Annotated in this window: 50 protein-coding genes and 1 pseudogene (1 of these 51 running past the window's edge); 5 read left to right on the forward strand and 46 right to left on the reverse strand. The window is 55.6% G+C overall.

What is annotated here, in order from left to right; all coding sequences use genetic code 11:
* Window positions 1-458: 458 nt before the first annotated feature.
* The 12 genes from tyrS to ACN082_RS06950 all read right to left on the reverse strand — a co-directional run bounded on the left by tyrS (window position 459) and on the right by ACN082_RS06950 (window position 15,392).
* Window positions 459-1,763, reverse strand: coding sequence for a tyrosine--tRNA ligase (tyrS, locus tag ACN082_RS06895; RefSeq protein WP_419100122.1), 1,305 nt, complete (start codon window positions 1,761-1,763; stop codon window positions 459-461).
* 128 nt (window positions 1,764-1,891) lie between these two features.
* Window positions 1,892-4,213: a HelD family protein gene (locus ACN082_RS06900; protein WP_419100123.1), complete on the reverse strand. Its 2,322-nt coding sequence runs from the start codon at window positions 4,211-4,213 to the stop codon at window positions 1,892-1,894.
* Between the two features lie 149 nt (window positions 4,214-4,362).
* Complete coding sequence (locus tag ACN082_RS06905; RefSeq protein WP_419100124.1) at window positions 4,363-4,914, reverse strand: adenine phosphoribosyltransferase; 552 nt, start codon at window positions 4,912-4,914, stop codon at window positions 4,363-4,365.
* A gap of 219 nt (window positions 4,915-5,133) precedes the next feature.
* Entirely contained in the window at window positions 5,134-6,459 is a 1,326-nt protein-coding gene (locus tag ACN082_RS06910) for a DUF2254 domain-containing protein (RefSeq protein ID WP_419100125.1), read from the reverse strand.
* A 71-nt stretch (window positions 6,460-6,530) separates the two neighbouring features.
* Window positions 6,531-7,973, reverse strand: a complete 1,443-nt coding sequence (gene argH / locus ACN082_RS06915) for an argininosuccinate lyase (RefSeq protein ID WP_419100126.1) — start codon at window positions 7,971-7,973, stop codon at window positions 6,531-6,533.
* A gap of 183 nt (window positions 7,974-8,156) precedes the next feature.
* Window positions 8,157-9,359, reverse strand: a complete 1,203-nt coding sequence (locus tag ACN082_RS06920) for an argininosuccinate synthase (protein ID WP_419100127.1) — start codon at window positions 9,357-9,359, stop codon at window positions 8,157-8,159.
* Between the two features lie 167 nt (window positions 9,360-9,526).
* Complete coding sequence (locus ACN082_RS06925; RefSeq protein WP_419100128.1) at window positions 9,527-9,925, reverse strand: hypothetical protein; 399 nt, start codon at window positions 9,923-9,925, stop codon at window positions 9,527-9,529.
* Window positions 9,926-10,902: 977 nt separating this feature from the next.
* The gene (locus ACN082_RS06930; protein WP_419100129.1) at window positions 10,903-11,310 is read right to left on the reverse strand and encodes a hypothetical protein; all 408 of its coding nucleotides are present in this window, start codon (window positions 11,308-11,310) and stop codon (window positions 10,903-10,905) included.
* Window positions 11,311-11,362: 52 nt separating this feature from the next.
* Entirely contained in the window at window positions 11,363-11,749 is a 387-nt protein-coding gene (locus ACN082_RS06935) for a hypothetical protein (RefSeq protein ID WP_419100130.1), read from the reverse strand.
* 783 nt (window positions 11,750-12,532) lie between these two features.
* Window positions 12,533-12,952: a hypothetical protein gene (locus ACN082_RS06940; protein WP_419100131.1), complete on the reverse strand. Its 420-nt coding sequence runs from the start codon at window positions 12,950-12,952 to the stop codon at window positions 12,533-12,535.
* 174 nt (window positions 12,953-13,126) lie between these two features.
* Window positions 13,127-13,558 carry a hypothetical protein gene (locus ACN082_RS06945; protein WP_419100132.1) on the reverse strand — a complete coding sequence of 144 codons (432 nt, stop codon included), beginning with the start codon at window positions 13,556-13,558 and terminating at the stop codon, window positions 13,127-13,129.
* Window positions 13,559-13,835: 277 nt separating this feature from the next.
* A complete protein-coding gene (locus ACN082_RS06950; protein ID WP_419100133.1) occupies window positions 13,836-15,392 on the reverse strand; it encodes an AMP-binding protein in 1,557 nt (518 codons plus the stop codon).
* Window positions 15,393-15,556: 164 nt separating this feature from the next.
* Here ACN082_RS06950 and ACN082_RS06955 point away from each other — a divergent pair, with 164 nt between their 5' ends.
* Entirely contained in the window at window positions 15,557-15,955 is a 399-nt protein-coding gene (locus tag ACN082_RS06955; protein WP_419100134.1) for an ankyrin repeat domain-containing protein, read from the forward strand.
* 96 nt (window positions 15,956-16,051) lie between these two features.
* On the opposite strand, the gene ACN082_RS06960 is transcribed toward ACN082_RS06955, so the two are convergent.
* The 6 genes from ACN082_RS06960 to argC form a co-directional block, all read right to left on the reverse strand.
* Window positions 16,052-16,531 carry an arginine repressor gene (locus ACN082_RS06960; protein WP_419100135.1) on the reverse strand — a complete coding sequence of 160 codons (480 nt, stop codon included), beginning with the start codon at window positions 16,529-16,531 and terminating at the stop codon, window positions 16,052-16,054.
* A 2-nt stretch (window positions 16,532-16,533) separates the two neighbouring features.
* Window positions 16,534-17,520, reverse strand: coding sequence for an ornithine carbamoyltransferase (gene argF, locus ACN082_RS06965; protein WP_419100136.1), 987 nt, complete (start codon window positions 17,518-17,520; stop codon window positions 16,534-16,536).
* Window positions 17,521-17,609: 89 nt separating this feature from the next.
* On the reverse strand, window positions 17,610-18,827 hold the full coding sequence (locus tag ACN082_RS06970) for an acetylornithine transaminase (RefSeq protein ID WP_419100137.1): 1,218 nt from the start codon (window positions 18,825-18,827) through the stop codon (window positions 17,610-17,612).
* A 52-nt stretch (window positions 18,828-18,879) separates the two neighbouring features.
* Window positions 18,880-19,890 carry an acetylglutamate kinase gene (gene argB, locus ACN082_RS06975; RefSeq protein WP_419100138.1) on the reverse strand — a complete coding sequence of 337 codons (1,011 nt, stop codon included), beginning with the start codon at window positions 19,888-19,890 and terminating at the stop codon, window positions 18,880-18,882.
* Window positions 19,891-19,969: 79 nt separating this feature from the next.
* A complete protein-coding gene (argJ, locus tag ACN082_RS06980; protein ID WP_419100139.1) occupies window positions 19,970-21,187 on the reverse strand; it encodes a bifunctional glutamate N-acetyltransferase/amino-acid acetyltransferase ArgJ in 1,218 nt (405 codons plus the stop codon).
* Window positions 21,184-22,230, reverse strand: coding sequence for an N-acetyl-gamma-glutamyl-phosphate reductase (gene argC / locus ACN082_RS06985; RefSeq protein WP_419100140.1), 1,047 nt, complete (start codon window positions 22,228-22,230; stop codon window positions 21,184-21,186). Before argC ends, argJ begins: the two co-directional genes overlap by 4 nt.
* A gap of 117 nt (window positions 22,231-22,347) precedes the next feature.
* Between argC and ACN082_RS06990 the strand changes: the two genes are divergently transcribed.
* On the forward strand, window positions 22,348-23,325 hold the full coding sequence (locus ACN082_RS06990) for a quinone oxidoreductase family protein (RefSeq protein WP_419100141.1): 978 nt from the start codon (window positions 22,348-22,350) through the stop codon (window positions 23,323-23,325).
* An 83-nt stretch (window positions 23,326-23,408) separates the two neighbouring features.
* Here the strand turns inward: ACN082_RS06990 and ACN082_RS06995 are convergent, their stop codons facing one another.
* From ACN082_RS06995 to infC, 16 genes are all read right to left on the reverse strand, one after another.
* The gene (locus ACN082_RS06995; RefSeq protein WP_419100142.1) at window positions 23,409-24,065 is read right to left on the reverse strand and encodes a hypothetical protein; all 657 of its coding nucleotides are present in this window, start codon (window positions 24,063-24,065) and stop codon (window positions 23,409-23,411) included.
* A gap of 194 nt (window positions 24,066-24,259) precedes the next feature.
* The gene (gene pheT, locus ACN082_RS07000) at window positions 24,260-26,812 is read right to left on the reverse strand and encodes a phenylalanine--tRNA ligase subunit beta (RefSeq protein WP_419100143.1); all 2,553 of its coding nucleotides are present in this window, start codon (window positions 26,810-26,812) and stop codon (window positions 24,260-24,262) included.
* 3 nt (window positions 26,813-26,815) lie between these two features.
* Complete coding sequence (pheS, locus tag ACN082_RS07005; RefSeq protein ID WP_419100242.1) at window positions 26,816-27,874, reverse strand: phenylalanine--tRNA ligase subunit alpha; 1,059 nt, start codon at window positions 27,872-27,874, stop codon at window positions 26,816-26,818.
* A gap of 302 nt (window positions 27,875-28,176) precedes the next feature.
* Window positions 28,177-30,831, reverse strand: a complete 2,655-nt coding sequence (locus ACN082_RS07010; RefSeq protein ID WP_419100144.1) for a rhamnan synthesis F family protein — start codon at window positions 30,829-30,831, stop codon at window positions 28,177-28,179.
* Between the two features lie 140 nt (window positions 30,832-30,971).
* Complete coding sequence (locus ACN082_RS07015; RefSeq protein ID WP_419100145.1) at window positions 30,972-32,783, reverse strand: ABC transporter ATP-binding protein; 1,812 nt, start codon at window positions 32,781-32,783, stop codon at window positions 30,972-30,974.
* A gap of 14 nt (window positions 32,784-32,797) precedes the next feature.
* Complete coding sequence (locus tag ACN082_RS07020) at window positions 32,798-33,886, reverse strand: DegT/DnrJ/EryC1/StrS family aminotransferase (RefSeq protein WP_419100146.1); 1,089 nt, start codon at window positions 33,884-33,886, stop codon at window positions 32,798-32,800.
* 1 nt (window position 33,887) lies between these two features.
* A complete protein-coding gene (locus ACN082_RS07025; RefSeq protein ID WP_419100147.1) occupies window positions 33,888-34,610 on the reverse strand; it encodes a hypothetical protein in 723 nt (240 codons plus the stop codon).
* Window positions 34,611-34,775: 165 nt separating this feature from the next.
* The gene (locus ACN082_RS07030) at window positions 34,776-35,210 is read right to left on the reverse strand and encodes a (deoxy)nucleoside triphosphate pyrophosphohydrolase (RefSeq protein WP_419100148.1); all 435 of its coding nucleotides are present in this window, start codon (window positions 35,208-35,210) and stop codon (window positions 34,776-34,778) included.
* Window positions 35,211-35,261: 51 nt separating this feature from the next.
* Window positions 35,262-36,191, reverse strand: a complete 930-nt coding sequence (locus ACN082_RS07035; protein WP_419100149.1) for a TrmH family RNA methyltransferase — start codon at window positions 36,189-36,191, stop codon at window positions 35,262-35,264.
* Between the two features lie 48 nt (window positions 36,192-36,239).
* Window positions 36,240-37,679 (reverse strand): NAD-dependent epimerase/dehydratase family protein, encoded by a 1,440-nt coding sequence (locus tag ACN082_RS07040; RefSeq protein WP_419100150.1) that lies wholly within the window; start codon window positions 37,677-37,679, stop codon window positions 36,240-36,242.
* A 186-nt stretch (window positions 37,680-37,865) separates the two neighbouring features.
* Window positions 37,866-39,149: an iron uptake transporter deferrochelatase/peroxidase subunit gene (gene efeB, locus ACN082_RS07045; protein WP_419100151.1), complete on the reverse strand. Its 1,284-nt coding sequence runs from the start codon at window positions 39,147-39,149 to the stop codon at window positions 37,866-37,868.
* Between the two features lie 85 nt (window positions 39,150-39,234).
* The gene (gene efeO / locus ACN082_RS07050) at window positions 39,235-40,407 is read right to left on the reverse strand and encodes an iron uptake system protein EfeO (protein ID WP_419100152.1); all 1,173 of its coding nucleotides are present in this window, start codon (window positions 40,405-40,407) and stop codon (window positions 39,235-39,237) included.
* 17 nt (window positions 40,408-40,424) lie between these two features.
* The gene (gene efeU / locus ACN082_RS07055; protein WP_419100153.1) at window positions 40,425-41,267 is read right to left on the reverse strand and encodes an iron uptake transporter permease EfeU; all 843 of its coding nucleotides are present in this window, start codon (window positions 41,265-41,267) and stop codon (window positions 40,425-40,427) included.
* Window positions 41,268-41,604: 337 nt separating this feature from the next.
* On the reverse strand, window positions 41,605-41,988 hold the full coding sequence (rplT, locus tag ACN082_RS07060; RefSeq protein WP_419100154.1) for a 50S ribosomal protein L20: 384 nt from the start codon (window positions 41,986-41,988) through the stop codon (window positions 41,605-41,607).
* A gap of 120 nt (window positions 41,989-42,108) precedes the next feature.
* Window positions 42,109-42,303, reverse strand: coding sequence for a 50S ribosomal protein L35 (rpmI, locus tag ACN082_RS07065; RefSeq protein ID WP_419100155.1), 195 nt, complete (start codon window positions 42,301-42,303; stop codon window positions 42,109-42,111).
* 184 nt (window positions 42,304-42,487) lie between these two features.
* Window positions 42,488-43,216, reverse strand: a complete 729-nt coding sequence (gene infC / locus ACN082_RS07070) for a translation initiation factor IF-3 (protein ID WP_419100156.1) — start codon at window positions 43,214-43,216, stop codon at window positions 42,488-42,490.
* A 275-nt stretch (window positions 43,217-43,491) separates the two neighbouring features.
* Here infC and ACN082_RS07075 point away from each other — a divergent pair, with 275 nt between their 5' ends.
* Window positions 43,492-43,914, forward strand: a complete 423-nt coding sequence (locus ACN082_RS07075) for a DUF1844 domain-containing protein (protein WP_419100157.1) — start codon at window positions 43,492-43,494, stop codon at window positions 43,912-43,914.
* Window positions 43,915-43,972: 58 nt separating this feature from the next.
* Here the strand turns inward: ACN082_RS07075 and ACN082_RS07080 are convergent, their stop codons facing one another.
* The 7 genes from ACN082_RS07080 to ACN082_RS07110 form a co-directional block, all read right to left on the reverse strand.
* Window positions 43,973-44,884 (reverse strand): SseB family protein, encoded by a 912-nt coding sequence (locus ACN082_RS07080; RefSeq protein ID WP_419100158.1) that lies wholly within the window; start codon window positions 44,882-44,884, stop codon window positions 43,973-43,975.
* Window positions 44,884-45,615: a bifunctional 1-(5-phosphoribosyl)-5-((5-phosphoribosylamino)methylideneamino)imidazole-4-carboxamide isomerase/phosphoribosylanthranilate isomerase PriA gene (gene priA, locus ACN082_RS07085; protein WP_419100159.1), complete on the reverse strand. Its 732-nt coding sequence runs from the start codon at window positions 45,613-45,615 to the stop codon at window positions 44,884-44,886. Before priA ends, ACN082_RS07080 begins: the two co-directional genes overlap by 1 nt.
* Before the next feature lie 25 nt (window positions 45,616-45,640).
* Window positions 45,641-45,811, reverse strand: coding sequence for a hypothetical protein (locus ACN082_RS07090; protein WP_419100160.1), 171 nt, complete (start codon window positions 45,809-45,811; stop codon window positions 45,641-45,643).
* A gap of 5 nt (window positions 45,812-45,816) precedes the next feature.
* Window positions 45,817-46,491: an imidazole glycerol phosphate synthase subunit HisH gene (gene hisH / locus ACN082_RS07095; RefSeq protein ID WP_419100161.1), complete on the reverse strand. Its 675-nt coding sequence runs from the start codon at window positions 46,489-46,491 to the stop codon at window positions 45,817-45,819.
* Entirely contained in the window at window positions 46,488-47,123 is a 636-nt protein-coding gene (gene hisB, locus ACN082_RS07100) for an imidazoleglycerol-phosphate dehydratase HisB (protein ID WP_419100162.1), read from the reverse strand. The genes hisH and hisB overlap by 4 nt, the downstream gene beginning before the upstream one ends.
* 19 nt (window positions 47,124-47,142) lie before the next feature.
* A complete protein-coding gene (locus tag ACN082_RS07105; protein ID WP_419100163.1) occupies window positions 47,143-48,252 on the reverse strand; it encodes a histidinol-phosphate transaminase in 1,110 nt (369 codons plus the stop codon).
* A 76-nt stretch (window positions 48,253-48,328) separates the two neighbouring features.
* Entirely contained in the window at window positions 48,329-48,997 is a 669-nt protein-coding gene (locus ACN082_RS07110; protein WP_419100164.1) for a LysM peptidoglycan-binding domain-containing protein, read from the reverse strand.
* Between the two features lie 271 nt (window positions 48,998-49,268).
* Between ACN082_RS07110 and lexA the strand changes: the two are divergent.
* A pseudogene (lexA, locus tag ACN082_RS07115) lies at window positions 49,269-49,928 on the forward strand (transcriptional repressor LexA); the annotation flags it as partial.
* 96 nt (window positions 49,929-50,024) lie between these two features.
* Here the strand turns inward: lexA and ACN082_RS07120 are convergent.
* On the reverse strand, window positions 50,025-52,073 hold the full coding sequence (locus ACN082_RS07120; RefSeq protein ID WP_419100165.1) for an ATP-dependent DNA helicase: 2,049 nt from the start codon (window positions 52,071-52,073) through the stop codon (window positions 50,025-50,027).
* Window positions 52,070-53,677: a GTPase HflX gene (hflX, locus tag ACN082_RS07125; protein WP_419100166.1), complete on the reverse strand. Its 1,608-nt coding sequence runs from the start codon at window positions 53,675-53,677 to the stop codon at window positions 52,070-52,072. The genes ACN082_RS07120 and hflX overlap by 4 nt, the downstream gene beginning before the upstream one ends.
* 86 nt (window positions 53,678-53,763) lie before the next feature.
* Here hflX and ACN082_RS07130 point away from each other — a divergent pair, with 86 nt between their 5' ends.
* On the forward strand, window positions 53,764-54,369 hold the full coding sequence (locus tag ACN082_RS07130; protein ID WP_419100167.1) for a class I SAM-dependent methyltransferase: 606 nt from the start codon (window positions 53,764-53,766) through the stop codon (window positions 54,367-54,369).
* A 79-nt stretch (window positions 54,370-54,448) separates the two neighbouring features.
* On the opposite strand, the gene dapF is transcribed toward ACN082_RS07130, so the two are convergent.
* The 3 genes from dapF to miaB all read right to left on the reverse strand — a co-directional run.
* On the reverse strand, window positions 54,449-55,405 hold the full coding sequence (gene dapF / locus ACN082_RS07135; protein ID WP_419100168.1) for a diaminopimelate epimerase: 957 nt from the start codon (window positions 55,403-55,405) through the stop codon (window positions 54,449-54,451).
* 72 nt (window positions 55,406-55,477) lie between these two features.
* Window positions 55,478-56,467, reverse strand: a complete 990-nt coding sequence (gene miaA, locus ACN082_RS07140; RefSeq protein WP_419100169.1) for a tRNA (adenosine(37)-N6)-dimethylallyltransferase MiaA — start codon at window positions 56,465-56,467, stop codon at window positions 55,478-55,480.
* Window positions 56,464-57,671: the 3' portion of a tRNA (N6-isopentenyl adenosine(37)-C2)-methylthiotransferase MiaB gene (gene miaB / locus ACN082_RS07145; RefSeq protein ID WP_419100170.1), read on the reverse strand. Its footprint extends 313 nt past the window's final position; 1,208 of the gene's 1,521 nt are visible here — the last part of the coding sequence; its start codon lies off the right edge, out of view; it ends in the stop codon at window positions 56,464-56,466. Before miaB ends, miaA begins: the two co-directional genes overlap by 4 nt.

A 57,671-nucleotide genomic window follows, 5' to 3' on the forward strand; every position in this document is an offset into this window, starting at 1 on the left:
CTTAATATCATTTGCAAATCATCTTTGCGTGACGATAACCACAAGTTGTTTTTGATCTACCGAATTCTCATTCACTATCCCAATTGGCTACATAAGCAACCGAACTTGTGGTGCGCTATTCAATTAGACGGCCTTGAGCAAGGTTCCCCTCGCCGCGGCGACTGGTAATACTTTACGCAGGTTTTTCACACTCTGCAAGTCAAGAAGGCCTCAAAACCGCCCATCGGGCACCGAAACCCACCCAAGCTACCAGTGTTTTGCCAAGTAAATACTGATTTATAAATTTTTCCAAAAATTTTTCAGCTAGCAACTTTCAGGCCACTTTTAGGTCACCTGGAACCTCCACCAAACAGGTTTGGCCTTCTACCGCTGCCCTAGAAAGACAAAAACTGCCTGCCCACCAAGACCTCAAGGGCCCCAGTCAAGTGTAGGCAGTTTCTTTCAAGACCCAGAACTTACTAGGCAATTTCAACAACAGCCATGTTCTTCTTGCCTCGGCGGATAACAGCATACTTACCGAGCAAGAGATCCTCCTGGGCCAGCCTAGCATCTTCGCCCTGAACCTTGACGTTATTGATTGCTGCACCTCCCTCTTTGAGAGTACGGCGGGCTTCACTCTTAGAACTAGATAAACCGGTCTTAGTCAGAACGGTCACCATATCGAGCTGGTCCGCGGACACAAGAGCGTGCGGAAGCTCAGCAGTAGCGGCTCTCAAAGTTGCTTCATCAAGAGCTGCGAAGTCGCCCTTACCAAAGAGAGCCTCGGAAGCCGCGATAACTTTCTCCGTAGCTTCAAGACCATGAACCAACGACGTGACCTCGTAAGCCAAAGTCTTCTGAGCCAAACGCTTGAAAGGTTCCTCTTCAACAGAGCGCTGAAGTTCAGCAATTTCATCGCGAGTCTTGAAGGTGAAGACCTTGAGGCGGTCAGCCACATCGGCATCGGCAGTATTCAGCCAGAACTGGTAGAAGGCGTAGGGTGAGCACATCTCGGGATCAAGCCAGATAGCGTTGCCCTCAGACTTACCAAACTTAGTGCCGTCAGAGTTAGTAATCAGGGGGGTCCCCAGGGCGTGAACGCTCTTGCCCTCAACCTTACGTACCAGCTCAGTACCGGAGGTCAGGTTGCCCCACTGATCAGAGCCACCGCACTGCAAAGACACATTGTAGCGGCGGTTGAGCTCCAAAAAGTCATTGCCCTGCAAAATCTGGTAGGAGAACTCAGTGTAGGAGATACCCTCATCAGAGTTCAGGCGCTTGGCCACAATCTCCTTCTTAATCATGGTGCCCACACGGAAGTTCTTACCGATTTCACGAAGGAAGTCGATAGCCGAAAGCTGACTAGTCCACTCTAGGTTATTCACCATGCTGGCAGCGTTCTCACCCTCAAACGAAAGGAAACGCTCAATCTGGCTACGCAGACGCTCAACCCAACCCTCCACAACATCGCGTGAATTCAAGACACGCTCAGATGTCTGACGGGGATCACCAATGAGACCGGTAGCACCACCCACCAGGCCAAAAGGTTTGTGACCAGCAAGCTGAAGGCGACGCATCAGCAGAAGCTGAACCAGGTGCCCCAGGTGCAAAGAAGCAGCGGTGGGATCATAACCGATATAGAAGTTGACGGTCTCCTCAGTCAGCGCTTTTTCAAGGGCATCCTCATCGGTACTGACGTGCACAAAGCCACGCCACTTCAATTCCTGCCAAATATTCTCAAAGGAATCGTCATTGTGCTGAGCTGCGAGAGTCTCTTCAGACACGGTTACTCCTGGTTAGTCATCAATAAAACGGTAGAAACTACCACCTCCAACCGTACCAGCTCAGTAGCCCAAGCACAGAAGTAGCGGGCATACTCAGCTGGCACGAAACTAAGAGGTGGCGCGGCAAGCTAATCTGCCAAGGGCTCCAAACCGGCAGGAAGCTCAGCACTAGCAATAAGCTTCAGACGCTGGGTGGGGCGGGTCATCGAAACATAGAGGTCACCAACCGAACCATTAGCGGCCCTAATAATATCCATTGGCTCAACAATAATGACGCTGTCGAACTCCAAGCCCTTGGCCTCCCACGGGGTCAGAATCAGCACCTGATGTTCCAAGGCTGAGGCACTTGTTCCCAACTTGCCCCGGTGCTCCTGCGCCAAAGCCAAGGCAGTCTGCTGATATTTGCCTTCAGCGACAATTACGCCAATCAGACCGCCAGCGGCCTGCTCAAGTTCCTGGCCCACAGCATCAAGTACCGACGGCAGAAGCTGGTCCTCCCCCACAATCTCAGCGGTAGGTGCCCAGCGGCCTTGGCGCACAGCCTTCGGAGCAGAAATACACAAACCAGCCGCCTGCGCTACAGCAACAGCCGCATCGGAAATCTGCGCCGGTGTTCGGTAGTTCACCGTTAGCTCCTCCAAGGTAAACCGCTCCCCCACAAAGGGTTCAAGGGCTCCTGCCCAAGAAGTAGAAGCCGCCGCAGACGAAGCCTGCGCGATATCGCCCACAACCGTGAAGGACTTCATGGGGCAACGGCGCATCAGCAAACGCCACTGCATCGGGGAAAGCTCCTGAGCTTCATCCACCACAACATGGCCATAAGCCCAGGTCCTATCAGCCTGGGCCGCGCGGGCTGCGGTCATACGCTCACCGCGTTCCTCGTTCAGCTCCGCAATCTGCTCAGCAGTCACCACGCCATCAATTCCCATATCAGCAAGTTGCTGGTCAACGTTTTCCAGTGCCTTACGGGCATTCTCAAGGTTAGCCTGGTGGGCAGCCTCGGCTCGGGCCATCTGGGCCGCACCTGCGACCTGGGAAAAATCACCCAGCAACTCGGCGGCCTCATCCAGAAGCGGGACATCCGCCTCGGTAAAAGGCGCGGACGCAGGCCGTGCCAGTACATCGCGCTCCTGCCGGCTCAAAATACCGGCAGTTGCACTTTCAAGGTAATGCGGCTTGGAATACAGAGAACGTACCAGAGTCTCTGGTGATAAAGGCATCCAGGCAAGGTTAAGGGCGCGACGGACATCCATAGAACCTCGAACATCATCCTCAAGATAGGGACGGTCCACAGCATGGCCGGCTGCACGGTCCAGAGTCTCGTTCAACTGTGCGGTCAGCTCTTTCAGCAAGACCTTGACAAAAGTTTCGCGCGCCTGGTTATGAGGCTTACCGGTTGAGCGAGCGGTAGCCCTGGCCTGCTTGACCATAGCCGGAGTCAGAACAAGATCAGTAGAATCCACCGCCAGCCTGACCGGCTGATCAGGAACTTTCTGGCGGTCAGAGACAGCTTTTTTGAGCACCTCAGCCATGCGCAAATCGCCCTTGACCCCTGCGGCGCCAGGATCTTTTTCGGGGACAGCCTTAATCCCCGGGTAGAGGGTAGCCAACGAAGACATGACCACCCCGGTCTCACCGAGCGACGGAAGGACACGCTCGATATACCACATGAATGAAGCAGAAGGACCAACCACCAAAACACCCGCGTTATTCAGACGCTCCCGGAAGGTGTACAGCAGATAAGCCGCACGGTGCAAAGCCACCGCTGTCTTACCGGTACCCGGCCCGCCCTGAACTACACGCACCCCGGCCAGGTCAGCACGGATAATAGCGTCCTGCTCAGCCTGAATGGTAGCCACAATATCGCCCATACGGCCGGTGCGCTTACGATTCAAGGCCGCCAACAAAGCGCCTTCCCCGTGGAGCGATGCTTCAGCACCCTCATCGAGCATGGACGAATCCAAGACATCGTCCTCAAATCCGGTTACTTGACGGCCTTCCAGCATCAGATGGCGGCGACGACGCACCCCCTGCCGGTTAAAAGCTGTGGCCTGGTAAAACGTACCGGCCTCCGGTGCGCGCCAGTCAATGAGCAGCCGTTCGTGCGCATCGGTGGCTAACCCAATCCGACCGATATAGCGCTGGCCACCTTCATCAAGGTCAAGACGGCCAAAAGCTAGACGATGATCAACCGCGTTGTACTGGGCCAGCCTGTCCTCGTAATGCTGGGCATAGGCATCTCGCTCAGAACGGTTCTGGTGGCTTCCAACAGCCTGATCCTTACGGGTATTTTTGAGTTTGCGCTCGTTAATCCCCCGTAGCTCGTCCAGCCGCTCATAGAGCCTGGCGACATACATGCGTTCCCCCACGAGCTCCTTCTCATAAGCCTGTTCAGCTAAAGCATCCTGGGAGCGATCAGTGGTGTTTTCAGTCAAGGCGGCACCCTCCATGGCAGGTAATTTCAGGCCCTCAATTCTACCCCCTCGCCCAGGCCTCACCAAAGCAAGGCCATAAAGGTTGACAGTTTGCCCATGCCCAAGCCCCGCTCCCCCTGCATGATGCTGGGGGAACGGGGCTAAAGCTATGCAACCTTATTCGGTTATTCCGAGACCAGTGAAAGAGACTCAAGACGGTGCGGAGCAAGAATCTCACGCCCGCCCAGGCCATCAAGCTCAAGGAGCACACCGATACCGGCAACCTTAAGGTCGGCCATCTTCATCAGGTGAGTAGCCGCTTCAAGCGTGCCACCGGTTGCCAGCAGGTCATCCACGATGAGAACACGAGAACCGGCAGGGATGTCGTCCTTATGAATTTCGATAGCCGCCTGGCCGTACTCCAAGGAGTATTCCTTCATGTAGGTATCGCGCGGTAGCTTACCTGCCTTACGAACGGTCATCACACCGGTCCCTGCAATGTAGGCAATGGCGGAAGCCATCAAGAAGCCGCGCGCTTCAACGCCGGCGACGATATCAAACTGCCCCTCAAAACGGGCTGCTATTTCTTCCATCGAAGCGCGGAAAACCTGAGGGTTAGCAAAAAGGGTGGTCACATCGTAAAAGAGGATGCCCTCTTTGGGATAGTCCGGAATTTGCGCACAAGCAGCGGGAATCTGCTCCGCAAGGGGCAGTGAAGAATCCACCAGCTCAATCATAAAAAATCTAACACCTTATACATATCAGCAGGGGGTACCTAGGAACCAGTGGCCAAGAAGCCTATTCCACAGGCCAGCACCCGTTTCTTAGGGGTACCCGCCAAGACTACCCCAACCATGAGTTAAGCCAGAAAGGGAGCTCAAGAAGCCGAGCTAGAAAAGCTCACCTGACCAGCTAGCCACTGGCTAGACGATTCACAATAAGTATACGCACCCACATTAAAACTGTTGCTGAACTATGTACCTATCATAGGCGGACAGCACCAAATCCAGGGAATGTGGCAGAGGCTCGGTAGCCCGGAAATACTCCACTATCACCGCAGCATGCCATCGAGCCCGCGCAGTAGCCTGCTGATCAGAGCCCAAGCAAATAATTTTTCCAGCCATCTTGAGCAGGTCGATCAGGCATTGCTCATGATCTAAAGCATAGGACCGGAAACTATCAAAAACGAGGTCGATTAACTCCGCTGCCTCCACCGGCAGGTAACCGACACAAGCTCTGCCATCGCAGATCACCGTGTTAGGAGCTGGCGACTGCTGGGCGGCACGTACCAGCCCAACGGTTAATTCATGGGTAGAGTCCGTCAGCGTGAAAGGGTCGTTGGTGCCCGGTGATAGGGCGCGTACCCCCAGCTCAACAATTTGCCCCTGGACAAATCGAATATCATTGTAATCGGTTCGAGAGTCCCCCAGTGAGCAAATAGCCTGAACGTCGGACTTCATCTTTTCTAGGGTTTCTGGTTCCAGCTCTGTATCAGAAAAAATCCATGCGATCCTTTGGCCCTCCACCAAGTGATCACCGGCCCTGACCAGTAGGCTGACAAAAGCCTGACTATCCTTAGTTTTCTCGGCAAGGACGACAGGCTCGATATCAACTACATAGCCACTATCAGAAGTGCACACCGGGTAGGAATAAGGCCAATTACTTCTCTCATCCTGACGAACACAAGTAGCGCTGCCCTTTTCACCAAACTCATTATTGCGGTCAATCAGCTTCATATACTTACTCTGAACCGTTGTAGCAATAGTGCTGACCTGGATACCAGAGGCAATGTGGTTAATAAAATAAATGAGCACCCCTACACAGGCAAGTGCCAGAACCATCGAGAAATTCACGGCAATATGAGGAACAAAAGACTGCCCACTCACCGAGTTGTCAGCCCCCTGGACACTTCTCATCACCAAGAGACAGTACAAGAATGTTGAGGTGAAGGTTCCTAGAACCACCTGGTTGCCACGGTCAGACATGAAGTTTCTGACCAGGCGGGGGCCAAAGGAACTACTAGCTGAACTCATCACAGAAATAGTGATAGAGAAAGCCATGGTTGCAACAGAAAGAACCGTTGACGCGATCGAGGAAAGAATGCCGCGAGCACCTTCAGGGCCCACCGTAAAGAAGAGGAGGGTGGCATCTGCCGGCCCGTAGCCCATGGCCTGATCCAAGGCAACCAGGATTAAGGACAGGCCAATACCGCAGACAATAAAGATAGACGGAACCATGATGAAGGAATCACGGAAGGCTCTCAGTCGATCAATTAAATGCAATTTTTCTCCCAAGCTCATGATAAAGGTTGCCGTAACTCCTCATCAGGCAGCTACGACAGTGACTCTTTAGCTTAGCTGATGAGAGTCTGACGCTGAGCAAAGATGCGCTGGGGTTCCAGTTCATGCTTAAGAGCTTCCAACTGTTGCGCCACAGCAGAAGGCGCAGTACCGCCCTGGGCGCTACGCGAATTCAGGGAACCCTCAACAGTCAGGACCTCACGAACACCGGCATGCAGATGGGGGGAAATTGCCCGGTACTCTTCATCGGTCAAATCCCACAGCTCACAGCCCTTAGTCTCGCAGACCTGCACAGCCTCACCAGCCAGCTCATGAGCCACACGGAAAGGCAGGCCCTCACGCACCAGCCACTCAGCAATATCGGTAGCCAGAGCAAACCCCTGGGGTGCAAGCTCAGCCAAACGATCAGTGTTAAAAGTAAGAGTAGCAATCATGCCAGAGACCGCAGGGAGCAGAACTTCAAGCTGGTCAATAGCGTCAAAGACTGGCTCCTTATCCTCCTGTAAATCCCTGTTATAGGCCAGCGGTAGCGCCTTAAGGGTTGCCAGCAAACCGGTCAGATCACCAATCAGGCGGCCAGCCTTACCGCGAGCCAGCTCAGCGATATCGGGGTTCTTCTTCTGCGGCATAATCGATGAGCCAGTAGAAAAAGAATCGTGCAGGGTCACAAAGGAAAATTCCTTGGTCGCCCAGAGGATAATCTCCTCAGAAATACGCGAAATATCCACCGAAATCATGGCCGCAATCCAGGCGAACTCGGCGTAAACATCGCGTGAGGCAGTACCGTCAATAGAGTTATAGACCGCAGAATTGAAACCCAAATCAGTGGCCACGGCCTCAGGGTCAAGACCCAGGGATGAACCAGCCAGCGCACCAGAACCGTAAGGCGAAACAGCTGCACGCTTATCCCAGTCCAGCAGACGGTCCAGGTCACGCGAAAGAGCCCAGGCGTGAGCCAGAAGCTGATGAGACAGTAGCACCGGCTGAGCGTGCTGCAGGTGGGTGCGCCCGGGCATGGGCGCGAAGGGGTGAGCCTCAGACTGCCCGATAAGAGCATCAATCGTTGCCAGCACACCAGTGGCAATAATCGATGCGTGATCGCGCAGGTACATACGCCCCAGGGTAGCAATCTGGTCGTTACGGGAACGGCCGGCGCGGAGCTTACCGCCCAGGTCTGTACCGGCACGCTCGATCAGCCCCTTCTCTAGGGAGCCATGAACATCCTCATCGGTTTCTGCCGGAACATAAGCGCCAGAACGCACATCAGCTTCAAGCTGGTCAAGCGCGGCAATCATGTCGGACAGCTCCTGCTCGGTCAGCAAACCTGCCTTGGCCAGAACACGAGCGTGGGCACGGGAACCCGCAATGTCGTAGGGGGCTAAACGCCAATCAAACTGGGTTGATTTGGAGAGAGCCGCGAGAGCTTCAGAAGGCCCGCCGGCAAAACGGCCGCCCCAGAGGGCTCCGTCATTGGTTCCATGCTTTACATCAGTCATGAGGTTTTCCTGTTCTGGTGAAGTCAAAAAGTCTAAGTGCACAAAAGGTGCAGGAGGTCGCGCTGACTGCAAGCTGGCAGGGTCTGGCCTGAACCGGGGTGAGCGCCCCGCGCAAGAACCGCGAGAGTCAGCTTGTAGCAGCGCGTTCACTGCACCCAGAGCTGGGGGGGGGTATTCCTCGTCTTAGAGGCCTAGACGCTGGTCACGGGCTGAAGCGACCTTAGAAGACAGGCCGAAGAGCTCGATAAAGCCGCGAGCCATGGACTGGTCGAAGCTGTCGCCCTCATCGTAAGTTGCCAGGTTGAAGTCGTAGAGGGAGGTCTCGGAGCGGCGACCGGTTACTACCGCGCGGCCTCCGTGCAGGTCCATACGGATTTCTCCGTTAACCATTTTTTGGGTGTCGTTTATGAAAGCGTCAAGTGACTTCTTGAGGGGTGAGAACCACTGGCCGTCGTAGACCAGCTCGGTCCAGCGCTGGCCCACGGTCTTCTTGAAGCGGGCCTGCTCGCGCTCAATGGTAACGTTTTCCAGCTCCTTGTGAGCCGCAATCAGGGCCATGGCACCGGGAGCTTCGTAGATTTCTCGGGACTTGATGCCCACCAGACGGTCTTCCACGATGTCAATACGACCGATACCCTGGGCCCCGGCGCGCCGGTTCATGATCTCGATAGCCTGCAAAGGGGTAACGGCCTGACCATCAATCGCCACGGGGATACCTTCCTTGAAGGTAATGATGACGGTGTCGGGGGTGGGCGCGAAGGTGGGGTCGTCGGTGTAGTCGTAGACGTCCTTGGTAGGGCCATTCCAGATGTCTTCGAGGAAGCCGGTTTCTACCGCTCGGCCCCAGACATTCTGGTCGATGGAGAAAGGGTTCTTCTTAGTAGTGGCAATCGGCAGGTTGTTCTTCTCTGCGTAGTCAATTGCCTTTTCGCGGGTCAGAGCAAGATCACGTACGGGTGCAATGCACTTGAGGTCGGGGCCAAGGGTCTGGATACCCACCTCAAAGCGGACCTGGTCATTGCCTTTTCCGGTGCAACCGTGAGCAACGGTGCTCGCGCCGAACTGCTTTGCTGCGGCGACCAGGTGCTTGGTGATGACCGGCCGGGAGACGGCAGAAACCAGGGGGTAAGCGTCCATGTAGAGGGCGTTTGCCTTCAAGGCGGGCATGCAGTAGTTTTCAGCAAACTCGTCACGCGCATCTGCCACGTAGGCTTCGACTGCACCGCAGTCAAGGGCCCGCTGGCGGATTGTTTGGAGATCCTCGCCCCCCTGACCTACGTCTACCGCAACGGCGATAACTTCGGCACCCGTTGCCTCTCCAATCCAGCCGATGGCAACTGAGGTGTCGAGGCCGCCTGAGTAGGCCAGAACAATCCGCTCTTTCATGGTGCTCCTTGATAGTTGTTTGAGGGTGCGGGGATTCCACACATCTATAAATAATTATGCACTCTTAGACATAATTATTCAAATATTTTTGTGTGCGGAGCACGCACTGTCACTCTTCCCCAGCTACCAGTGCTTCAGAACCTAGAACCAGGAGATACCCCGCATGGCTAGAACCGATACCCATACCCCAAAACATAATCACCCTCAGCAGGCAACTGAAAAGGAGGAAAAATGAGAGTCACAACTTCGCCTTGATACCGGTTAAGCTCATCAGCCATATCCTGATAAGACTTCTTCGGAGCAATAACATAATCTATATACACAGTCCCTGAATCCTGGGTACTCACCTTCAGTTGGGTGCTCGAGGTCGCAAGCCCACCGGTACCACTACGACTATTGAGCACTTCAGCAGAAATCAGGGTGCAGTCTTTATCTACTGTATAAGAACGCCTGTACTTCTCATCCAAGGGAACACCCACAAAAATCAACGCACCGATCAATAGGGTAATCATCGAAATCACCAATTCTATTAGCCCCCAAAGTACTAAATGTACCTGAGCCGCCACTCACCGAATTCTTACACCCTTCCTTTAAGGCGCCTTCCCAGCTCAAATTTTGATCCTGAGGTGCCACAACATAACTTGCCATACAGGTAAGAGCATCGCCACTTCGATCTATCGCAAACCCATTCGCAGCCACCAATCCCCTATCAAGAACATTTGCGCTAGGCGAGACAGTACCAAGAGCTCTCTGTCGTAAAGGCCTAATCCGCGGCGAAACCACATCAACACCAAAACCCGCACCCGTAGCACGAACATAACCACCCACAGTATGCTCCTTAAAATCACCCCACGCATACGCCAAATTATTACTCGTCACAATAGAAGCGACACACTGAACCGTCTGACCCGCCATCGACCGCACAGCAGCACCACCATCATCAAACCCAGCAAAAACAAAGACGACGGCACCCCCACGCACCCAAACCGAACACACAAGAACACCGCCCACACTGCCACACCAAACAAACCAGAAACCTACCGGTACCGACCTAAATCCAGAACCACACCAACAAGCAGATCACTACTCAACAGGACCAGAAAACGAAAAAACCTCCCGCTGACCCCAACTCTTCAAACTAGTCTCACCAATCATAAACTCATACCTCTTACCCGACTCAAGATAGACTCAATCTCTCCCTCACTCACACCCTAGAGACCCTTACCCTGAGCCCCCTTCAACTCCCTATACTTAGTCCACCCCACATACAGGTGAATAAACAAACCCCACGACGCAAAACCCTGAACAGCAGACAAGGGTAGGAACTGCATACAAATAAAAGTACCCGCCGCAACCACCAGAAGCCCCAGCAGAAAATACACCACCAAAAACTTCACCGGACTACCAAGAGACTGCCCCAAAACATTAGACAAAGGAACATTAACACCGTCCATAACAAGACCCGTGAGAGCACCCAGTAACATAAAAACCCCTAAAAAAATAAACCCACACACTAAACCAAATGCACAGGCATAAACCAAAACTAATCAGAAGACCCAAAATTCACAGGAGAACCATCAGCCTCCTTAATATCCTGAATATTATGATAATTACCGTATAAAAGATACTTATTCACCACAAAAATATACTTCTTACCCACCACCAAACTATCCGTCGTCTCCTCCATACCCACACCATCCAACACAGGACGATAAAGCATCAAGGTCCCACACTCCTCCGTCACAACAGACGAATCAGGGCTCGACACACCAGCCTTTCCCGAACCACGCATACGCCAGACGGTCGAGGCAGACTTCACGGTACAGGTCATCTCCTGGGTATAGTGCGAATCCGTATACCGTTTAACAGGAGTCATGAGCACAAGCAAAAGAACCACACCCACAAAATAAAAGCTCCATGCTTCCCTCAGATGACTAAAAACCTTTTTCATCAGCACCCCCTACCTTCTCCGAAAAACAGGACGACGAACATCCAGAAGCCAGCTACTGCTCAGGAATAATCACATACTCAGCAGCTGTATTCCCCGGATTCCACGATAAAGGACCAATCATAAAAACCAGCTTCTGCCCCTGATACTGGTTCACCAAATCAATATTCTTCAACAAATCATTGGTGCCACCCTTAACCTTATAGGTAATAATAGGGCCACACTCAAGAGTTTCAATCCACATCTTGTTCTTCGTTGAAGCAACTCTTGACCCACTCCCGCCTGCGGAAAACCTCGCCGATTCAACAGTACATTCCTTTGGCTCAGCATAGTGAAAATTTATATAGTCAATAGCTGGAACACTCAGAAACATCAGCAATAAAAAAATTCCAAAAAATGCACCCCAGAGAATTTCTTTACGAGTCCATTTCCTCTTTTCCATCTATTTCCCTCTCCAGCCACTGCGCCGCCTTACTCTCTGCTAAGTCTACCCAGCTACCCCAACAAGGCAGATGACTACTCAACAGGACCAGAAAACGAAAACACCTTCCGCTGGCCCCAAGTCTTCAAACTAGTCTCACCAATCATAAACTCATACCTCTTACCCGGCTCAACCCGGCTCAGCGTAGACTCAATCTCATCCTCACTCACCGGCATATAAAGCCCACCACAGTCCTCGGTCGAAAAAACAATATCGTCCCGCGACGAGCTATACCTCACACCGCTTGAACTCCTAGACTCATGCTCAGCAGACTCAACCGTGCACACCAGAGGCACCTGATGCGAACGATCATAAATTTTCCACCGCCACAGATAATAAAATGGTGTTCCAATAATCAAAGTAATCACGAGAATAATAAGAAATAAACCCGGGTAATTGATTTTCTACGGTATCTCACCGGACTCAGCCGACTCACCTTTATTTTTCTTTTGGCTCATCACTATCAAACCCCTCCTCAGCAGCAAAACCAGTCGCACTCACCGCCACACCACTAGCACCAGCAATCATAGACCTCTGACCACAAGAAGCAGATGAACCCATAGCATGCAACTGATCCGTCGCAGGCCCCCTCATAGGAGCAGACACCAGAGCAGAACTAGCAAAACCCTTACCAAAACAAAGATGACGGCACACCACCAGCACCCAACACACAAGGACACCGCCACCACTACCACAAGGAACAAACCAGGGGCCTACCAACCCAAAACAAGACCCCAAACACACCTACCCCCGAATCGGAAAACCCTCCAACTCCACAGCACGAGCAGTATAGTGCCCCACATACAAATAACTCACCCGAAACCGCAACCGCTCACCCCGATGACGATTCAACTCATCAGCCAAATCCTGAGCACTATCAAAACCCTCATTCTGCATTTTTGTAAAAAACACCAGCCCACACTCCTCAGTCTCAGTATTCACACCCTGCCATGAAGAAGAAGACCGCAAACCGCCCCCACCACTGACAACCTCAGCACCCACAACAGTACAATCAACCGTCCGATAAAAATGCAGGTTACCAAAGTAATAAGCAAAAACAACAACCCAAAAAGTCCACACACACCGCATAAAAATCTTACGCCCTCGAGGACCTAAACTACCAGCCCCAGACTTACCACCACGGTCTTGATCAACAACAGCCACACAAACCACCTCTCCAACTACCCACGAGCCTAACCAAACCCCAGCAACACACCAAAAGCCAACACAAACTAACCGGCCAGCACCACACCCAAAACGACGGCGGGGGAGCCCCCACGCACCCAAACCGAACACACAAGAACACCGCCACCGCTACCACACCAGACAAACCAAGGCCTAACGGCCCAAATCAAGACCCTCAAAACCCACAACATCAGTAGCAGCAAACGGAGTCTGCCACACCCCAACATCCACCGTCACCCGCTGACCAGCAAGAGCATCAATACGCTCAGCAACCTCAACACGCCTCAACCCATGACGATCCCCAACAAACCTCAAATCAGAACAATCAGGACTCTGAATATAAATATTCGACGACGACGAATATGACCTCACACCACCACTTTGCACAGCAACAGCAGTAATAGTGCACTGTTTCTCATAATGAAAGGCACGGTTAACAGCACCAGAAAGAAACACATGCGCAAACCCATAAACCATCGGGCTAAAAATAAGCACCGCAACAACCCCAGCAGCAATCCTGCCGCCAAGAGTCTTCGCCCGCCCCACACCTTCCTGCACAGGCACAGAACCTACAGACTCACTCACCAGAACCCTCCCTCACACTCTCAACCATAACCCCCACAGACACCTGCACACCCGACGCACCAGAACCCAACAACCCTAGATCCCGCACAGCACCACCATCATCAAACCAACCGGCCGGCACCACACCCCAAAACGACGACAGCACCCCTGCACCCCAACCCGAACACACAAAAACACCGCCGCCGGCCCCAAGCTTCTTGAGCTACCACCAGCTAGAAAGTAAGGTTCTTTTCAATCAGCGCCCCGCGGCCTCAGAGCTACTACTCCTGAGCAGTCATTAGCCCTCTAAAACTATAGTCCCAGCTAGTTCACGCTTAAGTATTTTTCCGGTCGGACCCAGCGGTAGCGACTGCCGCACTTCATAGCGACGAGGCCGCTTATAGGCTGCCAATTCTGCACGGGCCAGAGCATCAAGGGCCGCCACCAGTTCACCCATCTGCGCTTCATCAAGCTGCTCATGCGGCACAATCACAGCCACGACCTCCTCACCTACCCGGGGGCAGGGAACACCCACGACCGCGGCCTGCCTGACCCCAGAATGGATGTCGAGGACATCCTCGATCTCGCGCGGATAAATGCTATTTCCATTGCGCAGAATCATGTCTTTAAGACGGTCAACAATAAAGATATTGCCCTGCTCATCAATTTTTGCCACATCCCCGGTCGCAAACCACTCCCCCTGCATCACCTGCTGTGTTGCCTGGGGGTTGTTCCAGTAGCCAGCCATAACATTTGGGCCGGCAACCCAGAGCTCACCGGGCTGGCCCGCGCCAAGTTCTTGCCCCCTGCTATCAACAACTTTGACACGCACCCCGGGAAGAGCACGACCCACCGACCCGATGAGCAAGCCAAACTCCGCACGATTAAAAGCCACCACGGGAGCAGTCTCGCTTAAGCCATAGCCCTCATAAATGGGAAAAGCTAAGATCTGCTCAATCTGCCGGTGAACAGAGGCGGGTAAAGCTGCCCCGCCAGATACGCCAAACCGGATAGTCCCCCGCAACTGGGCGGCCAGGGCAGGGTCAGTAGCCAGATAGGCGGCCCAAGCCCCATACATGGTTGGCACCGCGGCATAAACCGTGACCCCGGCGCTCGCGCACAGTTGTGCTGCTCCCCCCGGTGTGAACTGCGGAAGCAGAGCGACGCTTGCACCGGCCGCAAAGACTGCATTCATGGACACCGTTTGACCAAAAGCGTGAAAGAGCGGGAGCCCGCCAAAAATAGTGTCGTCCCCCCTAAACCCAAAAACCTCTGCGCAGGCACGGGCGTTGGACAGCATATTCGCATGGGTTAAGGTCGCGCCCTTGGGGGCACCCGTCGTCCCCGAAGTGTAGAGCAGAACAGCGGGCGCGTCCAGGTGCACGGCTCTAGGCTCCCAGGGGCCTACCCTAGGAGCCGCAAAATCAAAGCCCAGACCAAGAATCTCAATCTTTAGCTCGCTGCCCAGGTGCCGACCGGTCTGCTCAGCTTGATCAGCAACCCGCGTGCCTTCGCCGGCGATCAAGAGCTTCGCACCAGAATCTTCAAGCTGGTATACAACCTCTCGTGAAGAGAGCAGAGGATGAAGCGGAACCGCAACAGCTCCCAAGGATACAAGAGCGTAGTAAAGAATAACCATCTCGGGAACATTCGGCAGAGCCAAAGCAACCCGGTCACCAGCAACTAGTCCCCGAGCTTCAAGCCAAAGCCGAGCCTGCCCAGTTCTTATGACAAGCTCCGCGTAGGTGAGCCCACCGCCTGCCCAGGTTAAAGCCACTGACTGGCTCTCAGCCCGGTCTGTGATCAGCGATGCAAGATTATGCTGTGCGGCTACGGCCTTTGCTGTGTGTGTCATAGATTCTGGTTACTTTCAGGTGAGCAGGAACTGGTAGCACACAATCTATTTTCCCACACCCGGCCATTCATTAAACTCCCTGTGCCCGGCAGGCCGCAAGAGTTGGCTGGTCCTGCACCCACCTGAGCTTGCTAACTGAAGCTCTTTTCTGAGAAAGTGAAGCTATGACAGTCCCAGATTCAAACCTGACCGATCAGGAACTAGAATTCCTCAATTCAGTTTTTGACTTGGCACGCGAGAATAAACCGGTAGCTCTCAAGTCTCTTTTTGACCAGGGGGTGCCTGTAGACCTCACCAACGCCAAAGGCGATACACTGCTCATACTCGCGGCCTACCACGAGCACACCGACATGGTCCAGTTACTCATCAACGAAGGCGCTGACCTTGACCGGCTCAATGAACGAGGTCAAACTGCTTTAGTCTGTGCAGCCTTCCGCAACAACCTTCCCATTGCCCGTATGCTACTGGATGCAGGGGCCGATGAGACGCTTGGCTCCCAGACACCAGCTCAGGTCGCTGAATTCTTCGACCTGGAAGAGATGAAAAAACTTTTCTCCTCATAAGATCCCACCACTTTACCAGCACCTCAGTAGACACAGGGGCGGTAGCTAGCGCACTACTAGCTACCGCCCCACTCTTTGGCAGACACCGTCACCAGGCTAAGCCGCCCACTCCAAGAACAGCGAAGCTGCCGCTTGACCTCCCTGCGGGTCCCTGGTAATCACCATGACGGTGTCATCACCAGCGATAGAGCCTAGAAGAGGTTCCAGCCCGGCTTGGTCAATAGCAGATGCCAGGAATTGGGCCGCCCCCGGCGGGGTTCTGAGAATCACAAGGTTGGCTGAAGCTTCGGCTGTAACCAGGAGTTCCTTAAAGAGGGAGACCAAGCGGGCATCGGGGCCGTCCTGAGAGCTACGGCGCACCGGGTGGTTAGGAACCGCATAAATGAGGCCAGATTTATCGTCACGCACTCGTTCAGCGCCGATCTCTACCAGATCGCGGGAAAGAGTAGCCTGGGTAACCTTGAGACCGTCGTCTACCAAAAGCTGGGCCAGCTCAGATTGCGAGCGCACGCGGTGCGTTTGAAGCACCTCGATGATTCGGGCTTGTCGGGCTGTTTTTGTGGATGGGATTGCCATGATTACTTCTCTTCGTTGAGGGTTAAAGCTACTGATGGGAGCGCTGTTCGTCTATCTTCTGCCAGGCCTGATTCGACCAGGAGGAAGGTCATGAGAGCCTTCTGAGCATGCAGGCGGTTTTCCGCTTCATCGAAGACAAGGGATTGGGGGCCATCGATAACGTCTGCGGTGACTTCATAGCCACGGTAGGCCGGGAGGCAATGCAGGAAGATTGCTCCGGGGGCGGCTTGTGCCATGGCCTTGGCATCGACGGTGTAGGGGGCAAAGATGCGGGTTCGTGCTTCTTTTTCGTCTTCTTGACCCATGGACACCCAGGTGTCGGTGATTATGACATCGGCACCAGAAAGGGCTTGGGCCATATCGGTAGTCACGAGAACTGACCCACCGGTTTCGGCGGCTCGTTGCTGGGCTTCCTGGGCGATTGCGGGAGCTGGCAGGTAGCCTTCGGGGCCTGCAATGCGCACGTGCATGCCGGCGGTTGCGCACCCCAGGAGGTAGGAGTTAGCCATGTTGTTGGCGGCATCGCCAAGATAGGTCACTGTTTTGCCAGCCAGCTGGCCCAGGTGCTCACGGATAGTGAGCAGGTCAGCCAGAATTTGGCAGGGGTGGTAATCATCGGAAAGAGCGTTGATAACGGGTACGCGGGAGTAGCGGGCCATTTCTTCCAGCCCGCTCTGAGAGTAGGTCCGCCACACGATGGTAGAGACCATACGGGAGATGACCTGAGCGGTGTCACAGATAGATTCCTTGTGCCCGAGCTGGGCTTCACCGGGGTTGACGATGAGCGGGTTTCCGCCCAGCTCTGCCACGCCAGCGTGGAAGGAAAAGCGGGTGCGGGTAGAAGTCTTGTCGAAGATGACGGCAACTGTCTGCGGGCCAGCTAGTGGCTTGTAGCCGTAGCGGTTAGCTTTCATGGCTGCTGCTAGGTCAAGAACGCGGGCTTGTTCATGCGGGTTGAGGTCGGTGTCTTTGAGGAAGTGGCGGACCATTGGCTCTCCTTGGCTAGCGTGGCGGTCAACGCCACAGAGTATCAATTATATGCATATTTTTTGATACTTATGCATTTGGGTGAATAGTGTTAGAGCTTACGTGCCTGAGCAAGAATTATGGGGAACTCAGCAGTGAATTCTGCCAGTTCTTGATCGGTAATCGTCAGAGCCGGCGCGATACGCACGGTGCGGGCATCTGGGGCGTTTACAATGAAACCCGCTGAACGAGCCGCTATCACAAAGGCAGGAGCCAGAGGGTTGCCCTGCTCTGTTGCTGAGTCTGTAAGAACAATCCCAATCAGTAAGCCATCTCCGCGGCTTGTTGCTACCCCGGGGACCTGCTCAATAGCTGCGCGGAACCGGGTTCCACGCTGGCTGGCAGCCTCAAGTAAACCTTCATTTTCAATGGCCTGCAAGGTCGCTGTTGCCGCTGCGGTGGCCAGGGGATTACCGCCAAAGGTCGTTCCGTGCATACCTGCTTCTAGGGTCTGGCCGGCATCAGGCCCAACAGTGAGCACCGCTCCAATAGGGAAGCCGCCGCCCAGCCCCTTAGCCAGGGTAATAACATCGGGTAGCTCTTGCCCCGTCAGTTCACGCGAGTGGGCAAACCAGCGACCGGTGCGACCCATACCGGTCTGGACTTCATCGACCATGAGCAGGGCACCGGCTGACCGGGTGAGTTCCCTAGCACGCTGGAGATAGCCTTCGGGCAGGGGCAGGACACCGGCTTCCCCCTGAATAGGTTCAACGATCAGGGCCGCGACATGATCGGACAGGTTCTCTTCGAGAGCCTCTATAGTAGCGGGGATATGTTTGATGCCAGCTGGTAGGGGTTCGAAAGGCTCACGGTAGGCAGGCTTGTGAGTCAGCGCCAAAGCGCCCAGGGTACGCCCGTGGAAACCGTGTTCCAGAGCCAGAATGGTGCCCTTACCCCGGACGTTACCGTAGCGCCGAGCCAGCTTGTAGGCGGCCTCATTGGCTTCGGTACCCGAGTTGCAGAAGAATACCCGCCCGTCCTGCGCCCCCAGGTAACCCAAGAGACGCTGAGCCAGTCCCACCTGCTGCGGTGTGGTGAAGAAATTAGAGACGTGCGCTAGCTGAGCAGCCTGCTCGCTCACAGCCCTGACCCAGGCGGGGTGAGCATGACCCAGAGCATTGACCGCGATACCGCCCAAAAGATCCAGGTAGGTACGGCCCTCGGCATCTGTGACCCGCGACCCGCTCCCCCGCACCAATACAAGAGCGGGCTGGCCAAAGACCCCCAGCATGTCGTGGGCGTACTCAGTGATCAGTCTTTCTTGGGTCATGGTCCTTCTTTCCAACCGTCAGGGTGTATCAGTGTGGTTCCGGAAGCAGAGGCTAGTAGGTCAGTGGCTGTACTTGAAAATCGGGAGCGGGGTGACGCCAGGCGACGTCCTCAACATCATCGGGGATGAGCTGGGTGCCGATGCCGGTGTCCGTAAAGATCTCCAGCAGGGGTGAGTGTGGCAGGCGACCATCCACAATGGTTGCTTTCGGAACCCCCTGCTCCACAGCTTGAAGGCAGGCGGCCATTTTGGGAATCATGCCCGAAACCAGGGAGGGGAGCATCTGACGGAGCTCGCTCACTTTCAAGGAGCTAATCAGGGAGGACCGGTCAGGCCAGTTAGCATAGAGCCCCTCAACATCGGTCAAAATAACCAGTTTCTCTGCCCCCAAGGCGGCGGCCACTGCGGCGGCGGCGGTATCGGCATTAACATTCAAGATTTCTCCCGTCAGCCCAGCCAAGCCGTGGCTGTGATCGGGGTACTTATCGGGGTCAGATATCTCGGGAGCTACCGAAGAAATCACCGGAATCTTACCTGCCTCAATCATGGACATCATCGCGGTGGTGTTCACCCCTACTACCTCACCCACCAAGCCCAGGTCTACTTCCTGGCCGTCCACCTGGGTGGTAATCCTGTGTGCCCGCAGGAGGCCACCGTCTTCACCACTCATGGCTACCGCAAAAGGTCCGTGACTGTTGATAAGTGATACCAGTTCACGGGCGACCTGGCCGGTGAGCACCATCCGCACCACATCCATAGCCTCGGGAGTTGTGTAGCGTAGCCCCCCGCGGAACTGGCTCTCAATCCCGAGCTTATCCAGCATGGCAGTAATCTGAGGCCCACCACCGTGAACCACCACCGGGCAGATGCCGATGGTGCGCAAGAAAACCATGTCCTCGGCAAAGGCAGCCCTGAGGTCATCAGAAATCATGGCATTGCCACCGTACTTGAAGACCATGACCTTACCCCGGAACTGCTGGATCCAGGGCAAGGCCTCCATAAGAGTCCTTGCTTTTTCCTGGGCTGTTTCAAAACGGGCCTGGGCGTTCTTCTGCTCTGCCATGGCTTTCTTTCTGGGGAGTCGGATGCTGGTAAAAACGGATGTGCTGGTCTTGAGGCTCTCTGGACCAAAATCTCAGCCGCTAGCTAGAATAGGCCGAATTTTCGTGCACATAGTCGTGAGTGAGATCGTTAGTCCAGATAGTGGCTTCGTGTTCGCCAGCGGCCAGGTCAATCTCTACGGTGACCTTGCGGTCAGCCGCCAAATCAACCAGCTTGCGGTCCTGACCAATACCACCACCGGTGCAGACCTGAACACCGTTGATCAGGACATTGACGTTCTCGGGATCAAAGTCTGCTGAGGTTGTACCGACCTCCGATAGAATTCGGCCCCAGTTGGGGTCATTGCCAAAGATAGCGGTCTTGAAGAGGTTGGAGCGGGAAACCGCGCGGGAGACCTCCTCGGCCTCTTCTTCGGTAGCGGCGTTGAAGGTGCGGACGTGGATGTCGTGGCTAGCACCCTCCGCGTCACCAATCAGCTGCAGGGCGAGGTCCTGGCAGACCTTGGTCAGAGCCTCGGTAAAGCCGACTAAATCGGGCACAAGTCCAGAGGCACCAGACCCCATGAGCACTACGGTGTCATTGGTAGACATACACCCATCAGCATCAGCCCGGTTGAAACTCAAACGGACGGCTTGGCGCAGGGCGGTGTCAAGGTCTTCAGGTGATAAGACGGCATCGGTGGTCAGTACTACCAGCATGGTAGCTAACCCGGGGGCAAGCATGCCCGCCCCCTTGGCCATACCGCCGATCAGATAGTCACCACCCTGCTCCACTTCAACGCAGATGGCCGCCTGCTTGGGGACGGTATCGGTGGTCATAATTGCCTCTGCGGCGGCCAAAGAATCGGATGGGCTTACCCCCAGAGCCCTAGCGGCTTGCTCACTGCCTGCCAAGAGATTATCCAGGGGGAGCCTCTGCCCGATCAGCCCGGTGGAGCATACCAACACATCACCGGCAGAAATGTTGAGCAAATCGGCCACATGCTCAGCGCTGGTGTGAGTGTCTTGGAAGCCAGGAGCACCGGTGCAGGCGTTAGCCCCACCGGAGTTGAGCAGGACCGCATCAACCCGCCCATCGCCGACCACCTGCTGACTCCACAGCACCGGCGCAGCCGCAAACCGGTTGGTAGTAAAAACGGCAGCAGCGTTCTTCAGCGGCCCGTCATTGACCACCAAGGCAACGTCCTTTTTGCCTTCAAGAGCGCTGATACCAGCGCTCACCCCGGCAGCACGGAACCCGCGTGCCAAGGTCACGCCCTGGGTGATAACCCCTTCGATCTGGTGCTGGGTTGCGCTCACGGTGCAAGTCCTTCCTGCAACAGGCCCGCATCCTCCGGCAGACCCAAAGCAATATTCATGGATTGAATGGCACCTCCTGCAGTGCCCTTGGTCAGGTTGTCAATCACGCTGGTGACGATGACTCGACCGGCGTGGGTGTCAAAGGCTAGCTGCATTTCTGCATGGTTTGAGCCCTGAACGCTTTTGGTGGTGGGCCACTTCCCCTCGGGGAGCAAATGAACAAAACGCTCCACCTCATAGGCTTGAGCCCAGGCCTGCCGAAGCTGTTCCTCGGTAACACCGGGTTTGACCTTTGCGGTGCAGGTAGCAAGGATTCCCCGGGGCATGGGTGCCAGTGTGGGGGTGAATGAAATCTGAACCGGCTGACCGGCCACCGCAGACAGTTTTTCTTCGATCTCAGGGGTATGCCGGTGGGCACCGCCCACACCGTAGGGACTCATGGACCCCATAATCTCGGAAGAGAGCAGATGCGGTTTGAGGCTCTTACCTGCACCTGAGGTGCCCGAAGCCGCAACGATCACAAGGTCCTGCGGTTCAAGTAAGCCAGCGGCAAAACCGGGGGCTAGAGCCAGCAGCGAAGCTGTGGGATAGCAACCTGGTACGGCAATACGGTTGACTCCCACTAGCTGGTCACGCTGTTTCTGCCCGCAGGTAAAGGGTAACTCCGGTAGCCCATAGGGCCAGGTGCCAGAATGCTCAGACCCATAGAATTTGGCCCAGGCCTCGGCGCTATCAAGCCGGTGGTCAGCCCCGGCATCAATAACCAGGGTGCTCTCGGGTAGTTGTGAGGCTATCTCAGCGCTAGCCCCATGAGGGAGGGCCATGAATACAGCGTCGTGTCCGCTCAGTGCCTGGACGGTTGTATCAGCAACTATCAGATCAGCGTAAGCTCGCAGGTGAGGGGCTAGATCCCCCAGAGGCTGACCTGCCGATGAGTGCGCGGCAACAGTTTTTACCTCAACCTGCGGGTGGGTGGCTAGGAGCCGGAGAATCTCGCCACCAGCATACCCGGTGGCTCCGGTGACAGCTACGGTAATAGTCATAACACCATCATTGCATGTTTTTGCATACCAGTAAATATTTATTCATTATCTATGGGTGTATGACTTCCTTACCCCATCTTCTTCATACCCGCCTTGCCCTGGGAGTAGGCTAAAGATATGACTTCTCAGACCATGACAGCTATCCAGCTTCACAGCACAGGAGGCCCCGAGGTCCTCCAGCTCAACCACCTTGCTACCCCGACCGCCGCACCCGGGCAGGTTCTTGCAGAAACCATCGCAACCGGTGTGAACTTTATTGAAACCTACCAGCGATCAGGCATCTACCCTGTGCCTCTGCCCTTCACCCCAGGCTCCGAGGCCAGCGGCCGCGTGGTAGCGGTAGGCCAAGGAGTTACCGAATTTCAGCCGGGCGACTTGATTGCAACGGCCAGCGCCACCGGCACCTACGCCCAATTCTTCACAGCTGCTGCCGAACTCTGCCTACTAATCCCCGAGGGCATCGACCCGGTTGAAGCCGCGGCTCTCCCCCTCCAAGGTATGACAGCCCACTACCTCATCAACTCCACCTACCCCGTCCAGGCAGGTGAAACCGTGCTCTTCCACGCCGGAGCTGGTGGAGTAGGCGGCATTGCTATCCAGCTCCTCAAAGCCAAGGGGGCAACCGTCATCACTACGGTATCCAACGACGAAAAAGAAGCCATTGCCCTGGCCCACGGCGCTGACCATGCCCTACGCTACGAAGGTTTTGCTCAGAAAGTCCATGAGCTCACCGACGGAAAAGGTGTGGCCGTAGCCTACGACGGGGTAGGGAAAGACACTTTTACTGATTCCCTCAAGTCGCTTGCAATCCGAGGTATGGGCGTGCTCTTTGGTGGGGCTTCTGGCCAAGTGCCGCCCTTTAACCTCCAAGAGCTCAACTCTCTAGGCTCACTCTTTATCACTCGGCCTACCCTCGCCCACTACTCACAAAACCGAGAAGAAGTCACCTGGCGTATGGGCGAACTCTTCCAAGCAATCCAGGCTGGCCAGCTCAAGCTCAGCATCGACCAGACTTTCCCCTTAGCTGACGCAGCCCAGGCCCACCGCTACCTTGAAGCCCGCAAAACCAGGGGCAAAGTCTTACTGGTACCCTAAGCACATCAAGACTGAGGCGGGGCCCCTAGTCACTCGTGGCTAGGGCCCCGCCTCAGTACGCGTATTGGCTAGCGGCTTGGCCTCTAATCGATAAACTCTTCATCTTTACGTTTACGGATGAGCATGAAGGTTGCCACAAACCCAGCACCAAATACTAGGATGGCCCCGCCCAGGCGAAGTATGGCCGAACGCTTCTGTGAGCTCACGGTGTCTTCCGTAACGGGCACCAGGCTACCTTCTGTACCCGTACGCACAACAATTAGCTCCGTATCAGAAGTCTGAGCCAAAAGGGCATCGACTCTCTGGGGGAAGTCAGCACTCACTCTCCCGGTCTGAGAACCGCGGAATTTAACGGAATCCCCCGGGTTCACGCTGGCGGGGTCAGCCACATCTGACACAAAAGTTTTACCGGCCATAGCAGAATCATCGGGGAGCTTGCCAGAGTAGATAGCGACGTTCTTATCGCTCTGCAGATCAGGTGTCACATCATCGATTGCTCCGCTAATAACCCAGGAACGATTCTCATAGCCCTCGTTGGCTCGGGCCTCGTTGAAGGTACGTACACCACCAATGAGCAGGATAAATGCAACTACCGAGACCAGCAGCATAATACCGGCTGCAGCTAGCTTAGATCTAAGAGAGCCGCGGGAATCAGCATCGTCCTCTTCACCGTCTTCAGCGAAAGTAAAAAAATCTGATACCTGTTCCTCGTCCTCAACAATATCCCGGTTCTCTGGCATGCCCTGGTCCCTCTCATCTTTCTGCAAAGCCCCTATGTTAGGGACATCATAAAGCCTACTTCTGCAAGCCTACAAGTCACGGCTAAGGCCCCGCAAACTGCGGTGGCTTTATCTCACACTGATATGAAAACCCCCACCCTTACCACTAGGACGGTTAGGGCGGGGGCATCTACAGCCTTCTCGGCTACACGATTCTAGGCGCGCTGAACCGCCCCAAAACGCTCAAGAGCTAGAGCTACACCGGCTTCTCGTGCTTCGCTTGCCTCATCAGCAGTCAGAGTACGATCCGGTGCACGGAAGCGCAAGGCAAAGGCAAGCGACTTATAGCCTTCTTCGATGCCGGCGCCTCGGTAGTCGTCAAAGACACGAACGTCTTCAAGCAAATCGCCCGCGCCCTCAGCCAAGGTGGCGGCTAGATCGGCGGCAGGGATATCAGCCTTAACGATGAGGGCTACATCCTGGTTAGCAGCAGGGAAACCGGAAATACCGGTGGCCTGCACAGCCTGGCCTGCCTCAGCCAGCAGAGCGGTGAAGTTCAGCTCGAAAGCGCTGGTGCGCTCAGGCAGGTTACGCTGAGCCAGCAACTTGGGGTGTAGTTCACCCGCGTAGGCTACGACCTGCCCTTGAGAGTTACTCAATACAGCGGTACGTCCGGGGTGGAAGGCCTGATGCTCGCCGTTAGCGACGGTGAGCTTGACACCTGCAGCATCGGCCACCAGCAGCACAGAGTCCAGAGCATCACGCCAGTCAAAGGCTCGGGCAGTGAGCCCGGGGGCATCCTCGTGCTCGGCACCGGCGAATATACCTGCGATGTGGCGAGGCTGGTCGGGAATACCGGCGTTGAGATCAGCAAGTACTTGATCATCAGGCTTAGCACCCAGACCGGGGATGGAGGCCGAGCCAAGCTGGGGCCCGGGGATAAAGACATGACCGGTTTCGTAGATCGCAAGGTTCTTGAGACCGCGTGAGAGGTTACGTGAAAGAACCTCGGTCAGACCAGGCAAGAGAGAGCGGCGCATCCAGCCCTGGGCGGAGGAGATGGGGTTAGCCAGGCGGATTGAATCAACCTCTTCACCGGCTACGGGGCTGGCCCACAGGTTGTTGTCTGCATCGGAGACAAAGGGGTAGGCAAAGACCTCGGTCAGGCCCGATGAGGCAAGGGCGTTCAGTGCCCGGCGGCGCAGGGTCTGCTCCACGGTATAGCCGCGCCCGGGAGGGGCAACGGGCAGGGTGGAGGGAATCTGGTCGTAGCCAACCAGACGGGCGACTTCCTCGGTTAGGTCTTCCTTATCGCCCAGGTCGGTACGCCATGAGGGTACGGTGACCAGGTAAGCATCATCGGTGGTTTCAACGCTGGCACCGATTTGTTCTAGGGAACTGACAATCTGTTCCTGGGTGTAGTCAATGCCAATACGGCCTGCGGTGTAGTCCTTGGGCAGGGTGATAAGGGTAGGTTTATAGGCTGAGCCAGTATCGGTCACCCCTTCTGCCACCTGGGCACCAGCCAGCTCAACCAGCAGATCTACCGCGCGCTGGGCGGCGGCGGCCTGAATCAGCGGGTCAACGCCGCGTTCGAAGCGTTTGGAGGCCTCAGAAGGTAGCTTGTGGCGGCGGGCGGTGCGAGCAATAGAAACCTCATCGAAGCGGGCAGCTTCGATCACGATGGTACTGGTTGAGTCGGTGACCTCGGTGGAGGCACCGCCCATGACACCAGCCAGACCGATGGGGCCGGAGTCATCGGTGATGAGCAGGTCCTCGGCGTGCAGGTCGCGGTCTTTGCCATCCAGAGTGGTGAGCTTCTCCCCCGTCTGGGCACGGCGCACGGTGATACCGCCTTCCAGCTTGTCCGCATCGTAGAAGTGCAGGGGCTGGCCGGTTTCAAGCATGACGTAGTTGGAGATATCCACCGGCAGTGAGAGTGAGCGGATACCGGCTAGGCGCAGTCGAGAGGACATCCAAGGGGGTGTCGGCGCGGCCGGGTTAACCCCGGTGACGGTGCGGGTGACAAAGCGGGTGCAACCCTCCTTGCCATGAATGGGGGCTGAATCGGTCAGCCTGACAGTCAGACCAGCATCGTTTGCCGCCGGTGCCTTGGCGGCCAGTTCCAGCACGAAGTCCTTGAAGTCGCTACCGGTCGCGTGGCAGTACTCGCGGGCAATGCCGCGAATAGAGAAACCGTAACCACGGTCCGGGGTCACATTGACCTCGGCGGCCTGGTCGTAAAGCCCCAGCAGTTCCATGGCATCTGAGCCAACATCGGGGTCAAGCCCCAGGGTGGAGAGTACCAGAATACCGTCATGGTCTTCGCCAATGCCCAGCTCACGCACAGAGGCAATCATGCCAGCAGACTTGTGGCCGTAGGTCTTACGGGCGGTGATAGCAAAGCCCCCGGGCAGAACAGCACCGGGCAGGGTGACAACAACCTTGTCACCGGGCTTGAAATTGTGGGCACCGCAGATAATGCCCTGCACGCCAGATTCCTCGATACCCTTACCGGTCAGGGTCTGTTTCTGCCCCTCGGGGACCACACGCACCTGGCACCAGTTAACGGTCTTGCCGTTGGAGTGAGTCTCGGGCTCCATGGAAAGCACCTGACCAACCACAATCGGGCCAGTCAGATCATCGGTGGGGCGGTGAACAGCTTCTTCTTCAAGGCCAACCTTAACCAGGGTAGCCATAAGATCTTCGGCGCTTGCGTCGGCCGGGACGGGCGCGTATTCACGCAGCCAGGAAAGGGGTACTCGCATGGGTTAAATCTCCATCTTGAACTGCTGTGAGAAACGGACGTCGCCTTCAATCATGTCGCGCATATCGCTTACGCCGTTACGGAACATGAGGGTGCGCTCAATACCCATGCCAAAGGCAAAGCCTGAGTAGACCTCAGGGTCAATACCAGCGGCGCGCAGGACGTTGGGGTTGACCATGCCACAGCCACCCCACTCAATCCAGGCTGGGCCGCCCTTGGCATCGGGGTGCCAAACATCCAGCTCAGCTGAGGGCTCAGTGAAGGGAAAGTAGTTAGGGCGCAACCGGATTTTAGCCTCTGCACCGAACATAGCTCGAGCCATATGCTCTAAGGTGCCCTTGAGGTCAGCCATGGTTAGGCCCTTATCTACGGCAAGGCCTTCAATCTGGTGAAAAACCGGGGTGTGGGTGGCATCGAGCTCGTCGGTGCGGTAAACCTGGCCGGGGCACACCACGTAGAGAGGCAGGTCACGTTCCAGCAGGGAACGCATCTGCACCGGTGACGTGTGGGTACGCAGCATGAGGTGGGCCTTGGTTGGTTCCACGAAGAAGGTGTCCTGCAGTTCGCGGGCCGGGTGATCCGGTTTGAAGTTGAGGGCATCGAAGTTATACCATTCGGATTCCAGCTCGGGGCCGTCGGCGATTTCCCAGCCCATGCCAATAAAGATGTCGCACATCTGCTCTTGCAGGACGCTGATGGGGTGGCGGCCACCGATACGGCGGCGGGGGGTGTGGGCGGTGACGTCTACGGCTTCTTCTACCAGAATCCTGGCATCGCGCTCTTCTTCAAGCTGGGTATTACGGGCTTCGAGTGCCTTAGCCAGTCGGCCACGGGCCTGGCCCATGAGCTTACCAACGTCAGCCTTGTGTTCTTTACCCAGATCACGCATCTGCTTATTAGCTAGGGTAAAGCCGCTCTTATCGCCGGTAAACTCTAGACGAACCCGCTTGAGGTCTTCAAAGGTGGGGGTCTTCTCAGCAATATCGGTCAGGGCTCGGTCAAGTTCAGCCCGGAAGGCTTCCTCAACGGTAGCTAGGCCCCGCTGCGGGTCTGTCTCTAGAATTGCGCGGATATTGGCCAGGACCTGAGAGGGTGTGGGGTTTTCAGGTATCTGGTGCAAAGGATCAGTCATAGAAGCTATCTCTTCACGTCGGTTGGGTAGGGGCACTAGGCCCAAATCATCAAGGTATAAGTCTAGTGCAAATACTGTGTTGGTGCTGGCTCCCCTATCGGGAGGCCGGCTCTCTGCTCACCACGGTTCTGCAGAGGGTGTCTGCAAAATCTGGGGCTAGGTGGTGGTCTAGCTGCCGGCAGTTGGCATCAGAGATCAAAGGGTTATCCCAGCAATTCAGGCTTGACAGGTTCTTATGATTGCTGAGGCCAGCTGTGCTGGTTAACCATGGTGAACTTATGACCGGCCTTACTGCAGGAAATCGCCAAAAGGCGCTCAAGCGCGTGGGCCACCGTCGAATCCTTTTGGCCCTCTTCAACCGGGAAATGCTCTGCCGTAAGCCCTAGAGAGAAAATAGGTTGCAAAGCATCCACCCTTGCCCAGAACATACTACCTGCCGGGAACATAAAATCCTTGTTCTTGGGAAGCTGACCCCAGTTGTTCTTCCAGGTCAGTGCCTGGGCAATCGGGTAGTTAGTAGACCAGTTCCAGGAGTTTACAACCGATGGGTGAGGAAAAGGAGCCACCATACCCACCCGATCCGAGGCCAAAGCACCGATGATCTGCTCTACTGCCTGGCGACTGGGCAAAAGAGAATCAAGAATAAAGACCAGCCAGTCGTCAAGATCCGCGCTGTGGGGGGATTTTTTACTGTGGAGGTGAAGGACCAGGTCATAATCTTGATGTTCCTGGGCAAAGACTACAAACTTAGGCATGATGTCCCGGCCCCGGTTTTCAGCGATTTTTACTCTGGCATCGGGGAACCAGCCTTCGATGGCCTGGAGCTTAGCAAGCGTGTTCGTGGAGATATAGAGGTCATAGGGCTGGGGCACATGTTCGAGATACTTTTTGATCACCGGGCAAGATTCCAGGTAAAACATGTGGATGAAGACCGCTATACGGGGGAGCCGGCTCAGCGGCTTCTCCGATGCCAGAGCGTTGGGGTCAACATATTGCACGGAAGCTTTCTGTCTGCTCCTGCAGGGAGCCAAGGGGGGACTTTTGCGCTTTGCTACCCAGCCGGGCAACTTTTTGGAATCATACTGCCGAATTTCGGCCAAAGGTGAAGAAAGAGCTAGATCCTCGATAGCCCTGAGAACTTTGATTTCGTCACCGGGGTGGCGGACCAGGTGGGCGATGAAAGGGGTCGTCATAAATCTCAAGGAATCAAGAGACTGAACCCAGCTCCTTTGACAAGGCTTGATAGCCATGACCTCGGCAGCCGAATCTGTCGTTCTTGGTTCTGAGCCTTGGGCCGGGTCTAGGGGATTCACAGCTACCTGAGCAAAACCCCAATGGTAGATGGGGCCCAGAGCTGAGTAAGCCTTACTGTATACCGGGGTGCTTTGGATAGCCTGTTTACAGGTCCCAAGGATCTGAACCTGCAGAAGATGCTTGAGGGGTCTTAGCCAGGCTAGGCGCTCCCCCAGCTGAGAACGGAGAACAGAGGGCTTATGGGCACCAGCAGGCAGCAGATCCAGCAACTCATGAGCGTATCTCTTGGAGCTGCCGATAGTAGCTACAAACTCCTTCCGTCGCCCTTGCTTCTCCGGGGTGTCACTCATCACTAGATCCAGAGCCTGCTCAGCCATTGAGTCGCTATCGTAGGGTTCCACCAACTGACCCACCCAGGCAGTCTCAGCACTGAAGATATCTAAAATACCTAAGTCGGAGCGGTAGGCAACCATAGCCAGGCCCTGGCCCAGAGCATCAATAGCAGTTGTTGGCCCCGGATCTTGGCGGGAGGTCAAGAGATAGGCACTCGAAATCGCATACCAGGTGTGGGAGTTAGCCACATAGCCAGGGGTGATCAAAGGCAAACCTTGCTGTCGGGCCTCCTGGGCTATCTCAAGCGCCCAGGCAGATAGCTCACCTAACCAGATGAAAACTGATTTAGGTTCTCTGGCCAGAATCTTCCAGGCCACTTCAATAAATAGGTCAAATCCCTTTCGCAGGTCCCCGTACCCAGCCGATATATATATGTCCCCTAGGGTCCGGTGCCTTGCCAGTTCAAGCCGTAACCGGTTGGCTTCTTTATTGCTGACAGAGTGTTCTTTGATGCTTGGAACCACAACGGAACTCTTGCTCGTGGGCTCCAGCTCGTGCTGATAACTTAAGCGGACAGCTTCGGTGGCAAAGACCAGGTGAGGCATCTGTTGGAGAGCTGGCATTAAAGAGTTCTGCCTGACATAGTCCGGCATTTCATGGATCAGTGCCAGTGAGAACTCTCTGGCGGATTCTGGACCTTCAGATAAGAGTTGCACGCCCCAGCAGGTGTTGGCTATCACCGGAGTTTTCGGGGGCAGTGCTTCTAAAATTTCTTGAACGTTCCAGCCCTCTTCACAGATGTAGGTCGGGTACTTTGCGCGGTACTGTTCGTAAAGCTCTCCCCCGTTCCTCAGCACCACCAGGGGCTGATAACCTAACAATTTCAGGGCACTGAGTAATTCAAGCAGAAGTAAGGGGGCACCTGCCTTGTGGGCATCATTGCCCAAGACAAGTAGGGGGCAGGGGCGGGTGTGAAAATCTTTGAGAACTTTTTCTCCCGTCAGCCCGGCAGGTATCTGGCGGGGACGGGTGTGATAGCCAAGGGGTCTACCTCTGAGGATATAGTGGTGGCCCGCGTAAGTACTTTCCAGAGGCATATAGCAACGCTTATAAAAGTTAATGTCCAGCTCCGCGTTGGGGGAACGGCCCTCCCTGTCTCCGCAGAAGATAAAATGTTCCCAGGGGCTACCCTCATAATTGAGAACATCGGGGTAGGTCCTGAGGTAGTAGTCCTCATCAAAAATGCCGTCTGGGACTTCTGGGTTCAGGGCCCCCCAGGGGGAGCTTGATAGATTTTCCATATTTATCTTGCCTTTCTGCCTGCACCTTATGATCTTTAAAGCCCCTGATAAAGGCAGGGTTTCTCACGTGCTGCGGTCCCGAAAACTTTGTTTGTCGGTGCCACTACCGACTCCTTGGAACCGATAGCGGCTCCCAAGAACTAATCTTTTTTATTCAACAAAACCTGGTTACGATCAACCCAGCGTTTAAAGGTGACATTGTTTGCGTAAACCTCTGAGTAGGACCCAAAAGAAGCCACCTGACCGGCTTCAAAAAGCGCCACCTGACGCATACTTGCGATAGTGCTCATCCGGTGGGCAATACACAAAACGGTCATAGTTTCAGGTAATGACCTAATAGCCTGATCCACCAAAAACTCTGTGTCATCGTCAAGGGCAGATGTTGCCTCATCCAAGATCAGTATCTGTGCTTTGCGGTAGAGTGCTCGAGCTATGGCGATTCTCTGGCACTGACCGCCGGAGAGTCCTCTGCCCTGTTCGGGCAAGATCGTGTCCAAGCCCTGGGGCAGGCCCTCCACTACATCGGTCAGGGCTGAAAGTTTAACCGCCTCTTCGATTTTTCTCTGGTCAATTTCCTCCTGACCAAAGGCAAAGGCGATGTTCTCCCGCAGACTGGCTTCAGCGATATAGGGCTTTTGCGGGACCAAAGCGATGAGCTTCCTAAAGCCTGCCCAATCCTTCCTGACATCTATGCCATCGATGCATAAGCTACCGCTGTAACCGGGTAAAAGCCCACAAAGAATATTAATGAAAGTCGTTTTCCCGGCTCCGCTGGGCCCTACAATGGCTATCCTAGCCCCTCTGGGAATATCACCGGTGATATCTCTGATAACGTACTGGTCATCCTTGCTGTCACTAAACCGGTAACTCAGGCCCGTAAAGGAAATCGCCTCCTTGAACTCTTCAATTGCTTGTCCGGCGGGGTGCTTAGGCAAGAGGGTAACTGGGGCGGGGCTAGAGGCAGCCTCTAGCTCTTCAAGAACCTCATAGACCGCAGGAGTTGATATACGCATCACGGTGTAAGAACTAATGATCCGGTGCATACTAGGCAGGACTCTAAAAGAGATGATGACCACTGTTCCCAGATAGGCCAGGTCGTGGCTGGAGGGCTCACCCGATGCCAGAACAACTAAAAGCAAGCACGAGAGAAAAACTATCTCAAGAATATAGCGTGGTAGCTCAGCAAGAATACCCATGTCGCGATTAACCAAGGCCAGGTTTCTGGAGACCTGGCGGTAATCCTCAATCACCTTGTGTTCTGTGCCCCGTATCTTAAACTCGCTAAAGCCTCCCATGGCTCTGAGTATCATCTTGTAGTGGTCTTGTGAGATGCTCAGATTCTTGGCGCCCACACTTTGTGACACCTTACCGATAATCTTAATAAAGACGACAGAAATCAGTGTAGTAATAGCAATCAGGGCCAGGTAGCTCAGCGGCAGAATAAGAAAAATTGCCACAATCATCGATAGGGTCGTCAGTACATCGCTGACCAGTAAAACCAGGTTGGAGAGATAGCCTGAATAGGACTGACGTACCGAATGTTCAAGCCGGCGCAGGGCAACTGAAAAACTACGCTGGTTGTGCTCCTCTTGACCTGAACTAAGGTAGGTGGACAAAAGCCGAGTTGAGGTTTCCGCTTCGTTCAGCAGGATAAAACTCAAATACCAGCGCCTAAAGAGCAAAGCACTGATGTCTTTGAGCACAAAGACGACCACAATAGTCAGGGTGGTCTTGATGATGAGCTCACCCTGAGAAGTGGTACCCAGAAAGTCACCGAATCGTTGAACACCGGGGCTCTGATAGTTACCGCTCAGGGTCAGCACCAGAACCGGCACCAAGAAGGTAGCTCCCAATTCTACTAGGGCAATCAGCAGGGAGAAGGCCAGCAGGATGAGAAGTTTCCCCCGGGTTTTTTGATCAAGCAGGCGGCGGAAAACAAAAATGCTATTCAAACTTTTAATAGACTTCACGGGTTGAGTACCTCATAGATACTTTCTAGGTGCTTCTGATCCACCTGAGAGTGGAAAGGCAGGGCCACAAAACTTTGGGCCAGTTCATCAGATTCTTGCCTGAGGGGGAGGTCATCTAGCGCATACCGGGACCAGTAACTGCCCTCTTGAGTCAGAGCGGGGAAGGTACGGGCCATAATCTTTTTCTCCTGCAACTGCTGAACCAGCTGCTTCTGCTCACCAGGTTCACAGCGAAAGGCGTAGAAGATATTGGAGTGTCTACCCCGCGGATGTACCCAGGCCCGGGGTGAGGCCTGCATAATGGCATCGAGTTCTTGGGCAAGAGCGCGGCGGGCTACCAGTTCTTTGCCTATTTCTGGGATAACAGCCAGCCCTAGGGCGGCAGAGAGTTCGCTAGCTTTTCCGTTGATTCCGAATGCCTGCGGGATTCCGGCATTGAGGCCAAAGTTTCTGATCTGCTGTAGGTAAGGCAGGTCTTGGGGGTCCTGGCAAAAGACTGCCCCGCCCTCACCAGAGTGAAGCAACTTAGTGGCATGCAGTGAAATGCAGCTGAAACGGCCCCGCCCTAGCAGCTCTTTTGCGCCTTCAGGTTCCTGCGGGAAGATGTGGGCGGCGTCGTAAATAAGGGGCAGCTGGTGTTGCTGAGCCAAGGCATCAAGTTGGCTGTCACATTCTACCCCCAGCAGGTGAACCGCCAGAATTGCCCCCACCCTTGAAGTGATATAAGGTTCCAGCCGCCCAGGGTCAAGGGTGAGACTAACCGGGTGGCAGGGAACAAATCGAGGCTTCAGACCGGCTGCCTCGATAGCGCTAGAAGTAGCCACAAATGTCAGGGCAGGAGTCAGAACTTCCGTGCCATGAGGTAATTTTAGGGCCTGCAAGGCTAAAGTAAGAGCGCTCGTCCCAGAGCTAGTGAAGAGAGCCAGCTCTTGACCGTACAGCTGCCCTAATTTCATTTCAAAGAGAGCCGCAAGAGGTCCGTTATTGGCGTACTGACCCGAGGCGAACACCTGCTCGCTGAGCTGGTGGAAAAGGGCCCGATCGGGTGCTGTGGGCACGCCCAGAGTGAGAGCTTTACCGGTCATTTTAGTCCTGCTCCTGGGCTAGGTCTTTGAGCCTGAGAATATTCTCCTTGGGCATAGCTCTCAGCCCCATGACGGTGGCCCCAGCGGGGACATCACGATCAACCACTGCACCAACCCCAATGAGGGCACCGTCCCCAATGGTTAAGGGCCTGTCGGGCCTGCCATTGTGGATCACAGCTCCGGGAGCGATCATGACTCCCCGGCCTATCTGCACATGACCCAGGACACTGCTGGAAATACCCAGGACACTAAAATCACCTAAAGACGAGTCGTGGGCAACGATATCCCCTAGAACCAGCGACCCCCTCCCCAGCACAGTATTCCAGCCTGTTCGGCTATGCAGGGCCACAAAAGTACCCTGACCGATCTGGGCGCTGGCTGGAACCAGGGGGCTCAGGCCGGTGCCAGTCAGAATCTTATGCCCATCGTGCCGGCAGCGATTATAAACTTTCTGGCGGACGGCTGGTTTGGTCATACCAATCATGACCCAAGATTCTGGAGGTAGCTCGGCATAGGGAATAACCGGTTTGCCGTCCATAGGGTGTGGCCCTGGCTGAGCCAGATCGTCCACGTAGCCTAAAAGAGGTTGCTGGAAATAGACTTGAGCATCCACCGATATCTGCAGGGTGTTGGGGCTGGAACCGTAAACCCAGAAGCCCCGATTCTCAGACCCCTCAAGCTCTTCAAGTCCTGGCCAGGGATTAGGCTTGAAAATTTCGTACATCTTTCAACACCCTATATGCAATAAGTAATTTTCTTTTATTGTCTCCCTCTTGAAGCTCCAACACAAATTGGGGATGGCTAGAGCAGATACAAAGACTTAATGTTAAGAATAAAAATTTTCACACCTGTAAGAAATATCCCCTATATGTAATTCCCGGTACAAATATCAGCGAGGGTTTTTACCTGACGAAAGGAGCATAGAATTGACTATCGCTCTGTTAGCGGGAATCCAGTTGAGCTCTAGGATACTCAAGTCCCAAGGGGCCCAGCGGAGCTGATGATGATCTTGCAGTGGCAGCGGGTTACCTTGAGCTATCTGAGCCCACCAGAGTCGCATGGACGCTTTCTGGTTTAAGACCCAACCCTGGGGGTGGGGGCCAGCTAATTCGCTGCCTAAGGTAACCCTAACCCCCAGTTCCTCCTGTAATTCCCGGATGAGCGCCTCTCTGCAGCTCTCCCCCGGTTCGACCTTGCCCCCGGGGAACTCCCAGAACCCCGCTAAAGCCGGAGGGGCCGAACGCTGACCTACCAGCAGGCGGGTGGGAGCCTGTATGGAATCAACGATAGCAGCAGCTACTACTTGCACTGGATAGGTTTCCACACGGTTTGCTTGGGCCTGCTCCCCCATTTGAGGCATCCTTATCACCCTTTATTATTTACGGTTCTGGGCCAGCGATGAGGCAAAGAGGCAAACAGCGGCTGCCATACCCACGTTCAGAGACTCTGCAGCACCGCGAAGAGGCACGGCTACGCGCAAGCTGGCAGCGGCTTTTTCCTGGGCGCTAAGCCCAGCGGCCTCGTTACCAAAGAGCCACATGGTGGGGTGAGCCAGATCGTACTTGACCTTCTTACGGGGCTCTACCCCCTTGCGCAGGGCAAAAGCGGCATCCTGGAGGTCGTCCAGGGACACCCGGCCGTAACCGTCCGCTGCCAGCACCCCCAGGCCCTGGGCTTTAGCGTCCTTGGCAAAATCTTCTAGGTCAATACCCTGAATGACAGGCAGGTGGAAGAGGGAGCCGGCGGTGGAGCGCACAGCCTTGGGGTTATAGAGATCCACTGACCCTTTGGTGGTCACGATTAAATCTGCACCAGCCGCATCTGCGGCACGCAGCACAGTGCCTGCGTTACCGGGGTCTTGGATCTGGGCCAGTACAGCAATCAGTGTGGGGTTGATAGCGCCCTCACCCCAGATATCGCCGGGGGCGATATCGAGCTGGTGGGCCACAGCCAGCACGCCCTGGGGGCTAACAGCCTCAGCCATAGCGGCCAGTACGGGGTCGGTGACCATGCGCATGAAGACCTTACGGCCCGGCTGGGGGGTGGGGGTACCGTGGACTTCTTCCATGAGCTGGGCAATGTCCTGGTGGCGGTCAAAGGCCCGCTCGGTGATATAGACGGCATCTAGCAGTGGCTTAGCCTGGTGGGCCAAGAGGGCTTCGCGAACAGCTTGGGGGCCTTCAACCAAGAAGAGCCCGGTCTTAGTGCGGGCGGCACGCGTAGCAAGTTTGGCGATATCCTTCACGCGATCAGCATGAGGGTTTTCCATGACGACGGGGGTAGCGAGGCGTTCTCTAAAATCCATTTCCCCATTCTCTCACGAGCAGGTCCAATAAGGATCCTTGAAATCTACTTACAGAGCGATGCTAACCTTTTTAGACCTCAGTCGCTGGCTAAGATTTTCCCAGGTAGCTAACGCAGCAGTCTCGTAGCCAAATATTGTCATCACTACCAGGTGAACACGGGCCTGAGTCAAAGTATAGACAAACCAGGGCAGGGTTGGCTCATACTCCTGAATAGCGATAATGACCTTGTCCTCAGCCAGCACCCTGCGGAAGATCAGACGGGCCCGATCGTCGTTCTTAACCCTCGCTAATCGACCTCCAGAAATCACATACACTACATCCTGCTCGCTAGAATGCGCAGGGGAATAATCCAAGACCAGTATAGGATCCCGCAACAGGGGCAGGTGAATCTCTGCGTGTCCCTGACTTACCCGAGTACTCACTGCCTTAAAGCTAGCCCGTTGCAACCAGGCCAGGTAGTAGTCAGCCGTGTCCTGCACAGACCAAGACGCGGGAATCCTCACCCGCTGTATTGACTTAACATCATTCTTAGGGTTCTCCATATCCTTTTTAAAGGGAATCGAGAAACGCGGCAAACTGTAGCCCGGGGAATCCTGATTCTCTGTAGCCCTTCGAACGCTCTGCCGGAAAGTCGTCGGGGCATCTGTAATCCCCTCAACCGTGTGTTCAGGGCTGATTACCATATCGTGGACCAGGCTATCGAGTAGGGGGCCAACCATCTCAATGGGCTTACCACTAATCAGGGTCACCCACAGCTTCGAAAGCCAGACAGGGATCAGGGGCACATCCACCATGGGTAGTTTCTTACCTAGTTCCTGGGCAGTCTCTTCAAAAAGCTGGCGGTAGGTCATCTCTTCAGGGCCACCAATATCAATAGCCTGCTGCCCCAAGTCCTGACGCTCAATAACGGCCAGTAAACCATGGACCACATCGTCCAAGGCAACAGGGTGAGTACGATTATAGGCCCATCTGGGCAAGACCAAACCCGGTAGCCGCTGAACCAAGGACTGAAGGATAGGGAAAGAAGAACCCTGCGGCCCCACAATCAACCCTGCCCGCAAAGTCGTCACCGGCACGCCATAGGAACCCAAAATCTTTTCGCACTCCAGGCGACTTGCTAGGTGCCGCGACAGCTTAGGGGCATCAGGGATAATCCCACTCAAATAGACGATGCGTTTGACCCCGCAGGTAGCTGCGGCGCGGGCAAAATTGTCAGCCAGTAGGGCATCCATATCCTCAAAGCTAGCCTGTGTCAGCTTGGCCTGAGGTTGCATGGAATGTACCAGGTAAACCGCCAGATCGATTCCTTGCATAATGCGCTGATTATCCTCAGGTGCAAACAAATCGGCTGCCACCCAGGTGACGTTTTCTTCGTTGGTCTTGCCTTGGGCGCTGCGTGAAACCGCAATGACCTGATGGTTCTTCTTAAGCTCTTTGAGCAGGTTGCCCCCAATATAACCAGAGGCACCTGTGAGTAGGATTTTCATGCCCTGCCACCTTCCACAAAATCATGAGGTCACTGCCAACAGTGCTATGGGTCATAAGCTAGCCTATAGCCCTAGAGGAAGGAAGTAAACAAATAGACGGAGCAGACTGCTAAAGCGCCCCGCCCCTGAGGCAGGGGGGGCTGGCACTCCCCCATCTTATGCAGAAAGCAGAGCCAGCCCACCTGCCTAGCTAGTAGCTTTAAAAAGCCCTGATGCCAGGTAGTCATCCTGGTCTTTGACCCCCGGGGGAACAGCAAAGAGTGCGCTGCCCACATGGCGTAGGTATTCACTCAAGGCATCAGAACTCATCATTGTTCTGAGCATAGGTACAAAGTGAGTGCGAGGGTCGCACACATAGGCGATAAAGAAGAGACCAGCATCCAAGTGGCCCAGGCCATCACTACCATCTGTATAGTTATAGCCTCGCCTCAGCATCTTAGCTCCCCCATGGTTATCAGGGTGCATCAGTCGCATATGGGCATCGTCGGGGATAATGGGGCCAGACTTGCCCTGCATGGAAAAATCTGGCTTATCGAATTCTCCACCGCCAGAAAGAGGAGCCCCATCTTTCTTAGTTCGCCCAATAATTTCTTCTTGTTCCTTTAAGGAAGTCCGATCCCAGGGCTCAATATGCATGCGGATCTTACGCACAGCACAGTAGGTGCCGCCCTCCATCCAGGCAGGATTACCTTCAGAATTAGCGCCAGAAGCCCACACATGATCTACCAGGGAATCCTTACTTTCAGCCTTAATGTTGGCGGTGCCATCCTTAAAACCGAAGAGGTTACGGGGGGTGATCTGCGCGGTGGAGGTAGAAGACGTCCTACCAAAGCCTAGCTGGCTCCACATGACCGCAGCCCGGCCCGCCGCCAGTCGCACCAGGTTACGAATAGCGTGCACAGCTACCTGCGGATCATCTGCACAGGCTTGAATACACACATCTCCACCTTGCCAGTTACTCTCCAGCATATCGCCACTCATCTTGGGAATATCTTCGAGAGCCGGGGGAAGCTGATCAGCAAGACCGAAACGATCTTTACCGTCCGCGTCAAGGAAGAGTGACCGGCCTAGCCCAAAAGTAAGGGTCAGATGGGCAGCGGGAAGATCCATAGCTTCGCCAGTATCATCCGGTGGAGATTCAAGAGGCTTTTCCTCCCCCACATCCTGGCCAGCCATTAAGCTACGGCTCATCAGAGTCCAGTCCATGAAGAGCTCTTGTAGCTCTTTTCTGGTTTCTGCTGTAATTTTTAGAGCCACAAAATGCAGGCGATCTTGGGCGGGCGTTACTACCCCACTTTGGTGTTCGCCAAAAAAGGGGTAGCTATTCTGGTCTTCTGCCGCTGATTCTGATGCTTTCAGAGAGCTACAGGCTGTGCCCCCAGCTACCAGGGCTACGCCCAGACTACTTAACATAGCAGCGCGCCGGTTCATGCTGGGAAGTGCTAGTGCGGGATTCTTCTTTTCAGGCATATAAGCCTTCTTTCTATGGGAAAGGCTCCTGCTCTTATACTGAGCAGGAGCCTAGGTCTTTTACCGTGCAAAGCTGCTGGAGCTACTAAATGATTGCTCCGGTCAGTTGCGATAAAGGCTCGCTCAGAGCATCAATGGCATCTGAGAGCTGACGAATCTGTTCCTGAGAAAGATCAGTGTAAGGAGTGAACTCGTCACCTTGCTGATATTGATCCAAGAGTTTCTGGACGTCATCGAACTTTGCTTCTAGGGTGGTACCCAGCTCAGAGTTCTTGGCTTCGAGCAGCGGGCGTACGTCCTCGAAGGCCACTCTAGCGCCGTCAATATTGCCCTGGAAATCGGAGAGGTCAGTATGAGACCAGATCTCTTCTTCCCCGGTGATCTTAGAGAAAACAACCTCATCCAGTAGGCTCTTAGCACCGTTAGCAATCTGGTCGACGGTTAGATCTAAATCGCGAGTCTGGTCATAGAGCTTCTGAGTGTTTTCTTGAAGTTCAAGAGCTGCTTTCTTGAGCTCATCATCGGTCAAGGGGGTGTAGGGCTTACCGCCATTTTCTTCGGGGGTAGGTTGCCAGAGATCTTTCTCCAGCAAGTGCCAGCCTGTCCACTCCTGCCCGTCTTCCAGGTCAGCTTCTCGTGCATCCAGCAGGGGGTCAAGATCGCCAAAGGATTCCGCTACAGGCTCGATACGTTCATAGTGAATACGGGCCTGGGGGTAGAGGGAGCGAGCACTGTCTTTATCACCGGACTGCAGGGCCTCTACAAACTGGTCTGTCTTAGTCTTAAGCTGCTCGGTCTGATCTTTAACATAGGCCGTGTACTGATTGACAGCGGTGTCACGCAGGGCCTGCTCATCCGCTGCCACCGGAGAGGCATCAGGATTAGCTGTTACTTTCAAGTCCCCCATAATGCCGTCACCGACCATACCTGGCTTGCAGGAGGTCTTGTACTGACCTTCGGCCAGTTCAACTGTCAAGTCTCGGGTAATTCCAGGGCCGATATTTTCAATCTCCGAGATAATCCTTAAACCGTCATCGGCCAGGATATAGAACTCGGTGACTTCCTTACCATCATTGGTCACAGAGAAGGTGTTCTTACCCGCTTTAACCTCAGTGCTTGAGAGCTTACATTCGGTCTCGGTAGATGAGACCTTAACAGCCTCAGTGCTGTCATCAGATTTAGCGTTTTCGGTACAACCGGTCAAGGCAAACAGCCCTACCGAAAGAGCCAGAGCGCTCAGCTTAAGATTTTTATTCATAGTTTTTCCTTTGGTTTCTAGGATGAGGTTCTTGGTTGGGGGCTAGTTCTTGGGGAGACAACTTTACTGCGGTTCTTAGCCACAAAGAGGGGAAGCACAATACCCACATAGGTACACCAGGCGATAGCCTCCAGCCAGGTTGTAGCCGGGGAGAAGTTGAAGATAGCTTTCAGGAGCGTGCCCAGCAGGGAGGTGGGGGCAATAAGATGAGAAATATCGAAAGCTAGAGAGTTCAAGCCTGGCAAAATCCCAGCCTCCTGCAGGTCGTGAACGCCATAGGCCAGCACCCCTGCAGCAATAAAAATTAGAAAGAGCCCGGTGTAACGGAAGAAAATCCCCAGGTTGAGTTTAAGGGCGCCGCGCATGATCAGCCAGGCTAAGAGAACCGCCAGGGCGATGCCCAGTAGAGCTCCTATAAGTGCCGTGGCTCCGTTACCTACGGATTGGGAGGCGGCCCAAATAAAGAGAGCTGTTTCAAGCCCTTCGCGGCCCACCGATAAAGCAGCCAGTAAGACAACGGCTCCAGTACTTGCCTGAACCAGGTCAATTTTTTGGCCAAGCTCACGGGAAAGCTGCTTTGAATTTTCTGCCATCCAGAAAATCATCCAGGTTACAAATCCCACAGCAATAATGGACAGGCTCCCACCGATTGCCTCCTGCGCCTCGAAGGTCAGGCCTCTGGGCCCAAACGTGAGCAGAGCCCCGAAGCCCAGAGAAACCAATACCGCCAGGCTTACACCCATCCAGATTTTAGGGATGAGATGGGATTTACCTGTTTTGCGCACGTAAGCTAGCAAAAGGCCAACGATCAGAGCCGCTTCCAGCCCCTCTCGCAGTCCAATCAGGAAGTTTTGGAACATGTAAACCTGTTTCTTCAGAAAAAATAATATTAGGTATACCTATTATAAACATTAAGTCATCTTTAACAGCATTTTTATGTGACTTATTTCAGTTACCTGCCTGCCTTTTGGCTCAACAATGAGCAAAGACCGCTAAGATCTACCCCCTTCGGCTACCCCCGTCCTTTCTCTCTTGACCCCATTGTTCACCCCGGGTTCAAGAGAGAAAGACGGGTCTGTAGAAGACAGGGGGTAGGGCGCATAAAGAAACCGCCTCCCACTCCCCCTACCTAGGGGTAGAAGAGTGGAAGGCGGTCCGTTGTCCCAGGCAGGGCCGGGGACAGAGAAAGCTCAAAGACTAGGAAGCCTTGGGAGCTGAAGTGTCCTCAGGCAGGTTGTTCTTAGCGATTTCAACCAGAGCTGAGAAAGCAGCGGGCTCGTTGACAGCCAGCTCAGCCAGCATACGACGATCAACCTCAACCTCAGCAGCCTTCAGACCCTGAATGAAACGGTTGTAGGTCAGACCTTCAGCGCGGGCTGCAGCGTTAATACGCTGAATCCACAAGCGACGGAAGTCACCCTTCTTCTTACGACGGTGGTCATAGCTGTATACCAGTGAGTGAGTGACCTGTTCCTTAGCCTTACGGTAAAGGCGTGAACGCTGGCCACGATAGCCCGATGCACGGTCCAGGATTACTCGGCGCTTCTTATGCGCGTTTACCGCGCGCTTCACACGTGCCACGTGTGTCTCCTTACATCTTGTGTCCTACCCAGCTTTGAATCACTAGCGCTGGTGCAGGAGAGAAAATATCTACTTTTGGTGTGCCCGCAAAGGGGCGAAGCTTCAGGAAGCAGGCTAGGCTTACTTGCCCAGCATCTTCTTGATGACCTTTGACTGACCGCCGGTTACAATCTGGTCAGAAGCCAGACGACGGGTCAGACGGGAGGACTTGTGCTCCAGGTAGTGGCGGCGGTTAGCCTGCTGGCGCTTTACCTTGCCAGTACCGGTGAGCTTGAAGCGCTTCTTAGCACCAGAGTGGGTCTTCTGCTTCGGCATGAGCCGATTCTCCTTACCTTCTACCCTCACGCCCTCTCAGGCGGTGAGGAACTGAAAAACTCAACAACGTTTCGCTGTCTAAGGGTGTTGTGCTCGCTGAGGGACCGCACGTGCGGTTCCCAGGCGAACCAGGACCAAACACTGAACACTATAGGAGCCGTGCTTGGATGTCTATTTTCAGTTCTTATTCGGCGGAAGCCTGAGCCTTAAGTTCCTCCGGCATTGAATCTGCCAGAGAATTGGTCACAGGAGTAGCCTCGGTGGTGTTGACGCGTTCGCGACCCTTGCGTCCGCTTGCCTTAGGGCTCTCACGGCGGACTTCTTGCTTACCGCGGAGCGGAGCAAGAACCATCACCATGTTACGACCGTCTACACGGGGGTTTGACTCTACAGTGCAAACCTCCGCCAGGTCGCCGGCCATCCGTTCAAGCAGGCGCACACCCATCTCGGGGCGCTGCTGTTCACGACCACGGAACTGAATCATAGCCTTGACCTTGTCACCGCTGGCCAGGAAACGACGTGCGTGCCCTACCTTGGTTTCGTAGTCATGGGTGTCAATTTTCAGGCGGAAACGGATTTCCTTCAAAGAAGCATTGACCTGCTTCTTTCGAGATTCACGTGCCTTCACTGCGGCTTCGTACTTGTACTTACCGAAGTCCATAAGCTTACACACAGGCGGCTTAGCGTTAGGGGCAACCTCAACCAGGTCGAGGTCTGACTCCTGAGCAAGACGCAGTGCATCTTCTACGCGGACAATACCGACCTGCTCACCGCCGGGGCCGACGAGTCGAACTTCCGGTACGCGAATTCGGTCGTTGATGCGTGGATCGCTAATGACAAAGCTCCTGTTGCTTGTGCGGGTTTCCCCGTGAATTTCTGTGGGAGCAGAAAAGCCCCCGGTTGCGGTCAGCAAGCGGAGGCTAAGATACCCACCCGATGGAGTGTATGGCAGACGAGTGCCCTACATTCCTGTCACAGCTTCAGCTGTGTGGGATAACCCGGCAACCTGTTGAGCGGTCACGGGGTGGGAACCTTGAAAGTTCCGCTTGCAAACAGATAGTCACTCTACCGGTATTTCGGGGATTTATCAAGAGTAAACCGGCAAGCCCCTATCTGTCAGCCCGCTTTTAGCCTTTACAGGTGTTCACGATTGACAGTCTTTTAGGCCGGTATGAGATTCTAGTAACCATGAGCAACGAATCTACCTACCGTTTTGATGAAAACCAGCCCACCGGCGCGGAGCAACTCCCCGAAGGCCTCACCGCTGAGCAGGTCAACGAAGTTAATGCCCAAATGCGTGACATTGCCGAAGTACCTGCTGTTGAGGTCATCACCACCGCCGCCGTACACCTGATGAGCGCCGCCGCCGTCAAGTGCGGTTTAGCCGCCGATGAAAACGCCGATGAGCTCAAGGACCTAGACGAGGCCCGCAAGCTCATTACTACCCTGGCCGGCTTCGTCACTGCCGCCGCACCCGAAATCGGCTCCCAGCATGCGGCCCCCCTCCGCGATGGTCTGCGCTCTCTTCAGCTGGCTTTCCGCGAGGCTTCCCCCTACCCCGATGCGCCGGGCCAGGGCCCGGGTGAAAAGTTCACCGGCCCTGTCTTCTAGAACAGGAGCCTGTAATTCTAAGCGTAATGGCGGGGCCTACACCCCGCCATTTTTAGGTTTAGGCTGAGGCCAGAGCAATCTGAACTGAGTCCACCTGCTCGGAAAGCAGGCGATGTCCCGCTAAGCCTTCCCGAAGTTTGCCCACCGTCCGGTCTACCTGCTCCCGATTCAAGCCGGGAATCAGCTTGAGCGTAATGTTGAGCTCAGGGCCGGGGCCACCACCTGCCAAGACCTTACCCGTAGCAGAGCGTGAATAGACACCGGCACCGGGGCTAGCTTCTACACTCACAACTCCCGACAGTGGGGTTACAAGGTCAGAAAGCGCCTGGGCGACCTGCGAGTTACGGTAGGACGGTACCCACTTCTGACCCCGCGCTATAGCCCATACCGCCGGGCGACGAACTACAAAGGTTACGTCCTGCCCGGGATTAACCACGATCAGTTGGTTATCGTCCTCTATCGCAGAAAGAGCTGTCTTGCGCATATCTGCGGCAACAGGTCGAGCTAAATCATGCCAGGCAGTTAGCGCGTCAACACTGGTAAACACCGGCAGAGCCTTACGACCATCGGGAGCTTGAATACTGACCAGGGCCATGTCTGACTCTTTATCGGAGACCAGCCCGTCAGCGGTAATTTCTGCCTGCGAAAGCTGGGCAACGATAGGTGCAAAAACCCTTACCTGCCGGAGGGCATCGACCACCGCAACTTCGTCAACAGTATCGGCTATGAAGTCAGCCAGCACTTTTTCAAGGTTGGGGTCGGTTCTACCGTCATCGCCGGAATAAAGGTGGGTGTGGCTGGTTCCCTCACCCAGGTTGCGCCCCTCCCACGGCTGGCCACCTGTGTCGGTGCTCCTGCCGGCAGAAGCCAACTGGGCGGCAATGTGGGCAGGTAACTCCCGTTTGGGACCACCAGGGTTCCCGCGCCCGTGGGTGTGAGCGCGACGAAGGCGATCAGAAAAATCAGTCACTAGGGGCGACCCGCTAGATCAAGTGCCTGCTCCAGGGTGAACTTACCCGCGTACAGAGCTTTACCGGTAATGGCGCCTTCTACACCGTAAGGCACCATGGTACGCAGGGCGGCAATATCGTCCAAAGTGGCAATACCACCGGAAGCAACAACAGGCTTATCTGTGCGCTCAGCGACCTTGCGCAGTAGTTCAAGGTTGGGCCCCTGCAGAGTGCCGTCCTTAGTGACGTCAGTAACCACGTAGCGGGCACAGCCGTCCTCGTTCAGGCGGTCAAGCACCTCCCAGAGGTTGCCCCCTTCTTTGGTCCAGCCACGGGCGGCCAGCACGTCACCGCGCACATCCAGGCCCACAGCGATCATGTCCCCGTGCTGGGCAATAACCTTGCGAGTCCATTCTGGGTTTTCCAAAGCTGCGGTGCCCAGGTTAATGCGTGTGGGGTTCAGGCTCAGAGCGCGTTCCAGGGAAGCATCGTCGCGGATACCGCCAGACATTTCAATCTTGATGGAGAGTTCCTGGGCGACCTCGGTCAGGATATCGATGTTATCGCCACGCCCAAAGGCTGCGTCCAAATCGACCAGGTGCAACCACTCTGCACCCGCCTTCTGCCACTCCAGGGCCGCTTCGACCGGTGAGCCGTAGTTAGTCTCGGAACCGGCTTCACCCTGAATCAGGCGCACAGCCTGGCCATTTGCCACATCAACTGCCGGGAGCAGTTCAAGTCGTTGAGTCATTCATTTCTCCTAGAAATCTGTACGTTTAGCTGTAGTTAAGGACAAGGTAAAAGCCATAGCCGGCGAAAGCTAAGCCCACCAGTAAGAGCACTAGCTGGGCCACCCAAGTAATTTTCTGCTTGTAGAAGGAGTAGGCCCCACCCAGAAACATCATGCCCACCGTCATCAGCAAGAGGCCAGAAGTACTTGCAGACATCCCTATTACTCCTTACCAGCTAGACGGCCAGTTACCGGCAAGGCACTGATCCAGTTCCGCAGGAGCTGGATTCCAGCCTCCCCAGATTTTTCGGGGTGGAACTGGGTTGCGCTGAGAGGGCCGTTTTCTACCGCCGCAATAAAATCAACGCCGTGCTTGGCCCATGTTACCTGCGGAGGAAGCATAGCCTCGTTGTTCTGATCGAAGTTCCACTCCTGAACACCGTAAGAATGCACAAAGTAGAAGCGTTCATGTTCGATACCCGCAAAAAGGGTGCTGCCTGCCGGAGCCTTGACGGTATTCCAGCCCATGTGCGGCACTACGGGTGCTTTGAGGGGTTCCACGGTGCCAGGCCACTCCCCCAGACCCTGGGCTTCAATCCCGTGCTCAACACCTTTTTCAAACATGACCTGAAGGCCAACGCAGATACCGAGTACGGGGCGACCACCGGCAACACGCCTCCCAATCATGCGGATAGCGTCTGCATGGCGCAGCCCGTCCATCACAGCCTTGAAAGCACCTACGCCCGGCACTACCAGGCCGTCGGCCCCAAGTACGTCTTCCTCAGCCCGCGAGAGAATTACCTGCGCACCGGCTTCTTCAAGAGCGCGAACGGCTGAGCGGACATTGCCCGCGCCGTAATCAAGGACGGTTACTGTAGGCTTCTGCTCAGCACTCATGAGAGCGCCCCCTTGGTGGAAGGAATACCAGAGTGGCGGGGATCGGGCTCAACTGCCTGGCGCAGGGCACGGGCCAGAGCCTTGAACTGGGCTTCGGCAATATGGTGCGGATCCCGACCGCCGAGCAGGGTGATATGCAGGCAAATACCGGCGTGGTAGGCAATTGCCTCAAAGACGTGCCGCACCATAGAACCGGTAAAGTGCCCGCCAATCAGGTGGTACTCGTAGCCTTCGGGTTCACCGGTGTGCACTAGGTAGGGGCGCCCCGAAATATCGACGACAGCTGAGGCAAGAGCCTCGTCCAGGGGTACGGTAGCGCTGCCAAAGCGACGGATACCGGCCTTATTGCCCAGCGCCTTGCCTAGTAGCTCGCCTAGCACAATCCCGGTGTCTTCAACGGTGTGGTGAACATCTATATGGGTATCACCGGTGCACTTTATCGTCATGTCAATCAGTGAGTGCTTGGACAGAGCGGTAAGCATGTGGTCATAGAAGGGCACGCCGGTATCAATGTCGGAGACCCCGGTACCGTCAAGGTTAATTTCAAGGCTGACCGAGGACTCGCTGGTCACACGCTCCATAGATGCGATTCGGGGGCCGATTCCGGTTGATGTAGTGGTGGGTACTGCCATAATTGCCTCTTTGCTGTGGTTAAGGTTCAAAAGTTTCGATATAGGTGCTCAGATGCTCCAGGAAGGCGCTGGTTTCCGCCTCAGTACCGGCGGTGACTCGTAGGAAGCCGGGAATACCGTTATCGCGCACCAGGACTCCACGTTCGAGCAGATAGTTCCAGGCAGCTTTTTCGTCCTTAAGTCCACCGAAGAATACAAAGTTGGAATCCGAGACAGCCGGGGCCAGTCCGAGTTCTCGCAACCGGTTGACAATGCGATCGCGCTGGCTACGGATGTCATCGACATTGGCTAGAAGTTCAGTCCGGTGTCGCAGGGCTGCAATAGCGGTTGCCTGGGTGACTGCTGATAGGTGGTAGGGCAAGCGCACCAGGCGAACAGCATCTGCTATCAGAGGATCGGCGGCAAAATAACCCAGCCGAGCACCGGCTAAGGCGAATGCTTTGCTCATGGTACGAGTGACAATCAGGTTACGACGGCCCGGCAGTAAGGTGAGCGCGGTCTGAGTACGGTCCTGGGCAAACTCTGCGTAGGCTTCATCGACCACGACGATACCGTTATAGGTTGAAACCGCATCGTAGACGGCCTCAATAACATCTAACCCCAAGCCCGTTCCGGTGGGGTTATTGGGTGAGCAAAGAATGACGATGGTGGGGCTGTGTTGTTGAATCTGTTCAACAGCCGACTCTGCACTCAGAGAGTAGTCAGCGGCTCTGCGCCCAGCAACAAAAGCTGTGTTGGTTCCATCGGCCAGAAGCGGGTACATGGAGTAGGTCGGGACGAAGCTCATGACGCTCCGGCCGGGCCCGCCAAAGACCTGCATAATCTGCTGAAGAATCTCGTTGGAACCGTTAGCTGCCCAAACCTGGTCAGGGGTCAGGCCGTGGCCCAGGTAAGCAGATAGTTCAGCACGCAGGGTATCAAATTCACGGTCCGGGTAACGGTTGAGGGTGACTGCCACTTGGGCAACCTCACGCGTAATAGCCTCCACAACTTCTTGAGGCATGGGGTGCGTATTCTCATTAACGTTGAGCGTTACCGGCACATCGATCATGGGCGCGCCGTAGGGTGAGCGGCCACGCAGGTCATCACGCAAGGGCAGGGCATCAAGGCTTTGAGTAGTATCAGTCACCCCCCTAGTGTATCTACTGGGCTCCGGTTCCCGCATTTTTATCCCGAACTCTGAGGGGAATTACTTAGTCTTGGCTCTATTTACTGTAAACGGGCACTTCAAGCACCTGTCCGGGCTCTACCTGGGCGCTCCTTAAAGCGTTGATTTGCATAATGCGATTGACGACGTCACGGCTGTCCTGCCCCGGGGCGACCTGCTGGGCGATAGTCCAGAGGGAGTCACCGTGGTAGACCCTAACCATCTGACTTACGGGCGCTTCGGAATAGCTTGTGCTGCTCTTGGCCTGGGTCGGGAAAGCATAGGTGAAGGCACCCAAGACCATGAGGGCTGCCAGCGTGAGGAGCGGTAGTCCGCGAAAAATTAGCCGCCCCCTCCGGGTAAGGCGGAAACCCCCGCGCTGAGACACACGGGAACTATGTTTGGTTGCCGAAGTAACCTGGTAGCCATTCTGCCCAGCTTCTAGAGACTCCAGCCCCCGCTTGGTAGCGGGCAAGCTGGGACGGTCAGCGTGGGCAACTTGCCGCTGAGCGGCTCCTTTGATTCTCCCAGAGGAGCTGGCGTTCGCCCCCAGGTGCCCGGCACAAGGGCTAAGGGGAGCATATCGAATACGGTAACGAGGTTGTCGAACAGAACCCGCCGAGACAGCTTCGGAGGCAGTTGATCGGGGAACGAAAGTAGCTGCCTGATCAAGGGGCTTCTTCAAAGAAGTACGAGCCATAAACTCGGGCAGTGCGATAGTGCTCATAAGTCTTTCTCCTGATTCATGCTCAGACACCCACATCGAATGCCTGTTCTAAAATTGATTCGTATATATGTTCTATCAGAAAAATCGAACAGAGTCGAGAAAAATTAGAACAAATGTTTGAATAAGCTGCTGGCTTGGCATAGTCTTAGAAGACCACTTCATAAGTACACAAGGGGTGGCTGACACTTTAAGAACCGATAAGAGACGAGACACCGTGAGCGAACGAACCCCGCAGACTCCGGCACCCCTTTCCCTTAAGGGCGCTCGCCCCCTGACAGCGCGCCAAAAGAAAATTCTTGACGCAATATCTACCGCAATTGACGAGTACGGTTATCCGCCCTCTATGCGTGAGATTGGCGATATTGTGGGGTTGGCTTCGCTCTCTTCTGTCACCCATCAGCTCTCCCGGCTTGAAGAGATGGGATACATTCGCAGGGACCCCAAACGGCCACGCGCTATTGAAGTACTCACAGGTGAAGAGCCGCTCGAAGAGCCAAGGCCTGAGACCAGCGTCATTACCCTGCCGGTGCTTCCCACCTTTGCTCAGAATGATGAGAACGTAGCTACCGTCCCCTTGGTTGGACGCATTGCCGCCGGCGCACCAATTGCCGCAGAACAGGCGGTCGAAGACGTCATGACTCTCCCGCGTCAGCTGGTGGGCCAGGGCGACCTCTTCATGCTTCGAGTCAAAGGTGACTCCATGATTGATGCCGCTATCTGCGACGGTGACTGGGTGGTGGTTCGTGCTCAGAACACTGCCCAAAACGGTGAAATTGTAGCGGCCCTCCTCGATGACGAGGCAACGGTTAAGACCTTCCGCCAGCGTGATGGGCACACCTGGCTGCTACCTCAGAACACTCAGTACGAACCCATCCTGGGTGACTCAGCAACCATCATGGGCAAGGTCGTCTCCGTCCTGCGTAGCCTCTAGAGCGAATCTGACAAAGCGAGCATTTTATTAGCTCAAGAGTCTGGGGCCAGAATCACCATGATTCTGGCCCCAGACTGTTTACTCTGCCATCCCTGATTAGGCTTCTTGGCTTTCAAGGGCTTCATGCAAGCGCTGTAAGGCGCCTACCACTACGTCCTGGCGGGTAGTAGTCCAAAAAGGTGGTAGCGATTTGACCAAGAATGACCCGTAACGCTGGGTTGCAAGTCGAGAATCCAGCACAGCAACCACACCGCGATCATGCACAGAGCGAATTAGGCGACCGGCTCCCTGGGCCATACGCACCGCCGCATGAGTAGCTGAAACAGCCATAAAACCGTTGCCGCCGTGACTTGCAACTGCCCTGGTCCGAGCCTGTGATAGCGGGTCGTCGGGGCGTGGGAAAGGGATTCTGTCCATAACGACCAGACGGCAAGAGTCGCCGGGCACATCAACGCCCTGCCACAGGCTCATGGTTCCAAAGAGGCAGGCATGGGTGTCTTCGGTGAATTCCTTGACCAGGGCCCGCAAGGACGACTCCCCCTGCAAGAGCACCGTGAGATCAGTTTTTTCTCGAACATACTCAGCGGCAAGTTCAGCACCCCGTTTAGAGGAGAAGAGCCCCAGGGCACCGCCACCAGATGCCGTCACTAACTCCACCAGCCGGTCCAGCTGTTCCACCGAAACACCCCGGCCGGGTTTAGGCAGGTCAGAAGCGATATACAGCACCCCCTGTTTAGGGTAGTCAAAAGGCGAGCCAACATCGATACCGTCCCAGCGGGGGGAGCCCTGCCCCATGAGGCCCAGCGAACCGGCAGTAGCGTCAAAAGACTCGCCCACGGTCAGGGTCGCGGACGTCAGCACCACGGTGCGATTATCGAAAAGGCCTTCGCGCAGATAGCCTGCAACAGAAATCGGGGCGATGTTGAGGGTGGCAGGGTCATCTTCAGCCGCCGCTAGGTAGCCTCTGCCCGGCTCCCAGGAGCCGGTACGCGATACCCAAATGACCTGGAAGTTGGGATCTGCGGTCAGCATCTTTTCGGCGGTTTCGTGTACTTCGGTCAGGCTTGCCCGCACCATCTGACGGCCGGCATCGGCGTCTTTATCGCCGCTCTTGGTGTCTGTTATGGCCTGACGGGCAGCATCGCGCACCCTTTCCATGGCGGCAGCAACACGTTCGGGCAGGCCCCTGGTCATGAGCTCGGCGGGAACACCATTGAGGGAGTCATCGAGAGCCAGGGCAGCTTGTTCAAGGGCGCGGTGGTCAGCGTCGGTGTGACGTTTGAGGCTCCGGGCCACCTTGGTGATGTTGGCCGGGGAAAGTGAACCTGTCACGGCACCTGTGACTCGGTCTGCGAGCTCGTGGGCCTCGTCGATAATGGCGATATCGTGATCCGGCAGGACAGCCGCTCCCTCAAAGGCATTAATAGCTAGCAGGGCGTGGTTAGTAATCACGATGTCGGCATCTGCCGCCCGTGTCCTGGCATTTTCGCTGAAACATTCTTCGACCAGCGGGCATTTCTTGCCCAAACATTCGGAGGCCTTTACCGATACCTGCCGCCACGCTCGGTCGCTGACCCCGGGTAGGAGTTCGTCACGGTCCCCGGTTTCTGTGGTCTGGGCCCAGGAGCGCAGGCGAACTACTTCTTCCCCCAGTTTTCCTGCTGGCCCTACAGAGCCAGTCTCGGTGTCCATATCGAAGAGCGCCTCCCCGTCATCGTCTGGGTAGCCGCCTTCGAGTTTGTGTAGGCAGAGGTAGTTGTTCCGCCCTTTGAGAATAGCCACATCGGTCTGGTGTTCTGGTTCATCGCCCAGGGCTTCAAGAAGCCGGGGAATATCGCGGCTAACGATCTGCGACTGAAGCGCCAGTGTTGCTGTGGCCACAATAATGGGTTTGTCGGAGTGCTGGGCTGCGCTCAGAGCTGGGACCAGGTAGCCCAGGGACTTACCGGTGCCGGTTCCTGCCTGGACCAGTAGATGCCGGTCACTTTCGAGCGCGCGGGCCACATAGGCGGCCATTTTTCGTTGGCCGGGTCGGATTTGGCCGCCACTACGGGCGATAACGGTGTCCAGAAGTTTGAGAACAGGCTGGGCACCGGGCAGGGTTTCAAGTTCCTGCCCGGTGGGTGCGGTGATGTCTTGGGTCATACTCGGACGGTCTCCACCGCTCCTACCGCAACTGCTTGGTCAATTTCTGGCTGCAGGATTTCCAGTAGGTCAGCGTCCAGGGCATAGCCTGCCAAATCGGAGGCTACCTGGTCACGCACCAGGGCGTGGACGTAGGTACCGTCAGAGACAAAGGCAGTGCGGAGAATTTCGGCGTCCCACTCGTGTAGGCGGGAGACAACCCCACCTTGGGCGTAGGGAATAAGCAGGTGTAGTTCCAGCGATGGACGCGGGATAGTCTCGGCAATTTTTACTTGGAGCTCCTCAATCCCCTCACCGGTGCGAGCGGAGACCACAACATGGCTGGGTTCGCGCTGGCGCAGGCGCTCGATGACGAAAGGATCGGCGGTATCGGCCTTGTTGAGCACAATAATCTCGGGAATGTTCTGTGCTCCCACCTCGGTAATCACCTGGCGGACCGATTGAATCTGCCCCTCCGGGTCGGGGTGGGAGACATCGACCACGTGCACAATGACATCGGCGTCGGCGACCTCTTCAAGGGTTGAGCGAAAGGCCTCAACCAGCTGAGTAGGCAGAGAGCGCACAAAACCTACGGTATCGGAGAGGGTGTAACCTACCCCATCGGGAGTCTGGGCCTTACGTACGGTGGGGTCAAGGGTCGCAAAGAGGGCGTTTTCGACCAGGACGCCGGCGTCGGTGAGCCTATTGAGCAAGGAGGACTTTCCCGCGTTGGTGTAACCGGCGATAGCAACGGAGGGCACCCTGTTGCGTTTACGGTTGAGACGCTTGGTTTCGCGGGCAGGTGCCATGGCGGCGATTTCGCGCTTAAGTTTAGCCATACGGGCGCGCAGTCGGCGGCGATCCAGTTCGATTTTGGTTTCACCGGGGCCGCGAGAGCCGATGCCCTCGCCCCCTGCGGCACGGCCACCGGCCTGGCGGGACAAGGAGGCACCCCAACCGCGCAGGCGAGGGAGCATATATTCGAGTTGGGCTAGCTCAACCTGGGCTTTACCCTCCCGAGATTTAGCGTGCTGGGCGAAGATATCGAGAATCAGCGCGGTCCTGTCAATCACTTTGACCTTGACAATATCCTCAATCGCACGGCGTTGGGAAGGCGCTAGCTCTGCATCGACAATGACAGTATCCGCGCCAGTAGCTTCAACAATATCCTTGAGTTCAAGCACCTTACCTGAGCCCAGGTAGGTGCCGGGATCGGGTTTAAGACGGCGCTGTACCAGGCCATCAAGCACTTCGGAGCCAGCGGTTTCTGCCAGCGCGGCCAGCTCACGCAGGGAGTTTTCGGCTTCAGCTAGGGTACCTTCACTCCACACACCTGCCAGGACGACTCGTTCCAGGCGGAGCTGGCGGTATTCGACTTCGGTAACGTCATCGAGTTCGGTGGAGAGGCCCGCAACGCGGCGCAGAGCCCGACGTTCTTCAAGGTCCTGCTGATCACCGTCATAGGATGAGTGTTCGGGCTGGTTGTGGGAGAGCTCTCGGGCTCGCTGCCCCAGGAGGTTACCGGTTGAGCTAGAGGCTCGGCCCAGTACTCGATCTACCGTCAGGCGTAATTGCTCATCGGAGGGTAGCTTCGGTTCCTTGCCGGGGCGTAATGAGTCGGCCATAGTGCCTTTCGTTTAAGAATCAATCGTCCCTACAAGTTTAGCGTGCGGCGTCTAAGGTGAGTAGTAGTGCCGTAGAATGAGGGCTTATGAGCACCAAAACACACTATTTTTCTGAAGAACCCGCAGGTGACTTTGCAACTAAACCCCTCACCGTGGAACTGGCAGCAGATAAAGTCCAGGTGCTCACAGCCCCCGGAATTTTTAGCCCCGGCGGTGTCGATAAGGGCACGCGGATTCTGCTCGATGAAGCCCCCGCGCCCCAAGGAACACGCCTGCTTGATATTGGGTGTGGCTGGGGGCCTATTACCCTGACCCTGGCCATGTTGACACCTGAGGCGCAGGTCTACGGGGTGGAGGTCAATCCACGCGCTGCCCAGCTCACCCAGATGAACGCTGAGCGGCTGGGGCTAAACAATATTAGGGTGTCCTCCCCCCAAGCCCTGGATGAGTCGCTGACCTTTGACACCATCTGGTCTAACCCTCCTATTCGGGTAGGTAAAGAAGTCCTGCACGAGATAATGCAGACCTGGCTCCCCCGTCTTTCCCCCGGTGGGAACGCCTATCTGGTGGTGCAGAAGAACCTGGGCTCCGATTCACTGCAAAAATGGCTGGTGCAGACTTTTCCCGACCTTGAAACCAGCCGTTATGCCAGCTCTAAGGGCTTCCGTATTATCCGGGTTCACCGCCCATAAAACTGCAGGACTAACAAGTGCAGAAGAACCGGCCCCGCATATCAGGCGGGGCCGGTTCTTTGATAAAGTTCTTGGGGTCTTAGCCCAGGAGGATTTTCCCGGTCATAGCGGCAGGGCCGGCCAGAACAACATGCTCTAGATCATCGGGACCCAGCACAAAGGTAACAGCCAGGGTGCCACCGGGTACACGGACCAGCCACTCGTCGGGTGCATCTTCCCCACCCCAGAAGCGGGTGGCTGCAGCAGCCGCACAGGCACCGGTGCCGCAGGAAAGTGTCTCCCCCACTCCACGTTCGTGCACGCGCATACGGATTGAGCCGATGTTCTCGGTAGCGGGGTCACCGTCTTCAGCAGAAATCTCTTCGGGGACCACAAATTCAACATTGGTGCCCTCGGGCGGGAGCGGTGAAACCTTGGGTGCATCATACAGGTTCAGACCGTCCAGCTTGCCGTCAGTACCTAGCATCACCACGGTGTGAGGGTTGCCCATGCTGATGGAGAGGGCACCGCGCGGCGTCCGTAGCCCCTTGGCTGTCACCTGCGCATCGGTGCCGTTATCGCGGGCCATATCACCGTTAATAAAGCTCCAGGGGCCCATATCAATGGCGTAGCCTGTCTCGGTACGCCCCACAGTCTTTACACCCGCACGGGTGGCAATCAGGAGCCGCTCACCGTACTCAAGCTGAAGAAGGTTCTCCGCAATCAGGTAGTCCACAAAAGCGCGTACACCGTTACCGCACATCTCGGCGATAGATCCGTCGCCGTTGCGGTAGTCCATGAACCAGGTAGCCTCGGGGTATTCCTCGAGCAGGTGAGCCGCAAAGTCCAGGTTTGCTGTTTTAACAGCGCGAATGAAACCGTCGGCACCAATACCAAAGTGGCGGTCAGCGACCTTGGCAACTAGCTCGGGAGTAAGGTCCAGCTCAGCCTGAGGGTCTGTCACAAAAATAAAGTCGTTACCGGTAGCCTGCCCCTTGGTCAGGGTCTTGCCGGTCAGGTCTCCCCAGGGGGCGATTTCTTGAGTGTGGGTTGCCACAGCTAGTGCCTTTCCATTGGGCTTGGCCGCTCTCGGGCCTTATATCTTCTTTTAGTCTAGTGCCTGCCTGCCCTAAGAGATGTGCCTTAGGGCCAGGTCAAGTTTGCGTGGATCAGACCATTCCAGCCAGTGCACACGGGGGTCTGCCCTAAACCAGGTAATCTGACGGCGGGCAAACTGCCGGGTGGCCGTTACGGTATCTTCAAGAGCCGAATCCACCGAGTATTCCTGCCCCGCGGGCAGCAGGCCCCGTGATGAGTCCAAAGCCTTGAGGAACTCCCGGTAGCCAATAGCCGCTGAGGCAGTTTTACCCTGGCGTAAGCCCTGGGCTTCGAGCCGTTGGACTTCTTCGAGCAGGCCTTTTTGCCTCATAGTGAGCACCCGATCGTGCAGACGCCGGTGTAGCTCAGCACGGTCACCGCTCAGCCCAATTTGGAGAGCCGGTTGGTAGTAGGTGCGTCTTGGCATGAAGGAGGAGAAGGGGCGGCCCGTCACCTCGTACACTTCCAGTGCCCGTACCAGGCGGCGGTCATCCTTTACCCGGTCAGCTGAGACAGGGTCTACCTCGCGCAGGCGGGCTAACAAGGCCCCAGGGCCCTGCTGAACGAGCTCCGCCTCAAGGCGAGCGCGAACAGCGGGGCAGGTTTCGGGGAACTCCAATACGTCCATGGCCGCCCGCACATACAGGCCGGAACCACCCACCAGAATCGGGTACTTGCCCCGGCTCCTAATCTGGTCAAAGAGTTGGCGGGCTTGGCCCTGGAAAACAGCAACGGAGGCTTCTTGGGTCACATCCAAGATATCGAGCAGGTGGTGTGGCACACCCCGCATCTCTTCTGCTGTCAGCTTGGCAGTGCCAATATCCATACCCCGGTAGAACTGCATGGAGTCAGCGTTGACGCACTCCCCGCCTAGTTCCAGAGCCAGCTCAATGGCCAGGTCACTCTTACCGCTACCGGTCGGGCCTACCACAGCAATCACGGGTAGCTGGCCGAAGTCGCAGTGCCCGCCCTGTTCTGCTGGACCGGGTCCAAGGTTGGTTTTCTGAACGGGCCTGTTCATGAGAGCGCTGATTTTTTAAAGGTGGGGAAACCCAAGGAAACCGGCGAACCGGGGACCTGGGTAGTCCCGGTACCGCAGGAATCGGCCTGAGCCCGGTCCCAGGCGTCCCCGGCGCGTGAACGGCGCACCGAATACTGCTCGGGGGCGGGGTCAGAAATCAGGTGAAAGGAACCGGCCTCGGTGATAGGCAGGGTAACCAGGTCACCGGGGCGGGGCAGCTGGCAGCCCTCAGGTACGGAAAAATGAACTAGGCGTTGGTCGCGGGCACGACCAGAAAGCCTGTTGGTCTGCTCAGCCTTACGGCCAGATTCAGCGGTCACCATCAGCTCAACGGTCTTACCCAGTTGCTTACGGTTCTCCTGGCCCGCGATCCGGTCCTGAAGAGCGGTCAGCCGCTCATAGCGTTCCTGCACCACGGCCTTGGGTACCTGGTCAGGCATAGTGGCAGCAGGAGTACCGGGGCGAATCGAATACTGGAAAGTAAAGGCAGAAGAGAACCGGGCCGCCTCTACCACGCGCAGAGTCTCCTGGAAGTCTTGCTCGGTCTCGCCGGGGAAGCCCACAATAATATCGGTGGTAATCACGGCCTCGGGGATGCGCTCGCGGACCTTGTCCAAAATCCCCAGGAACTTGGTGGACCGATAGGAGCGTTTCATGTCCTTAAGCACCTTATCGGAACCCGACTGAAGGGGCATGTGGAGCACCGGCATGACGTTCGGAGTCTCGGCCATCGCCTCGATGACGTCATCGGTAAACATGGCGGGGTGAGGTGAGGTAAAACGCACACGCTCTAGCCCCTCAATCTCACCGCAGGCACGCAGGAGTTTGGAGAAAGCCTGGCGGTCGCCAAAGCCCACACCGTAGGAGTTCACGTTTTGACCCAGCAGGGTAACTTCAATAGCACCGTCATCGACCAGTGCCTGAACCTCGGCTAGGATCTCGCCGGGGCGGCGATCTTTCTCTTTACCGCGCAGGGAGGGGACGATACAGAAAGTACATGTGTTGTTACAGCCCACGGAGATTGAAACCCAGCCGGAGTAGACATGGTCGCGTTTGGTGGGCAGAGTGGAGGGGAAAACCTCAAGTGATTCGAGCAGCTCAGCCTGGGCCTCCTGGTTGTGACGAGCGCGTTCAAGCAGAGTGGGCAGGGAGCCAATGTTATGGGTGCCAAAGACAACATCAACCCAGGGAGCCTTCTTGAGAA

It is taken from the genome of Rothia sp. CCM 9417, assembly GCF_048513575.1.
Taxonomy (GTDB): domain Bacteria; phylum Actinomycetota; class Actinomycetes; order Actinomycetales; family Micrococcaceae; genus Rothia.

Bases quoted from the DNA above. Each gene is read 5' to 3' on its own strand.
- ACN082_RS07025 (WP_419100147.1), bottom strand. From the start codon at position 34,610: ATGTACGAAATTTTCAAGCCTAATCCCTGGCCAGGACTTGAAGAGCTT.
- efeO (WP_419100152.1), bottom strand. From the start codon at position 40,407: ATGAATAAAAATCTTAAGCTGAGCGCTCTGGCTCTTTCGGTAGGGCTG.
- miaA (WP_419100169.1), bottom strand. From the start codon at position 56,467: ATGAACAGGCCCGTTCAGAAAACCAACCTTGGACCCGGTCCAGCAGAA.
- ACN082_RS06960 (WP_419100135.1), bottom strand. From the start codon at position 16,531: ATGGCAATCCCATCCACAAAAACAGCCCGACAAGCCCGAATCATCGAG.
- efeU (WP_419100153.1), bottom strand. From the start codon at position 41,267: ATGTTCCAAAACTTCCTGATTGGACTGCGAGAGGGGCTGGAAGCGGCT.
- ACN082_RS06950 (WP_419100133.1), bottom strand. From the start codon at position 15,392: ATGACACACACAGCAAAGGCCGTAGCCGCACAGCATAATCTTGCATCG.
- efeB (WP_419100151.1), bottom strand. From the start codon at position 39,149: ATGCCTGAAAAGAAGAATCCCGCACTAGCACTTCCCAGCATGAACCGG.
- ACN082_RS06900 (WP_419100123.1), bottom strand. From the start codon at position 4,213: ATGGAGGGTGCCGCCTTGACTGAAAACACCACTGATCGCTCCCAGGAT.
- ACN082_RS06930 (WP_419100129.1), bottom strand. From the start codon at position 11,310: ATGAAAAAGGTTTTTAGTCATCTGAGGGAAGCATGGAGCTTTTATTTT.
- priA (WP_419100159.1), bottom strand. From the start codon at position 45,615: ATGACTCAACGACTTGAACTGCTCCCGGCAGTTGATGTGGCAAATGGC.
- ACN082_RS07110 (WP_419100164.1), bottom strand. From the start codon at position 48,997: ATGAGCACTATCGCACTGCCCGAGTTTATGGCTCGTACTTCTTTGAAG.
- ACN082_RS07120 (WP_419100165.1), bottom strand. From the start codon at position 52,073: ATGACCCAAGACATCACCGCACCCACCGGGCAGGAACTTGAAACCCTG.
- ACN082_RS06905 (WP_419100124.1), bottom strand. From the start codon at position 4,914: ATGATTGAGCTGGTGGATTCTTCACTGCCCCTTGCGGAGCAGATTCCC.
- ACN082_RS06955 (WP_419100134.1), top strand. From the start codon at position 15,557: ATGACAGTCCCAGATTCAAACCTGACCGATCAGGAACTAGAATTCCTC.
- hisB (WP_419100162.1), bottom strand. From the start codon at position 47,123: ATGGCAGTACCCACCACTACATCAACCGGAATCGGCCCCCGAATCGCA.
- ACN082_RS06920 (WP_419100127.1), bottom strand. From the start codon at position 9,359: ATGAAAGAGCGGATTGTTCTGGCCTACTCAGGCGGCCTCGACACCTCA.
- ACN082_RS07010 (WP_419100144.1), bottom strand. From the start codon at position 30,831: ATGGAAAATCTATCAAGCTCCCCCTGGGGGGCCCTGAACCCAGAAGTC.
- ACN082_RS07130 (WP_419100167.1), top strand. From the start codon at position 53,764: ATGAGCACCAAAACACACTATTTTTCTGAAGAACCCGCAGGTGACTTT.
- hisH (WP_419100161.1), bottom strand. From the start codon at position 46,491: ATGAGTGCTGAGCAGAAGCCTACAGTAACCGTCCTTGATTACGGCGCG.
- ACN082_RS07035 (WP_419100149.1), bottom strand. From the start codon at position 36,191: ATGGATTTTAGAGAACGCCTCGCTACCCCCGTCGTCATGGAAAACCCT.
- pheT (WP_419100143.1), bottom strand. From the start codon at position 26,812: ATGCGAGTACCCCTTTCCTGGCTGCGTGAATACGCGCCCGTCCCGGCC.
- argC (WP_419100140.1), bottom strand. From the start codon at position 22,230: ATGACTATTACCGTAGCTGTCACCGGAGCCACCGGGTATGCTGGTGGC.
- argF (WP_419100136.1), bottom strand. From the start codon at position 17,520: ATGGTCCGCCACTTCCTCAAAGACACCGACCTCAACCCGCATGAACAA.
- argB (WP_419100138.1), bottom strand. From the start codon at position 19,890: ATGGCAGAGCAGAAGAACGCCCAGGCCCGTTTTGAAACAGCCCAGGAA.
- ACN082_RS07040 (WP_419100150.1), bottom strand. From the start codon at position 37,679: ATGAAAATCCTACTCACAGGTGCCTCTGGTTATATTGGGGGCAACCTG.
- hflX (WP_419100166.1), bottom strand. From the start codon at position 53,677: ATGGCCGACTCATTACGCCCCGGCAAGGAACCGAAGCTACCCTCCGAT.
- ACN082_RS06935 (WP_419100130.1), bottom strand. From the start codon at position 11,749: ATGGAAAAGAGGAAATGGACTCGTAAAGAAATTCTCTGGGGTGCATTT.
- ACN082_RS07075 (WP_419100157.1), top strand. From the start codon at position 43,492: ATGAGCAACGAATCTACCTACCGTTTTGATGAAAACCAGCCCACCGGC.
- ACN082_RS06990 (WP_419100141.1), top strand. From the start codon at position 22,348: ATGACTTCTCAGACCATGACAGCTATCCAGCTTCACAGCACAGGAGGC.
- rpmI (WP_419100155.1), bottom strand. From the start codon at position 42,303: ATGCCGAAGCAGAAGACCCACTCTGGTGCTAAGAAGCGCTTCAAGCTC.
- ACN082_RS07020 (WP_419100146.1), bottom strand. From the start codon at position 33,886: ATGACCGGTAAAGCTCTCACTCTGGGCGTGCCCACAGCACCCGATCGG.
- ACN082_RS07090 (WP_419100160.1), bottom strand. From the start codon at position 45,811: ATGTCTGCAAGTACTTCTGGCCTCTTGCTGATGACGGTGGGCATGATG.
- ACN082_RS06970 (WP_419100137.1), bottom strand. From the start codon at position 18,827: ATGACCCAAGAAAGACTGATCACTGAGTACGCCCACGACATGCTGGGG.
- ACN082_RS06995 (WP_419100142.1), bottom strand. From the start codon at position 24,065: ATGCCAGAGAACCGGGATATTGTTGAGGACGAGGAACAGGTATCAGAT.
- argH (WP_419100126.1), bottom strand. From the start codon at position 7,973: ATGACTGATGTAAAGCATGGAACCAATGACGGAGCCCTCTGGGGCGGC.